Annotated in this window: 34 protein-coding genes and 2 tRNA genes; 16 read left to right on the forward strand and 20 right to left on the reverse strand. The window is 41.8% G+C overall.

All coding sequences use genetic code 11. From position 1 onward, the window contains the following. Window positions 1–302: 302 nt before the first annotated feature. The 3 genes from HWV58_RS23495 to HWV58_RS23505 form a co-directional block, all read right to left on the reverse strand. Window positions 303–386 (reverse strand) — tRNA-Leu (locus tag HWV58_RS23495). Window positions 387–459: 73 nt separating this feature from the next. Then, a tRNA-Gly gene (locus tag HWV58_RS23500) sits at window positions 460–535 on the reverse strand. Window positions 536–629: 94 nt separating this feature from the next. Then, window positions 630–1,118 (reverse strand): regulatory protein RecX, encoded by a 489-nt coding sequence (locus HWV58_RS23505; protein WP_175636453.1) that lies wholly within the window; start codon window positions 1,116–1,118, stop codon window positions 630–632. Between the two features lie 61 nt (window positions 1,119–1,179). On the opposite strand from HWV58_RS23505, the gene HWV58_RS23510 reads away from it, so the two are divergent. The 3 genes from HWV58_RS23510 to arsC all read left to right on the forward strand — a co-directional run bounded on the left by HWV58_RS23510 (window position 1,180) and on the right by arsC (window position 4,920). After that, the gene (locus HWV58_RS23510) at window positions 1,180–3,639 is read left to right on the forward strand and encodes a bifunctional UDP-N-acetylmuramoyl-tripeptide:D-alanyl-D-alanine ligase/alanine racemase (RefSeq protein ID WP_175636454.1); all 2,460 of its coding nucleotides are present in this window, start codon (window positions 1,180–1,182) and stop codon (window positions 3,637–3,639) included. Between the two features lie 334 nt (window positions 3,640–3,973). Continuing rightward, window positions 3,974–4,564, forward strand: coding sequence for a DUF502 domain-containing protein (locus HWV58_RS23515; protein WP_124559698.1), 591 nt, complete (start codon window positions 3,974–3,976; stop codon window positions 4,562–4,564). Window positions 4,565–4,575: 11 nt separating this feature from the next. After that, window positions 4,576–4,920, forward strand: a complete 345-nt coding sequence (arsC, locus tag HWV58_RS23520; RefSeq protein ID WP_175636455.1) for an arsenate reductase (glutaredoxin) — start codon at window positions 4,576–4,578, stop codon at window positions 4,918–4,920. Window positions 4,921–4,984: 64 nt separating this feature from the next. Here the strand turns inward: arsC and HWV58_RS23525 are convergent, their stop codons facing one another. The 4 genes from HWV58_RS23525 to HWV58_RS23540 all read right to left on the reverse strand — a co-directional run bounded on the left by HWV58_RS23525 (window position 4,985) and on the right by HWV58_RS23540 (window position 8,555). Further along, entirely contained in the window at window positions 4,985–5,479 is a 495-nt protein-coding gene (locus HWV58_RS23525; RefSeq protein ID WP_175636456.1) for a hypothetical protein, read from the reverse strand. 21 nt (window positions 5,480–5,500) lie between these two features. Beyond that, window positions 5,501–6,007, reverse strand: a complete 507-nt coding sequence (locus HWV58_RS23530; protein WP_175636457.1) for a hypothetical protein — start codon at window positions 6,005–6,007, stop codon at window positions 5,501–5,503. A 314-nt stretch (window positions 6,008–6,321) separates the two neighbouring features. Then, window positions 6,322–7,029, reverse strand: a complete 708-nt coding sequence (locus tag HWV58_RS23535) for an LOG family protein (protein WP_175636458.1) — start codon at window positions 7,027–7,029, stop codon at window positions 6,322–6,324. 17 nt (window positions 7,030–7,046) lie between these two features. Then, entirely contained in the window at window positions 7,047–8,555 is a 1,509-nt protein-coding gene (locus tag HWV58_RS23540; RefSeq protein WP_124559703.1) for a sodium:solute symporter, read from the reverse strand. 296 nt (window positions 8,556–8,851) lie between these two features. Between HWV58_RS23540 and recR the strand changes: the two genes are divergently transcribed. The 3 genes from recR (at window position 8,852) to HWV58_RS23555 (ending at window position 11,450) form a co-directional block, all read left to right on the forward strand. Next, the gene (gene recR, locus HWV58_RS23545) at window positions 8,852–9,469 is read left to right on the forward strand and encodes a recombination mediator RecR (RefSeq protein ID WP_175636459.1); all 618 of its coding nucleotides are present in this window, start codon (window positions 8,852–8,854) and stop codon (window positions 9,467–9,469) included. A 135-nt stretch (window positions 9,470–9,604) separates the two neighbouring features. After that, complete coding sequence (locus HWV58_RS23550) at window positions 9,605–10,423, forward strand: SDR family oxidoreductase (RefSeq protein ID WP_175636460.1); 819 nt, start codon at window positions 9,605–9,607, stop codon at window positions 10,421–10,423. A 175-nt stretch (window positions 10,424–10,598) separates the two neighbouring features. Beyond that, on the forward strand, window positions 10,599–11,450 hold the full coding sequence (locus tag HWV58_RS23555; protein WP_175636461.1) for an alpha/beta hydrolase: 852 nt from the start codon (window positions 10,599–10,601) through the stop codon (window positions 11,448–11,450). A 69-nt stretch (window positions 11,451–11,519) separates the two neighbouring features. Here the strand turns inward: HWV58_RS23555 and HWV58_RS23560 are convergent, their stop codons facing one another. Further along, window positions 11,520–12,461, reverse strand: a complete 942-nt coding sequence (locus HWV58_RS23560; RefSeq protein WP_175636462.1) for an ion channel — start codon at window positions 12,459–12,461, stop codon at window positions 11,520–11,522. Window positions 12,462–12,924: 463 nt separating this feature from the next. Between HWV58_RS23560 and trpD the strand changes: the two genes are divergently transcribed. The 4 genes from trpD (at window position 12,925) to trpA (ending at window position 16,641) form a co-directional block, all read left to right on the forward strand. Beyond that, a complete protein-coding gene (gene trpD, locus HWV58_RS23565) occupies window positions 12,925–13,914 on the forward strand; it encodes an anthranilate phosphoribosyltransferase (protein ID WP_175636463.1) in 990 nt (329 codons plus the stop codon). Next, the gene (locus tag HWV58_RS23570; protein ID WP_235972809.1) at window positions 13,908–14,537 is read left to right on the forward strand and encodes a phosphoribosylanthranilate isomerase; all 630 of its coding nucleotides are present in this window, start codon (window positions 13,908–13,910) and stop codon (window positions 14,535–14,537) included. Before trpD ends, HWV58_RS23570 begins: the two co-directional genes overlap by 7 nt. A gap of 48 nt (window positions 14,538–14,585) precedes the next feature. Further along, complete coding sequence (gene trpB, locus HWV58_RS23575) at window positions 14,586–15,767, forward strand: tryptophan synthase subunit beta (protein WP_175636464.1); 1,182 nt, start codon at window positions 14,586–14,588, stop codon at window positions 15,765–15,767. Between the two features lie 106 nt (window positions 15,768–15,873). After that, window positions 15,874–16,641: a tryptophan synthase subunit alpha gene (gene trpA, locus HWV58_RS23580; RefSeq protein WP_175636465.1), complete on the forward strand. Its 768-nt coding sequence runs from the start codon at window positions 15,874–15,876 to the stop codon at window positions 16,639–16,641. A gap of 441 nt (window positions 16,642–17,082) precedes the next feature. Here the strand turns inward: trpA and HWV58_RS23585 are convergent, their stop codons facing one another. Next, window positions 17,083–17,526, reverse strand: a complete 444-nt coding sequence (locus HWV58_RS23585; protein WP_175636466.1) for a GNAT family N-acetyltransferase — start codon at window positions 17,524–17,526, stop codon at window positions 17,083–17,085. A gap of 493 nt (window positions 17,527–18,019) precedes the next feature. Between HWV58_RS23585 and HWV58_RS23590 the strand changes: the two genes are divergently transcribed. The 5 genes from HWV58_RS23590 (at window position 18,020) to HWV58_RS23610 (ending at window position 25,665) form a co-directional block, all read left to right on the forward strand. After that, a complete protein-coding gene (locus HWV58_RS23590; protein WP_124559713.1) occupies window positions 18,020–18,625 on the forward strand; it encodes a TetR/AcrR family transcriptional regulator in 606 nt (201 codons plus the stop codon). Window positions 18,626–18,697: 72 nt separating this feature from the next. After that, window positions 18,698–19,900: an efflux RND transporter periplasmic adaptor subunit gene (locus HWV58_RS23595; protein ID WP_175636467.1), complete on the forward strand. Its 1,203-nt coding sequence runs from the start codon at window positions 18,698–18,700 to the stop codon at window positions 19,898–19,900. Window positions 19,901–19,924: 24 nt separating this feature from the next. Further along, window positions 19,925–23,119 carry an efflux RND transporter permease subunit gene (locus tag HWV58_RS23600; RefSeq protein WP_175636468.1) on the forward strand — a complete coding sequence of 1,065 codons (3,195 nt, stop codon included), beginning with the start codon at window positions 19,925–19,927 and terminating at the stop codon, window positions 23,117–23,119. Continuing rightward, window positions 23,106–24,512: a TolC family protein gene (locus tag HWV58_RS23605; protein WP_175636469.1), complete on the forward strand. Its 1,407-nt coding sequence runs from the start codon at window positions 23,106–23,108 to the stop codon at window positions 24,510–24,512. The genes HWV58_RS23600 and HWV58_RS23605 overlap by 14 nt, the downstream gene beginning before the upstream one ends. A gap of 922 nt (window positions 24,513–25,434) precedes the next feature. Continuing rightward, window positions 25,435–25,665, forward strand: a complete 231-nt coding sequence (locus HWV58_RS23610; protein WP_175636470.1) for a hypothetical protein — start codon at window positions 25,435–25,437, stop codon at window positions 25,663–25,665. Window positions 25,666–25,776: 111 nt separating this feature from the next. Here the strand turns inward: HWV58_RS23610 and nhaA are convergent, their stop codons facing one another. From nhaA to HWV58_RS23635, 5 genes are all read right to left on the reverse strand, one after another. Next, window positions 25,777–26,931, reverse strand: a complete 1,155-nt coding sequence (nhaA, locus tag HWV58_RS23615) for a Na+/H+ antiporter NhaA (protein WP_175636471.1) — start codon at window positions 26,929–26,931, stop codon at window positions 25,777–25,779. An 830-nt stretch (window positions 26,932–27,761) separates the two neighbouring features. Continuing rightward, window positions 27,762–28,682, reverse strand: coding sequence for a PorP/SprF family type IX secretion system membrane protein (locus HWV58_RS23620; RefSeq protein ID WP_175636472.1), 921 nt, complete (start codon window positions 28,680–28,682; stop codon window positions 27,762–27,764). Window positions 28,683–28,690: 8 nt separating this feature from the next. Continuing rightward, window positions 28,691–34,414 carry a lamin tail domain-containing protein gene (locus tag HWV58_RS23625; protein WP_175636473.1) on the reverse strand — a complete coding sequence of 1,908 codons (5,724 nt, stop codon included), beginning with the start codon at window positions 34,412–34,414 and terminating at the stop codon, window positions 28,691–28,693. Window positions 34,415–35,521: 1,107 nt separating this feature from the next. Beyond that, window positions 35,522–35,713 carry a hypothetical protein gene (locus tag HWV58_RS23630; RefSeq protein WP_175636474.1) on the reverse strand — a complete coding sequence of 64 codons (192 nt, stop codon included), beginning with the start codon at window positions 35,711–35,713 and terminating at the stop codon, window positions 35,522–35,524. A 133-nt stretch (window positions 35,714–35,846) separates the two neighbouring features. Continuing rightward, on the reverse strand, window positions 35,847–36,467 hold the full coding sequence (locus HWV58_RS23635) for an L-threonylcarbamoyladenylate synthase (RefSeq protein WP_175636475.1): 621 nt from the start codon (window positions 36,465–36,467) through the stop codon (window positions 35,847–35,849). Window positions 36,468–36,550: 83 nt separating this feature from the next. Here HWV58_RS23635 and HWV58_RS23640 point away from each other — a divergent pair, with 83 nt between their 5' ends. Next, window positions 36,551–38,203, forward strand: a complete 1,653-nt coding sequence (locus tag HWV58_RS23640; RefSeq protein WP_175636476.1) for an FMN-binding glutamate synthase family protein — start codon at window positions 36,551–36,553, stop codon at window positions 38,201–38,203. A 257-nt stretch (window positions 38,204–38,460) separates the two neighbouring features. On the opposite strand, the gene asnS is transcribed toward HWV58_RS23640, so the two are convergent. The 6 genes from asnS to HWV58_RS24360 all read right to left on the reverse strand — a co-directional run. After that, window positions 38,461–39,909, reverse strand: a complete 1,449-nt coding sequence (asnS, locus tag HWV58_RS23645; RefSeq protein WP_175636477.1) for an asparagine--tRNA ligase — start codon at window positions 39,907–39,909, stop codon at window positions 38,461–38,463. A gap of 1,717 nt (window positions 39,910–41,626) precedes the next feature. Beyond that, window positions 41,627–42,154 (reverse strand): ferritin, encoded by a 528-nt coding sequence (locus tag HWV58_RS23650; protein WP_175636478.1) that lies wholly within the window; start codon window positions 42,152–42,154, stop codon window positions 41,627–41,629. Between the two features lie 680 nt (window positions 42,155–42,834). Then, window positions 42,835–43,194, reverse strand: coding sequence for a hypothetical protein (locus HWV58_RS23655; RefSeq protein ID WP_175636479.1), 360 nt, complete (start codon window positions 43,192–43,194; stop codon window positions 42,835–42,837). A 224-nt stretch (window positions 43,195–43,418) separates the two neighbouring features. Continuing rightward, window positions 43,419–43,985 carry a GNAT family N-acetyltransferase gene (locus HWV58_RS23660; RefSeq protein ID WP_175636480.1) on the reverse strand — a complete coding sequence of 189 codons (567 nt, stop codon included), beginning with the start codon at window positions 43,983–43,985 and terminating at the stop codon, window positions 43,419–43,421. Next, entirely contained in the window at window positions 43,986–44,825 is an 840-nt protein-coding gene (locus HWV58_RS23665; RefSeq protein WP_175636481.1) for an MBL fold metallo-hydrolase, read from the reverse strand. It abuts the gene before it with no gap. 98 nt (window positions 44,826–44,923) lie between these two features. Then, window positions 44,924–45,150: hypothetical protein (locus HWV58_RS24360; RefSeq protein ID WP_217707064.1), on the reverse strand; the 227-nt coding region annotated here is incomplete at its 5' end.

A 45,150-nucleotide genomic window follows, 5' to 3' on the forward strand; every position in this document is an offset into this window, starting at 1 on the left:
ATCTTTCAATGCTAAGATCAAAGCCTTTAGAGCAACATCGAGAGGTGTAAGGGATGTTAAATTCTTCTTATTCAGATTATCGAAAATATATGCATAAAAGATATCCCCCCAACTTTTCCGCTTGATCCGTGTTCTTCAGGTTCGTCGAAATTCTGTTTGATGCACCTACTGACTGGTGTCTGCACCTGCCAGCTTCAGGTAGTCTATTTCGGTCAATGAGACACCAACCGATAGACTGAAATAGCCATAAAACAAAAAAAGCCTCGATTTTCATCAAGGCTTTTTTTGTTCGATTTTTGTTGTACTCGGGGCGGGAATCGAACCCGCACGCCTTTGAAAGCACAGGATTTTAAGTCCTGCGTGTCTACCAGTTCCACCACCCGAGCATTAGCCGCTGCCGATATCCACCGGCTTGGTTAACTTTAAAATTAAATGCCTTCTGGTAGGAAGGCATTTTTTTGGAGCGAAAGACGAGATTCGAACTCGCGACCCCGACCTTGGCAAGGTCGTGCTCTACCAACTGAGCTACTTTCGCATTTACAAAACTGATGTTGTTGTTTCGTTTTGGTGATGCAAATATAGGCAGATTTATATATCTGTCAAGAGATTTTTTATTAAAAATTTAATATTTAGTTTAAATTGCTGGCTTTCAGTACTAGTAAAATTAAATCAGTTTCAAATCCTTTTGCCTGAAGGTAGCTCATCAGCTTCATTTTTCTTTTAAAGGGATCATTTTCACTCAAACTTTCTGCTTTTTTTACCGCCAGTTTTTCTAAAGTAAGCAGGTAATCGTCTTCATCCAGACTATAAATTGCTTTTTGCAGCATTTTATCCGGAACGCCTTTCAGTTTTAATCCCTGTTTAATTTTTATCCTGCCCCAGTGTTTAATGTTAAATTTACCCGAAGCATAATTCATGGCAAACCTTTCCTCATTTAAAAAATTGTTCAGAATAAGGTCTGTAATAATTTCTTCCAGATCGTCGCCGCGCATGCCCAGGTCTAACAATTTGCCACGCACTTCCTTTTGCGAGCGTTCCTGATAGGCGCAAAAACTTTCGGCCTTGGCCAATGCCTGCTTTTTATCTAATATTATGCTCTCTTGTTTACCGCTTTTCATAATTAATTACTGAAATTCGTAAAAATATAAACGATTACCCTATTTTCTGAATAAAAATAGCATGCAGAACCCGATATATACCATTGCCAGAATAGCCGAAATTTTAAATGCAGATGCCAAATTGATTGATAGCGAAGTTGTTATTCAGTATTTGGTAATCGATAGCCGGTCTGTGCTCGTTCCGGAAAATTCTATCTTTTTTGCGCTTGCGGCACATCGCGATGGCCATGAGTTTATAAAAGATGCTTATGCTAAAGAGATCCGTAATTTCGTAATTACGGATGAAAAATACATTGCCCAATATCCGGACTGCAATTTTTTAAAGGTTAATGATGCCCTGGAAGCCTTGCAACAGTTGGCAATTGAACACCGCAAGCAGTTTAACCTAAAAACGATTGGTATTACCGGCAGTAACGGCAAAACCATTGTAAAAGAATGGTTGTACCAGCTTCTGGCAGCCGACTTTAATATCGTAAAAAGCCCTAAAAGTTATAATTCTCAAATCGGGGTACCGCTTTCGGTGTGGCAAATTGAGGCCAGTCATACCTTAGGCATTTTTGAGGCGGGTATATCGGCCGTGAATGAAATGGAAAGTCTGGCGAAGATTATCCAGCCTCAGATCGGCATTTTAACCAATATTGGCGAAGCACATGCCGAGGGTTTCAGTTCGAAAAAGGAAAAGCTGACAGAAAAACTGAGGCTTTTTAAAGATAGTGAACTTTTTATCTATTCGCCTGAGTATGTAAGTGAAGTAAGCTTTAAAGAACTTCCCGGTAAAAAACAATTTAGCTGGAGCAGTAAACAAGCTGCCGATTTACAGATAATTGCAGTAGAGCCGATTGAAGGCAATTGTTATTTAAGGGCCATTTACCAGGATAGGGAAATAGAATGTATGCTGCCTTTTAAAGATAAGGCCTCGATCGAGAACGGCATGATTTGCTGGGCCACTTTGCTGGCTTTGGGCTACACGCCTGAGCAAGCCGATCTGCGTTTAGAAAAGCTGAGCCATGTGAGCATGCGCCTCGAACTGAAAAACGGCATTAACCAGTGCTCCATCATCGACGATTCGTACAGTGCAGATATTTCTTCGCTTGCCATCGCCCTCGATTTCCTGAACCAGCAGAACCAACATGCACGTAAAACCGTTATTCTTTCCGAATTGTTCGAAACCGGAAGAGACGACCTCGATTTATATACCGAAATAGCCGAATTGCTGTTGCAGAAAAAGGCAAATCGCTTAATCGGAATCGGAACGCACATTGCGCGTTTTGCAGATCTTTTTAAGTTCGAAACCCAGTTTTTTGACGATACTAATGCTTTTGTTGAGGCTTTTCCTGGTTTGCAGTTTAGTCACGAAACCATTTTGGTAAAAGGAGCCAGGCGCTTCGAGTTTGGCCGGATCAGTAAACTACTCACGCAGAAAATACACGATACGGTTTTAGAAATCGATTTGAATGCCATGGTGGGTAACCTGCAGTTTTACCGTTCTAAAATTAAGCCCGGTGTTAAAATGATGGCCATGGTAAAGGCCTTTTCATATGGGAGTGGCAGTTTTGAAATTGCCAACTTACTGCAGTTTCATAAAGTAGATTACCTCGCTGTAGCTTACGCCGACGAAGGTATAGCCCTACGCAAAGCGGGAATTACTTTGCCGATTATGGTAATGAGTCCAGAAGAATCTGCTTTCGAAGCCATTATCAAACATCAGTTAGAACCTGAAATTTACAGCATCGATATTCTGAACAGTTTTATCAATGCCCTTTCTGATTACGATTTTAACTATCCCATCCACATCAAAATTGACAGCGGGATGCATCGTTTAGGTTTCGATCAGGCCGAAATTACCACTTTAACCAGTTTGTTAAAAGATAATGCCAAAGTTAAGGTGCAAAGCATTTTCTCGCACCTGGTAGCCAGTGGCGAGGCCGAGCACGATGGGTTTACCCAGCGGCAAATAGAACGGTTTAAGGATATGGCCAAACTGATAACCGAAATTTTAACGTATAAACCTCTATTGCATATCGCCAATACCTCGGGCATTTCGCGCTGGCCCGAAGGACAAATGGATATGGTACGCCTGGGCATTGGCCTGTATGGCTTCGATTCGGCATTGCCTAATAACCGTGGCCTGCAAACCGTTATGGTGCTCAAAACTACGGTTAGTCAGGTAAAAACACTCGAACCCGGCGAAACAGTAGGTTATAGCCGCAAAGGAATTATGCCGCATGGAGGTAAGATTGCAACCGTAAAAATTGGCTATGCCGATGGCTATAACAGGGCTTTTGGTAATGGGGTAGGTAAAATGCTCATCAACGGTAATTTGGTGCCCACAATAGGCTCTATTTGCATGGATATGACCATGCTCGATATTACAGGGATTGATGTTAAAGCCGGCGATGAAGCCATCGTATTTAATAAAGAGCACACCATTATGCAGTTAGCCAGCGAGGTAAATACCATTCCCTACGAGATTTTAACCAACATTTCGCAAAGGGTTAAGCGGGTTTATTTTTATGAATAAATTGGTTCACTTGTTCATTGGTGCCGGGCAAGATGCCACATAGCGCGTCTTTTAACAAATCGTTGGATTAATTGCTTTTGATCCTCTGTCTTGGTCGGTGAGACACCAACCAATAGGGAACTCAGATGTGTTATCGTCTACGTTTGTAACGTGGATGGGAGAGATAAGCGATTGTATCGCTTTATAGGGCGCTTATTGTTCATCTGTTTCGGTCAATGAGACACCAACCGATAGAGTGGGACCATGGGTTTCACTAATGAACCAATGTCTAATGAACCAATGAACAAACAGGGATTGAGCGTGGGGTTTCACTATTTTTACCTAAATTTGCCGCATGAATAAAGTAGGGAAAGCCATTTTAAACTATCTGATTAAAGGTTTATTAATTGTGGTACCCATTGCCGTAAGTATTTTTATTGTAGTTTGGGCGGTTACAACGGTTGATAGCTGGTTAAACGTAAAAAATATACTTGGCGTAAATCCGCTTACAGGCGAAAGCCGCAACATACCCGGTTTGGGTTTGCTAACTGTTGTTACCATTATTTTGCTGGCAGGTATTTTTGTAACCAATTTGGTTACCGAGCCCATGTACAACTGGTTTCAGCGGATGATGCATCGCCTGCCTTTGCTCAATTTCATCTACTCTTCTATAAAAGATTTAACAGAAGCCTTTGTGGGCGACGAAAAGAAATTTAACCATCCGGTATTGGTAGAGGTAGAAGGAGGTTTAAAGAAGATTGGTTTTTTAACCCAGAACGATTTGCATAAACTGGATTTGCCCGATGAAGTAGCTGTTTATTTCCCTCTTTCTTATTCATTTGCAGGCCAGTTGTGTATTGTACAACGCAACAAGGTTACCGATTTAAAAATGACTGCAGCCGATGCCATGAAACTGGTGGTAAGCGGTGGCGTAAGCGGATTATAAAAACATTCACCATGATTACCATTTATCACAATAACAGGTGTACCAAAAGCCGTTGCGCTTTACAGGAACTCGAAAAAAGCGGAAAAGAATTTGAAGTTGTGTACTATCTCGATACCCCACCAAACGAGACCGAACTTACCGAAATTGTAGCCAAACTGGGTATTAAACCATTGGAGCTGATTCGGAAAGGTGAGGCCGTTTTCATAGAAAATTACAAGGGTAAAACCTTAACCGACAGGGAGTGGATTGAAGCCATGGTTAAGCATCCTGTTTTAATTGAGCGACCAATCGTTATTTCCGGCGATCAGGCTGTTATTGCCCGTCCAACGGAGAAAATACAGCAGATTTTAGGGTAGCACAGAAGGTTTAAAGGAGTTGAACGGAAGAAAGGCCTCATAACTCTTAGCTGGCCGTTTGAGCTTAAAAAATATTTCTACAGCTGATCAGGATGACTATCAAAATGATCAAACCGAACAGTAGCCTCGAATAATACTCGCGGATAAAAAGTCCGGTAAGTACCAGCATATCATCATTTACATTGCTGTGGATGTTTCCGTTTCCGGCCGATGCACTGAACAAAATCTGTTTATCTTTAAGGTTATTGAGCGACCAGCGGCTTAACCAGCTATTCTGGTAGCGCCAGTCTAATGTTTCGCCTGAAGCAAAAACAACCCTGGCCTTAAAACCAAGCCAATCATAAGTAATTGTTGCTAAAGTCTCGTTTTGGTTATTTAATATTCTGGTTTCAGGTTTTGAAAATCCTTCGCTCTTTAACAGGTAAATCCCGCTTTGGGTAGTGGCTATGGCAGAGTTTTGCCAGGAACTAAAATTCATCGAAAATTTAAGTTGCTGCTGATCAAATACCTGATAGTTGCTATCAAATAAACCTTTTCTCCAATATAGTACCTGTTCCATCGCCAAAAAGATTAATTATGCCTAACCGTGGTGACGGGTAAGTGTTGCCGTAATAATCGGAACAAAACAAGCCACCATTACCGCTGTTTTTTTATTGTAAATCTGTTTAATAAACAAACCTGCAACAATTAATAAGTTATTGTCTGCCTGGGTAGAAATAGCACCAGTATTGCTCGAAGCCTGATAATAAATATGGGTGTCTTTGTTGTTCGAAACCGTCCATTCTGAGCGCCACGAACTGGTTGCTTTCCACTCGTATTGCTCGCCCGATTTTAAACTGATAATGGCTTTAGATTTCCAGCTGTCGTAAGTGATGATGGCCACAATTTCATTGGTTTTACGATCGGTTACCGTTGTGGTACTTTGCCAGAAACCTTTGTTCTCAAAAGCATAGTCTTTATCCTCGAATAAGGTATAGGCATTGCTTTTCCACATTTCGAATGTTAAAGCACCCTTCTGAATCCCGTCAACAAACAGTTGTAAGTTGCCGTTCAACCAGTTCCTTTTCCAATTAATAAACTTTGCCATATGTATGCTGTTTTATTTTAGATGGCAAGAGGCTTAAGTTGTTACAATTTATTTGGGCATAAAAAAAGGTGCTCATATCGTGAACACCTCTTTGTAATTTATAATTCTGAAGTTTCTTGGTTCATAGCTGATGGCTAATAGCCAATATACTTAAGCTAACTGAAAACTCTTAATTAAAGAAAATTCTGCTCTAGACTATTGGCTATGAACTAATAAACCATCGATTATTGACCAATTACTCCCGGACAACGAAAGCCCTGCTATAGACTATTAGCCATGAACTAATGAACCAATGACCAATGAACTTCTACGGACTAGAAATTCGGTTTTAACACATACTTATCATAGAAACGGAAGATATGCTCAGCGGCTTCTTCGGCAGTGTCAACCAAACGGAAAAGATTTAAATCTTCTTCATGGATATTGTGTTCCTTTTGCAGCATGGTACCTTTAATCCAATCAATTAATCCTCCCCAGTAATCAACACCTACCAATACAATGGGAAAACGGGCAATTTTACCGGTCTGGATTAAGGTTAAGGCTTCGAAAAGCTCGTCCATAGTGCCAAAACCGCCGGGTAACACCACAAAACCCTGACTGTATTTCATAAACATTACCTTGCGCACAAAAAAGTAATCGAACTCCAGTAATTTGTTATGATCGATATATTTATTGTGGAATTGCTCGAAAGGCAGTTCGATGTTCAAACCAACCGATTTACCACCATTTGTATGCGCACCTTTATTACCAGCTTCCATAATACCAGGACCACCACCTGTAATTACACCGTAACCACGGTCGGTTAGTAATTTACCGCACAGCTCTGCCAGCTGATAATAGCGGTGGGTTTGGGCGGTACGTGCCGACCCATAAATAGTAACACATGGACCAATTTTAGCCAGTTTCTCAAAACCATCTACAAACTCGGCCATAATTTTAAAAATTTGCCAGGAGTCTGTTACTTTAATTTCCTGCCAGTCTTTATTCTCAAAAGCGCTTCTTATTTTTTCTTCACTCGTCATATACGTAATGCTAAATATTAAAACCTGGTTTGCGCATCAGTTTTTTTGCTAATGAATAACAAACCTATAAATGTGATTAAACCGTTAATTAAAATCAGTTCAACACTAAAAACATATCCGCCCAATATTGCGGCCGAATTGCTTGCAAGCAAGTAACATAAAAAAGGCGATAATATGCAAACTATCGGTACTAATTTATCGTGAAGTCCGCGTTTTTTTACAAACAATCCAAAACTGTATAAACCCAACAGCGGCCCATAGGTGTATGATGCGATGGTGAAAATTAAGCTCACAACCGACGAACTGTTCAATGCATTAATGACAATAATGACCAAAAACATTAAAACCGAAAATGCCACGTGCACGGTATGACGCTTTTTAACAGCACTTTTTTCGTCGATGTTTTTGGCTTTATCCATGCCTAAAAAGTCTACACAAAACGAAGTGGTTAGGGCGGTTAAAGCCGAATCGGTAGTAGCAAAGGTTGCGGCTGTTAGGCCCAGCATAAAAATAATGGCAGGTACCGAACCCAGGTTGTTCAATGCAATTTCAGGAAACAGTAAATCTGTACGTGGTTTACCGGTAATGTGATCTAAAGGAATATCAATACCGTTTTTACTTGCGAAAATGTATAATAATGCACCTACACTTAAAAAGAAAACATTTAAGATTACAAATACACCGGTAAAGGTAAACATGTTTTTCTGCGCTTCTTTGATGGTACTCATACTCAGGTTTTTCTGCATTAAATCCTGATCCAGCCCTGTCATGGCGATGGTTACGAAAATACCGCCTATAAACTGCTTGCTGAAATAGAACTTGTTGGTAAGGAAATCATCCAGAAAGAATATTTTAGAATAACTGCTGTTTTTTATGGTTTCAAACGCTTGTGGAATGCTGAAATCGAGACTATTACAAATAAAATAAATAGTTAAAAAAACAGACAATACCAGGAAAAACGTTTGCAGGGTATCGGTAATGATAATGGTTTTTAAGCCACCTTTAAAGGTATATGACCAGATTAAGGCAAGTGAAATTAAAACCGTTAACCAAAACGGGATGCCATAATTATCGAATATAAAGCGTTGCAATACAATTACTACCAGATAAAGTCGTGTGGCCGATCCAAGTGTTCTGCTTAACAGAAATATCGATGCTGCTGTTTTGTAACTGTAATGCCCCAGCCGTTTTTCGATATAGCTGTAAATGGAAGTTAGATTCATTCGGTAGTAGAGCGGCAATAGAACCGTGGCAATAATGATAAAGCCAACCGCATTGCCCAGCACGAACTGAAAATACTGAAACTGGTTTCCGCTGGGGGCACCAACCTCACCGGGCACCGAAATAAAAGTTACGCCCGAAAGAGCCGTTCCTATCATTCCAAAGGCCACTAAATACCACTTAGAGTTTCTGTTGGCAACAAAGAAAGTATTATTGTCTGACGATTTTTGAGAAGTTACAAACGAAATGATAATCAGTAGCAGGAAGTAACCAATTAGAAAACACAGTAGGATGGTTGGTGACATAGTTTTGTTTTAAGCTGATAAATGTAATAAATTCAAAGTTAAAGTCAATGGCTTTAGTTTTTACTGCTTTCGGTTAATGGTTTATAGCTGATTTTTAATAGCCATTACACCTAAGCCGGCGAGCCATTAATATTCAATCGTTTTTCTAAAACATCGCATTGGACTATGAGCAATCAACCATTAACTTAGAAATGCTTCGGAACATTGGCTATCAACCATGAGCCATTAACTATAAACCCATGAACTATTGAACCAATGACTAATGAACTAATGAACCTTTTCCTTATTTTTGTATTATGAATTTTTCATCCAAACTACTCGAGGATGCAGTAAACGAATTTTCGAAACTGCCTGGTGTAGGACAAAAAACGGCTTTGCGTCTGGTGCTGCATCTTTTAAGCAAAGAGCAGGAGGAAGTAAACCAGTTTGGTAATACATTTATTAAGCTCAAACAACAGATTAAACACTGTACTACCTGCCATAACATTTCTGATTATACGGTTTGCGAAATCTGTACCTCGCACAAACGCGATAAAGAAACCATTTGTGTGGTAGAAGATACGCGTGATGTAATGGCGATTGAAAACACGGGACAGTATTTTGGTGTTTACCATGTTTTGGGTGGCTTAATCTCGCCTATGGACGGGGTAGGGCCATCCGATTTGTTTATTGATGGTTTGGTAGCCCGTGTTGCCGCAGGTGGCATTAAAGAAATTATTTTAGCCTTAAGCCCCAATATGGAAGGCGATACGACATTGTTCTATTTGTACAAAAGATTAAAAGAATTCAACGTGCCCGTTACTACCATTGCGCGGGGTATTGCCTTTGGTGGCGAACTCGAATATGCCGATGAAATTACCCTAGGCCGTTCGATTGTTACCCGTGTACCTTACGAAACCGCGATGATGAAATAGCAATTAGTATCGAGATGGAAAATATCAGGTAGCAAGATAGGTCGGAAGACCAGTTACGCGATTTTAGCTTCTCTATTCTTGATATTTAATACTCACTACCTGATACTCGCTACTTAATACTCGATACTCAAAAAAATGAATCTAAAAAATAAAGTAATCATCATTACCGGCGCATCAAGCGGAATAGGAAAAGCCTGTGCCGAAGAATTTGCCATGCGCGGTGCCAATTTAGTTTTAGCGGCCCGTCAATACGTTACCCTTTGCGAAATTACTGCCGATCTGGAAAAAAAATATGGCATCAGGGCTGTAGCGGTTCAGGCTGATGTAAGTAAAGAAGCCGATTGCGAACTGATTATTAAACAAGCATTGGTTTCCTTTCAAAAAATAGATATCCTGGTTAATAATGCAGGTTTATCGATGCGTGCCCTTTTTAACGACCTGGATTTATCGGTACTTAAAAACCTGATGGATGTGAATTTCTGGGGTACCGTTTATTGTACAAAATATGCCTTGCCCGAAATTCTAAAAACCAAAGGAACAGTGGTTGGCGTATCATCTATTGCCGGTTACCGTGGCTTGCCGGGCCGTACAGGTTATTCGGCTTCTAAGTTTGCCATGAATGGTTTTATGGAATCGTTACGTACCGAACTCCTTAAAACCGGTGTAAATGTAATGGTGGCCTGTCCGGGGTTTACAGCTTCGAATATACGTGTAACTGCCTTATCAAAAGATGGTGCAGCCCACGGAGAAACCAGTATGGATGAAGGTAAAATGATGACCTCAGAAGAAGTGGCCAGCATTATTGCCGATGGCATTGAGCAGCGCAAACGCACTTTAGTAATGACCAGACAAGGGAAATTAGCCGTATGGATGAATAAGCTTTTCCCGGCTTTTGTAGATAAAAAGGTATTTGATTTATTCGCGAAAGAGAAAAACCCGTTGATAAAGGTTTAGGGTGGAAGGTTTAAGGCCTAAGGTATAAAGCCAAACGGTTTAATAAACTTAGTCTGTCTTGCTTGATACTAAATACCTGCTTAATACTCCATACTTGCTACGCTGTCCCCTAACAATCAAAATCTACCTTTACAACAATTTCGTTTATTTATGTAGAGAAGAAAAATCTTGTTTTATGTCTAAACCCCTGCTTTTATTTATGCTCCTGTTCCAAACCATACTGGCTTCTGCTCAGGTAAAAAAGGCGAAAAACATTAATTACGCCGGCAATACCGATGAGGCCAATACTTTGAACATTTTTTATAAGAACGACAGTATAAAGGATAAACCCGTTTTGGTTTTCATTCATGGCGGTTCATGGAGCAGTGGGAAAAAGGAAACCTATTGGTGGTTAGGCCGTAATTTTGCACGGAAAGGTGTAGTTACAGTAATCATCAATTATCCCCTGGCTCCAAATGTGCAGTACGAAAAAATGGGCGATGATTGTGCTTTGGCCGTAAAATGGGTGAGCGAAAATATTGCCACTTATAAGGCAAGCCCTGATAAGATTTTTATAATGGGGCACTCGGCAGGGGCACATTTGGCCGAGCTGATCAATGCCGATCCTAAATATTTAAAAAAGGCAGGGATTAAAAACCCGATTAAAGGTATAATCCTCAACGATCCCTTTGGCCTGGATATGCACGAATATTTAACCACAGCCGAAAAAGACCATTTTTATTTCGATTTCATCAGAACGTTTACCGAACAGCCTGAAGTTTGGAAAACAGCTTCTCCGATGGATTATGTGAACAATATCAAGAATCCGCATTTACTTTTTTATGGGAGTAAAACTTACGGCGCTATTAAATTGCAAACGCCTAAGCTATACGAGAAACTAAAAGCCAATGGTGTTCGGGCCGAGATAAAAGAAATTAAAGGTAAAAGCCATGTACCTATGATTAGCCAGATGATTTTTGGTGGGAACCAGTTGTACGAGGATATTTTGGGTTTTATTGAACAAATTGTTGCTAAAACTCCAATTTAACGTCATGCTGAATTTATTTCAGCACCTCTATTATGGATGAGATTCTGAAACAAATTCAGGGTGACGATTTTAAACCGTCCGCGTAACCTCATCCAGTTTACTGTAATCCATTACCATTTTACCGGCCTCATTGTGGAAATACATTTTCTCGAAACGGGCATCCATTTCAATTTCTTCATCCTGGTAACTGGTACGTGTATGGATGGTTTGGGCAAAAGTATCATCAAAGGCCTTTAACATTACAAAAACCTCAACCTCTGCCAGCTGCAATTCGATAAGTGATTTTTCGAATAGTGGACTTTCTTCGGTAATGGGGTGAACCAAAGTCCAGTTTAAAGAAAGGATGCTGATTTTATCGCGTTCCAGGTGAAGCGGGTAAAAACGCCTCACTTGTTTATCATCAACCATTTCATTGTACGACATTACCATCTGCACTTCTACTTCAATTAGCTGGTTGCGACGCAAATTAACCAAACGACACATTAATCCGTGGCCACCTTCGTAAGGAGCAATGACCATTTTCTTACTGAAACTAACCTTCGAAGTTGGCCGGCTAAAACGTCCGTACAATAAACCGGTAGCGAGGGCAAAAGCGAGCAGACCGAGCATACTTTCGAAAGCTGCCAGCACACTGGTAATAAAACCTTGCGGCGAAATGTGGCCATAACCCACCGTAGAGATGGTTTGCGCCGAAAAGAAGAAAGCATCGAAAAACTGATCGCGCAGGGTAATGCCCTTTGCACCAACTAAATTTTCGATCCCAATGAGGTTATATAGAATAGCAAAAATAGTATTGACAAGCAGATAGGTTATCAGAATAACCAAAAAGAAACGGGGCCAGCTCATGGTAACCAGGCGTGTGTAGGTATCATCGAACTTAAACCAGGGCAGGCCGGTACGCTCTATATTGGCCGAACCATCGGGGTTTAGCATACGCTGATTTTTGGTTACCGGGTTCGATCCGAAACCGAAATCATCATTAAACTGTACTTTTCTTTTGAAGAAAGACATATATTTTTAGAAAGATTTTGGAATTTTAAAAAACTATATCAATATTTGCTTTATACAAACATGATAATTAAAAACTTAAATAACAATTGGTGGTGGCATAACGAAATTCGTTAGGCATTTCTATTGTTATATATTTTAAAATATTTTATACACAACGAAGAGGATTGCCCAAAAAGCAATCCTCTTTTTTTTATGTGGTATTTTTTAACAACGCCCCGTTTCGTGTCTTCACGAAACGAAGTTTAATAAATGGTTCGTGAGGACACGAACCATGGCGCAAAGAATGGTTTGTGCAGACACAAACCACGGCACAAAGAATAAAAAAATATAAATGCTTTGTGGCAACACAAACCATAATATAAAGACATAAATGAAAAATGAACCACAGATGGATACAGATACACACAGATTTTATCCGTGCTCATCCTTTTTTATCTGTGGTTAAATAACATTCGCAATAAACATGAAAAAGATATTAAACCATTTATTCGAGAACAAGAGTTTTAGCAGGGAAGAAGCCAAAAACATTTTAATTTCCATTGCAGAGGGGGCTTTCAATTCTTCGCAGATTGCTGCCTTTATTACCGCGTACGCCATGCGCAACATTACCGTGCAGGAATTACAGGGCTTTAGAGATGCCATGCTGGATATGTGCGTAAAAGTTAACCTTTCGGCTTACGAACTGATTGACCTTTGCGGTACAGGTGGCGATGGCAAAGACACTTTTAACATTTCTACCTTATCCTCGTTTATAGTGGCAGGTGCGGGGCATCATGTAGCCAAACATGGTAATTATGGTGTTTCCTCAGGCTGCGGTTCATCAAACGTAATGGAGTACCTGGGCTATAATTTCACCAATAATGAAGATACTTTAAAACGCAATTTAGACGCAGCAGGTATTTGCTTTCTGCATGCACCGCTTTTTAACCCGGCTATGAAAATAGTGGCACCAATTAGAAAAGAGCTGGGCGTGAAAACGTTTTTCAACATGCTTGGGCCAATGGTTAACCCGGGGCAACCCAGACACCAGATGGTGGGCGTATTTAGTTTAGAGCTGGCCCGTTTATATGCCTATTTATACCAGGATACCGATAAAAACTATACCATTGTACATGCGCTGGAAGGTTATGATGAAATTTCGCTCACCTGCGATGTAAAAACCTTTAGCAACAAAGGCGAACAGATTTTAACCCTCGAGGATATGGGCTTTGAAAAAGTAGATGTTAATGCCATTAAAGGTGGCGATACGGTAGAATCATCGGCTAAAATATTTATGGATGTACTTAATGGAGAAGCAACCGATGTACAGAACAATGTAGTACTTTGTAACTCGGCACTGGCCATTAGGACCATAAAACCTGAACAATCTTTTGCCGATTGCTATTACGAAGCAGAAGAATCGCTGATGAGCAAAAAAGCACTTTACAGTTTTAAACAATTACTGGCATGCTAAAGCTAAAAGTTTGCGGCATGCGTTTGGCAGCCAATATTGCTGCGGTAGCAGATTTGCAACCAGATTATCTGGGCTTTATCTTTTATGATAAATCGCCGAGATTAATCAGCGATGTTTCTGCAGAACTGATCAAATACATCCCCTCCGAAATTAAAACCGTTGGCGTTTTCGTGAATGAGGCTATCGAAAAGGTAAAGGAGAAAGTAAGTACTTTGAAGTTGAAGGCCGTTCAATTGCATGGAAGCGAATCGCCGGAGTATTGTGCAGGGTTAAAGACCAGTTTTCCAGCTGTAGAAGTGATTAAAGCTTTTGGCATAGATGAAGACTTCGATTTTACTGTTTTGGTAGCTTACTTAGATGTAGCAGATTATTTTCTGTTCGATACCAAAACAAAAGCACATGGCGGATCGGGGAAAACATTTAATTGGTCTGTTTTAGACCGGTATACTTACAACAAACCCTACTTTTTGAGCGGTGGAATAGACCTGGAACATGCCACTGCTATTAAAAATATAAGCGAAGATCGTTTATATGCATTAGACATCAATAGCCGCTTCGAAACCGAACCAGGCCTGAAGGATGCAGAAAAGATTAAAGAATTTATAAAAGAAATGACTAAGTAAATTGTTATTCATCACCCTTGGTTTAAACCAAGGGGAAAAACAAAAGATATGAAATACAAAGTAAACGAAAAAGGATATTACGGAGATTTTGGAGGCGCTTACATCCCCGAAATGCTTTATCCGAACGTAGAAGAATTGCGTCAAAACTATTTAAAGATTATTGATGATGCCGGTTTTCAAAAGGAATTTCATCAATTGTTAAAAGATTATGTTGGCCGCCCTTCGCCACTGTATCTGGCAAAAAGATACTCTGAAAAGTATGGCGCTAATATTTTCCTGAAAAGGGAAGATTTAAACCATACCGGTGCGCACAAGATCAACAACACCATCGGACAGATTTTGCTTGCGGAAAAACTGGGCAAAAAACGGATTATCGCCGAAACAGGCGCTGGTCAGCATGGGGTAGCTACTGCAACGGTTTGTGCTTTGCGCAACCTCGAATGTGTAATTTACATGGGAGAGGTAGATATCGAACGCCAGGCACCAAACGTTGCCCGTATGAAAATGCTGGGTGCAAAAGTAGTTCCGGCAAGTTCGGGTAGTAAAACTTTAAAAGATGCCACTAATGAGGCCATGCGCGATTGGATTAACAATCCGGTTGATACCCATTACATTATCGGTTCGGTAGTTGGACCACATCCTTACCCTGATATGGTGGCTATTTTTCAGTCGATCATCTCAGAGGAAACCAAAAAACAACTACTGGAACAAACCGGAAGTGATCAGCCTGATTACGTTTTAGCTTGCGTAGGTGGTGGCAGTAACGCTATGGGCATGTTCTATCATTTTATTGATGATGAAAATGTTAAACTAATTGCTGTAGAGGCTGCTGGTAGAGGTGTATCGAGTGGATTTTCGGCCGCAACAACTTATTTAGGCAAAGAAGGCGTTTTACATGGTAGCCGGAGTATTTTAATGCAAACAGAAGACGGACAGGTGGTAGAACCGCACTCGGTTTCTGCCGGACTGGATTACCCGGGTATTGGTCCTCAACATGCTCATTTGTTTAAAACCGGTCGCGGGCAATATGTTTCCATTACCGACGAAGAGAGTTTAGAAGCAGGTTTATTGTGCACCAAACTGGAAGGGATTATTCCGGCGATTGAAAGCGCACACGCATTGGCTTACCTCGACAAAATGGAATTTAAAGGAGGCGAAAATGTAGTGGTTTGCCTATCTGGCCGTGGCGACAAGGATCTGGATACTTATATTAAGTACTTTAATTTATAGAAAGCCGTCATTGCGAGGCACGAAGCAATCTTAATGCTTTGGGTTAGCGTGTAGCGATTGTAGTAGGATTGCTTCGTGCCTCGCAATGACGAAAATGATAGAAAACATGAACAGAATTAAACAACTCTTCCAGGAGAAGAAAAATATATTATCAATTTACTATACCGCTGGTTACCCTAACCTAGGCGATACCATTCAGATTGCTGAAGCCCTGCAAAAATCGGGTGCTGATATCCTGGAAATCGGATTTCCTTATTCAGATCCTGTTGCCGATGGTCCGGTGATTCAGGCGAGCAGCAAGCAATCTTTAGATCAGGGTATGACCTTAAAGGTGCTTTTCGAACAGCTTAAAGATTTACGTAAAAATGTTACCATCCCTGTTTTATTGATGGGTTATGTAAACCCGGTGCTGCAGTTTGGTGTAGAAAATTTTTGTAAGGCCTGCGCCGAAGTAGGGGTGGATGGCTGTATTGTGCCCGATTTACCGATGGCAGAGTACGAAGAGTTTTATCAGGAATGCTTTGAACAACACAACCTGAGCAATGTATTTCTGATTACACCACAAACAGCAGAAGAACGTATTCATAAAATTGATGGCTTAACGAATGGGTTTATCTATTTGTTATCATCGTCGGCTACAACAGGTAAAAATTTAGAGGTGGGCAATACTACCGAAGCATATTTTAGCCGTATAAAAGAGATGAACCTGAAAAACCCGACTATGATTGGCTTCGGGATCAGCGATAAACAAACTTTCGATAAAGCCTGCTCGTACGCCAATGGTGCAATTATAGGTACTGCTTTCGTTAAAGCTATTGCAGATGGTAACTTAGAAGAAAGTGTAAGTAGTTTTATGAAGAAGTTTAGGGATTAATTTTTTACCACGAAGGCACTAAGACACAGTTATTTCTTAGTGTGCTTGGTGCCTTGGTGGTTAATTAATATGCCTAATGCATTTTACCATATAAGACATGTAAGTACATATTAGGCATTGTGCCTATATGCCTTATATGGTTTATTTATTTTTACCATTAAGGCCAATATTTTCTTGGTGTACCTTGTGGCTTTGTGGTTAATTAATAGCTTAATGCATTTTGCCATATAGGGCATTTAAGTACATATTAGGTATTGCGCTTATATGCCTTATATGGTTTATTTATTTTTACTATTAAGGCCAATATTTTTTTGATGTACCTTGTGGCTTTGTGGTTAATTAATAGCTTAATTCATTTTGCCATGTAGGGCATTTAAGTACATATTAGGCATTGTGCTTATATGACTTATATGGTTTATTTATTAAAATCAGCCGTTTCAATTACGTGGTTAATCCTAACCAATCGGCATAAGTCATTTCGAATTTTACTTCGCCTTCATTTACCATACCTGCTTTCTGCCAGCCTTGCCGGGTATAAAACTCTTCGGCACGGGTATTTGGCGATGTTCCCAGCCACACGGTTTCGCGGGTTTGCTCGAAATACCAATCCATCATTAACCTGTGCAGTGCTTTACCAATGCCCTTGCCTTCAAATTCGGGGCGCAGAAATAAAGCCCAGATATTATGCTCCTGTAAATCTACAATTGAAAAACCTGCCAGTTCGCCGGCCACTTCGCATACCCAGCCTTTACCGCGACGGGTAATAAAGTCTTCGCAATCGGCATCGGTTACCAGAGCAGGGTTGGACAGGGTGTTTTCTTTAACGGTATGTCTTACCACCTGAATTTGCGGAATGTCGGTTATAAGCGCTTCGCGGTATATCATGATACTAAGATAATGGATTTGGGAAATGATTGAATGTCAAATTATGAATGATTGAATTATGAATTTTGAATGATTGAATGTTTCGGGCATGGTGACATAAAACAATGTTAGTTAAATTCTAAGGTGTACTAAGGTGCCTGAGGTGGTGACAAAGTAAATTTACCACCTTAGACATCTAAGAACACCTGAGGGCTTAAAGGTTTAACTTCGCTCGAAATGACAATCGGAGAAGGTGGTGTGAAGCTATTGGCATAGCTATACTGACAAAAGATCACTGCCATGACTTACCCGGAATGCCGGCTTGTCAGGTGCGGAAAATAAGCGTAAAAATATTCGTTAGGATATTAACAAAATAGAAAAACCTTATTTAAACGCAATGGAGCTACTTTTTAATGCCTCGAAATTCTATATGACAATTGCATGATTGTGAATTCTGGAATTGGTTCTACATTTGCTTAACGGTGTTAGATTATTTACACCTTATATTCCAGTCATGGGAAGCAAAGAAAGAATACTACGTTTAAAAGATGAAACCAGAACCAAAATTCTGGATGCTGCCTTGAACATTGTTCAAACAGAAGGCTGGCAGGCATTGAGTATGCGTAAAATTGCCGATCAGATCGAATATACTGCACCGATTATTTACGAATATTTTTCGAACAAAGAAGGAATCCTGCTCGAGTTAACCAGAAGAGGTTACCTGATGCTGGCCAAAGACATCCGCGAAGCGCGCGACCAACATGAAGCACCTGCTGATCAGATGGAAGCGATGTGGATTGCCTACTGGAATTTCGCCTTTGCCCACAAAGAATTTTATCAGTTGATGTACGGTGTGGATATGGTTTGTTGCACTGTTAAGAATTCGCTGCCCGAAGCAGAAAATGTAGGGCATATGCTTGGCGATGTAATTGAATCCTTATTCGATAAAAAACCGGTATCAGACGATGATATCTGTAGAAAGTACTACACCTATTGGTCGATTATTCACGGTTTGATATCCATCAACCTGGTACGCCCCGACGGCAGAACAACCAACGAGCTGAACCAGCAAATTTTAAAAGACGCTATTAAGGGAATTACCTTATCTATTAATAGTTAATTTTTTTTTACCCTGCTATTTAACACTGTTAAATAGTTTATACATCTTAAATCCATTATAATTTAAAATCATATGAAATCTCTACATCGTTTGTTTTTATTATTTAACACTGTTAAACGATTTACATTTGTTAAATATACCTTCGCTCTCACTTTTGCCGCAATTGTACTGGCCAGCTGTAAATCGGCTCCGCAGCAAGCTGCTGCAGTACCACCGCCACCCGTTTTACCGGTAAGCGCAATTAATCAAGGCTCGGAAACTACCTTTATCGAATATCCGGCTGCCATACAAGGCGCTGTTGATATTGATGTACGCCCGCAGGTAAGCGGTTATTTACAAAGTGTACTGGTTAACGAAGGTGCTTATGTTACAGCCGGCCAAACACTTTTTAAAATTAACGAAAACCCTTACCGCGAAGCTTTAAACAATGCCAAAGCCAGTTTACATGCTGCCGAGGCTGCTATTTTAAATGCCCAGCTCGAGGTAGATAAGTTAACGCCACTGGTGCAAAACAAGGTAATATCTGATATCCAGTTAAAAACCGCTAAAACGGCCTACAAAATTGCGCAAGCCAATGCCGAGCAGGCTAAAGCCAATGTAGCTTCGGCACAAATTAACTTAGGCTATACCAACGTTAAGGCTACCGTGAGCGGTTATATTGGCCGGATCCCTAAAAAACAGGGAAGTTTGGTATCGCCAACCGATCAGGCTGCTTTAACGCAATTGTCGGATATACACGAAGTGCATGTATATTTCTCGCTTGCCGAAAACGACTTCAACAGTTTCAACACCAATTACCCGGGCAAAACCCCTGCCGACAGGATTAAACATTTACCTGCGGTTGAACTGGTACTGGCCGATAATTCTACCTATCCGGTTAAAGGAAAAATCGACATGATTGATGGTCAGTTTGATAAAAACACGGGTGCCATTACGCTAAGGGCCAGTTTCCCTAATGCCAACGGCGTGCTGCGCTCGGGTAATACCGGTAAAATCCGTTTAGGCTTATTGCATAACGATGCCATTCTGGTGCCTCAATCGGCAACGGTAGAAATGCAGGATAAGGTGTTTGTGTTTACCCTGGGCGACAGCAGCAAGGTGAAAAAACAAGCCATCAGCATTGTGGGTAAGGCCGGCGAAAATTATCTGGTTAAAGAGGGCGTAAAAGCCGGCGACCAGATTGTATTAAGCGGTATCGACAAATTACAGGAGGGCATGGTTATCCAACCTCAAAAAGCAGCAGATAAAGTAGCTGTTGCAAATCCAAAAAAATAAGACAACAATAAACCTTCATAAGTCATGTTTCAGAAATTTATAAACAGGCCTGTACTTTCGACCGTTATTTCCATATTGCTGGTAATAGTGGGTATACTTGGCCTAACAAAGTTGCCCTTAGAGCGCTTTCCAAATATCGCCCCTCCGTCGGTATTGGTAACTGCTGTGTACCCAGGGGCTAATGCCGAAACCATTTTGCGTTCGGTAACTCCATCATTAGAGGAAGCAATTAACGGTGTGGAAAACATGACCTACATGACTTCCACTGCCAGTAATGATGGTACGCTGGGTATTACGGTTTACTTTCAACAAGGTACCAACCCCGATCAGGCCGCTGTTAACGTGCAAAACCGTGTTTCGCAGGCTACGAGCCAGTTACCGGCAGAGGTTGTACAATATGGTATAACTACTACCAAACAGCAAAACAGCTTTATCGGTGCGATAGGCGTTTACTCAGAAGATCCCAAAAAATACGATGCGGTTTTTGTAAACAACTATGCTCAGATTAATATCATTCCGGAAATTAAACGTATTCCGGGGGTAGGTTCGGCCAGTGTATTTGGTGGTATTAAAGATTATTCAATGCGGATTTGGTTAAATCCAAGTCAGTTGGCTACTTACAAAATTACCCCTAACGAAGTGATCAGTGCTATTCAGGATAAAAACCTGGAAGCCGCACCGGGCAGGGTTGGTGAACGCAGTAACGAGGCATTCGAATATGTAATTAAATACAAAGGAAAGCTTACCAAACCAGAGGAGTATCAGAATATTGCAATCCGCTCTAATTCGGATGGTTCTATATTGCGCTTAAAAGATGTAGCCCGTGTTGAACTGGGTGCTTACAGCTACAGCAGTGTAAACCGTTTAAACGGACATGACGGTATTACCATTGGGGTAATCCAGTTATCGGGCTCTAATGCCAACGAAATTCAGATTTCTATCGATAAACTGATGGCCAAACTATCGAAAGATTTCCCAGCAGGGATTAAATTCAATCAGTTTTACCGTACCAAAACCGATCTGGATGAATCTATCAACCAGGTTGAACATACTTTAATCGAAGCCTTTTTACTGGTATTTATTGTAGTATTTATCTTCCTTCAGGATTTCAGGTCTACCTTAATCCCAGCTATAGCAGTTCCGGTGGCTATTATCGGTACTTTCTTTTTCATGCAGCTGTTCGGTTTCTCGGTTAACCTTTTAACACTGTTTGCATTGGTACTGGCCATTGGTATTGTGGTAGATGATGCGATTGTGGTGGTAGAGGCGGTGCATGCCAAGATGGAAGAAAACCCGGGGCTTAGTCCGAAGGCGGCAACCACCCAGGCCATGAACGAAATTACCGGGGCTATTATATCGATTACACTGGGAATGGCGGCAGTATTTTTACCGGTTGGTTTTATGACGGGCTCTACAGGTATATTTTACAAACAGTTTGCCTTAACCATGGCTATTGCCATTATTATATCGGCGGTTAACGCTTTAACTTTGAGTCCGGCGCTGGCTGCCTTATTTTTGAAGAATAAACATGCTGAGGGTGGTCACGCAGCACCTAAAAAAGGTTTTGTCGATAAGTTTTATGCCGGCTTTAACGGTGGTTTTAATTACATGACCAACCGTTATATTGGTGGCTTAAAAGTGCTTATCCGCAATAAATGGATCAGCATGGCTGGTCTGGCTTTAATCGTTGCGGTTACCGTTTTACTGGTAAGCAGAACAAAAACCGGTTTTATCCCTACAGAGGATCAGGGTTTTGTGGCCATTGCGGTTGCTTCTCCATCAGGAACTTCGTTAGCGAATACCAATAAAATATTAAAACAGGCTGAAGCTGAGTTGAGGGCGATGCCTTCGGCAAGGTTTGTAATGTCGCTGGCTGGTTATAACTTCTTAACGGCATCGAACAGCCCATCGGCCGGACAGATTTTCTTATTGTTAAAACCGAACGACGAAAGGGGTGAGGTAAAGAATATAGATGAAATACAGAATATCGTAAGGGCTAAAATGGCAGCCATATCTGCCGGTACTTTCTTTGTATTCAGTTTCCCAACCGTTCCGGGTTTTAGTAACGTGGAGGCCATGAACGTAATGCTACAGGATAAAACCAATGGCAGGCTGGATAAATTTAGTGGTGTAGCCAATAACTTTATCGGCAAATTAATGGCGAAACCGGCAATTGCTTTTGCTTTTACTTCTTACAAAGCAGATTATCCGCAATTACAGCTGGATGTGAACAACGAAAAAGCCGATCAACTGGGTGTAAGTGTTAAAGATATCTTACAAACCATGCAAACCTTTTTCGGTACTGCACAGGCATCAGATTTTAACCGCTTTGGTAAATACTACCGTGTGGTGGTTCAGGCTGATATTGCCGACAGAACAGATCCGGCCAGTATAGATCGTGTGTTTGTTAAAAACAAGGCTGGTGAAAGTGTGCCCATTAATACCCTGGTTAAACTAACCCGCGTGTATGGTTCTGAAACGGCTTCGCGTTATAACCTGTTTAACTCTATCGAGGTAAATGCCATCCCTAAACCGGGCTTCAGCTCTGGCGATGCCATTAAAGCGATTGAAGAAACCGCAAGGGAACAATTGCCAACCGGTTATGCTTACGAATTCTCGGGACAAACCCGTGAGGAGATTTCTTCAGGGGGACAATCGACAGTAATATTCCTGCTTTGCCTGGTATTCGTTTACTTCTTATTATCGGCACAGTATGAAAGTTATATCCTGCCATTAGCCGTAATCTTATCTATCCCTACTGGTGTATTTGGTGTGTTTGTTGTATTGGGCTTAACTGGTATCGAAAACAACATTTATGTACAGGTAGCACTGATTATGCTTATCGGCTTGCTGGCTAAAAACGCCATCCTGATTGTAGAGTTTGCGGTGCAGCGACGAAGGGCAGGGCTGAGCTTGTTCGATTCGGCTATTGAAGCCGCTCGATTAAGGATCAGGCCAATTATCATGACCTCACTTGCCTTTGTGTTTGGTTTGTTCCCGATGAGTATTGCAACGGGGCCATCGGCACAGGGTAACCACTCTATCAGTATTGGTGCTGCCGGAGGTATGGTATCTGGTGTAGTGTTAGGTTTGTTTATCATCCCGGTACTTTTCGTCATCTTCCAGGCTTTACAGGAAAAAATATCCAAAAAATCAAAAGAGGTTGTTCACCACCATGAAGAGCCTGTAAATAATCATGCAGTTTATGAAACGGTTTAATTTATATAGCATCCTGCTCCTCGCTTTGGTTTGGAGCGGATGTTCGGTTTCGAAAGATACAGCCTTGCCCAATGTTGCGCCAGGCTTATTCAGAAACACAGCACCTCAAGACTCTTCGAGCATTGGCACTATGCCCTTGAAAAGTTTTATTAACGACCTTACTGTACAAACTTTAATTGATACAGCTTTGGTTAAAAATTATGATATGCAGATTGCATTGAAAAATATCGATGCGGCCGAAGTATTGTTTAAACAATCGAAACTGGGCAATTTGCCAGAGTTGAAATTGCAGGTAGCGGCGAGTTCGAGCCGCCCTTCTGATAACAGTTTAAACGGATTGAGCTTAAACCAGTTTACCGGTTCGAGCCACATTGAAGATTACAGCGCTAACCTGGGTGTGTTCTGGGAGGCTGATATCTGGGGAAAGATCCGCAACCAAAAGGCAGGCGCTTTAGCCAGCTTTTTGCAAACTGCCGAAGCGCGCAAAGCGGTACAAACCCGCTTAGTGGCCAATGTGGCCCAGGGGTACTATAACTTGCTGATGCTGGATGCGCAACTGGAAATTGCCCGTAAAAACCTTAAACTGAACGACAGTACTTTAAGGATTATTAACCTGCAATTTGATGCCGGTCAGGTAACTTCGCTGGCCATACAGCAGGCACAGGCACAGCAGCTGGTTGCTGCACAGCTGATTCCGCGTTTGGAGCAAAATGTAGCTTTGCAGGAAAATGCTCTAAGTGTACTGATTGGTACTTTGCCTAAAGCCATTAACCGAGCCAGCCGTTTGGATAAAATGAGTATCCCTGCCAATTTAAATGCGGGTTTCCCATCGGCGATGTTAAGTCGCAGGCCCGATATCAAGTCGGCAGAGCTGGCGCTTAATGTAGCCAATGCCAAAGTTGGTGTAGCGAAAGCAAGTTTATATCCTTCGCTGGTAATTACTGCCAGTGGTGGCGTTAACTCTTTTAAAGCGAGTAACTGGTTTAATGTACCGGCTTCGTTGTTCGGATTGGTTTCGGGTGGTATTACGCAACCTATTTTTCAACGCGGACAGCTAAAGACCAATTTAGAACTGGCTAAAATAGACCGGGAGAAAACAGTGATCCAGTTCCGTCAGTCGGTACTAAACGCTGTAGGCGAGGTTTCTGATGAACTGACTAAAGTAGAAAAACTGAAAGACCAGTACAGCATTGCTGAAAGAAGGGCACAAACTTTACAACAGGCTTCTAAAAATGCAAGCTTATTATTTAAAAGTGGTATGGCCAACTATTTGGAGGTGATTACTGCACAGGGCAACCTATTGCAAAGCGAACTGGAACTGGCTACCATTAAAGCCGAACAGTTAAATGCGGTGGTGGGCTTGTATCGTTCTTTAGGGGGCGGATGGAACTAGAACGTATTGTTTTACCACCAAGGCACAAAAACACGAAGAAACCTATAAGATCGTAATGGTCTTATAGGTTTTGTTTTTTAAAGACTATTCCTTTACTTGATCCGTCATTCCCGCGCAGGCGGGAACCTTAATGCTTTCGCTACTATACGCACAAGCCTTCTTCCGCTACCGATATAAAATTGGTACAGGTCCACCGCCGCGGGGGGCTCTTACCTTTTTCTTGATAAAAAGGTAACCAAACCTGAGCGCAGCGAAAGCATGCCTGCCATTAAAAACAATAAGAAACCAGGCATAACTGAAAGGCTTGGATCAGTTTTTTATGTGATAATGTTGTTTTTATCGGTATAAAAGATTGCTACGCAATTCTTGTAAAAACCTACGAAAACCTTAATTGCGACAGTTCCCAGGTGCTCCCTCTGCTCGTTCCCTTCCGCACGCGCTTGATCCTGCCTTGTATAGTGTGGCATGAAAGGCAGTGCAAAGTTTTTCGTGCTTTTTCCTGCGAAAATCTCCTATGCCGGATAGCAAGGTGCAGAAAAACCCAATCCGTCGTGCTGAATTTATTTCAGCATCTCTTCATTGCACACACTATTTAAAAAAGAGCCCCTGAAACACCCGTCATTCCCGCGCATGCGGGAGCTACGTAGTACTCAGCGAAGCTAATTTTAATGCTTTCGCTGCTTTTAGTATTATTATTTTTTCCGCTCGCCGCCGCGGGGGCTCTTTCTTTTCTCTTGATAGAAAAAAACAAAAGATCAAGGCTTGGATACTTTCTTGTAAAAACCTACGAAAACCTTAATTGCGGCAGTTTTTAGGCGCTTCCTCTGCTCGTTTCCTTCCGCACGCGCTTGATCCTGCCTTGGACAGTGTGATATGAAAGGCAGTGCAAAGTTTTTCGTACTTTTTCCTGCGAAAATCTCCTATGCCGGATGGCAATAGTTCAATTTTAGCTGAAGACACAGATGAAGTTATTAAACAGGTAAGGAATAATCTCATCCACTTATCCGGTGATGCACTAACGAATAATATTACAGCAGTTGGAATGACTCTTGAGGCGTTTTCTCAAGATCAATCTAGAGTGTTTGATACAGTTTGGTCAATATGTGGCGCTACTGAAATCCTATATACAAAGATTGCAAATGGCACACTGTAAATAAATAAAGCCCAATTGTTTCTGAGCGGGCTTTTATTCCCTATATGTGCCTTCCATCAGTTAATAATTTTCTATGCTTTTCGGTAATTTATTTCATCATTTTTCTTCGTTTTAAATCTCCTTAACTGCAGCCAAAAATACAAATCCAACTACTCCCGATAAAACCGATGCGGTTAAGATTGCAAATTTCGCTTCTGCAATGTGCATAGGCTCGCTAAAAGAAAGCAGTGCAATAAAAATAGACATGGTAAAGCCGATACCGGCCAGCATGCCGAGGCCTAATATGTGTTTCCAGCCTGCACCACTGGGCAAGTCAGCCCATTTAAGTTTAACGGCCAGCCAGCTAAATAGTGTAACGCCAATGGTTTTACCGGCAAATAAACCGATTACAATACCCAGGCCTAAAGGGGAAAGCAAGCCACTTAACATTTCTTTTTGAAAGGTAATGTTGGTATTGGCCAGTGCAAACAGGGGCATGATGAAGTAATTAACGGGTGTGGTTAAAAGATGCTCGAGTTTTTCTAAAGGAGATTCGTTACTGGTACTATTGGTGGGTATGGTAAAAGCGAGTAAGACACCTGCAATGGTGGCGTGGATACCCGAATGGTGGATGCAATACCAAAGCAATATGCCGGGGATGAGGTAAAATACGAGTCGTTTTACCCCGAAATAATTCATTAAGCTAAGCAGCAATAAAATGCCTGCAGCCATGGCCAGGTATTCGAAATGGATTTGATTGGTGTAAAAAATGGCTATGACTAAAATGGCACCTAAATCATCTACAATGGCCAGCGCGGCCAGGAAGATTTTTAAACTTGCAGGTACGTTTTTACCGAGCATGGCAATAATGGCCAGTGCGAAGGCAATATCGGTAGCCATAGGGATGCCCCAGCCGGCTGCGGTTGGCTGGTTCCGGTTAATTACAAAATATAGGCCTGCGGGTATCAGCATGCCACCCAAAGCGGCAATTACAGGTAAACTGGCGCTTTTGATGGAAGAGAGTTCGCCTTCTAATAATTCGCGCTTAATTTCGAGGCCTACGAGTAAAAAGAAGACGGCCATCAGGGCGTCGTTAATCCACGCTAAAATGCTGTAGTTTACTGTGCCGAAGCCAAGTTTGGTTTCGAGGAAGTGGATAAAGCTATCTTTTGCAGCTGTGTTGGCGATGATGAGGGAAATGGCTACACAGATTAACAGGAGTATTCCACCGGTTTGTTCTGAACGGAAAAATCTTTTGAAGGTTTCGAGGTTGATGGTTTTGGCCATGGGGTAAAAGTAGTGAAAATGGAGGGGATAAGGATGTGTTTTTTCAGGAAGAGTTAGTGTTTTTCGTCCCTGGCAGGAGGCCTGCCTCGGCTCACCGCCGCCGAAGGGCTCTTACTTTTCTCTCGATAGAAAAGTAACAAACCTGAGCGCAGCGAAAGCATGCCTGCCATTAAAAACAATACGAAACAAGGCATAACTGAAAGACTTGGATCTGTTTTTTATGTGATAATGTTGTTTTTATCGGTATAAAAGATTGCTACGCAATTCTTGTAAAAACCTACGAAAACCTTAATTGCGGCAGTCTTTAGGCGCTTACCTGTGCTCATCCCAACTCACGCGCTTGATCCTGCCTTGGGCAGTGGGGTATGAAAGTCAGTGCAAAGTTTTTCGTGCTTTTTCCTTCGAAAATCTCCTATGCCGGAGGGCAGGGTGCAGAAGTTGGGTGGATAGGTGATCCGTCATTCCCGCGTAGGCGGGAACCACTTCGTGCTTAGCGAAGCTAATCCTAATGCTTTCGTTATTGTACCGTATGCATAGGCTTTCTTCCGCTGCCGATATAAAATCGGTACAGGTCCTTTGACTCGGCTCAGGATGACAACCTTGAGGGGGCAATCCCCCTTCAGGGGAAGGTGCTATAGGTCCTTCGACTCGGCTCAGGATGACAACCTTGAGGGGGCAATCCCCCTTCAGGGGAAGGTGCTATAGGTCCTTCGACTCGGCTCAGGATGACAACCTTGAGGGGGATAAGCTCAGCATGATGGATAAAATGCAAAAAGCCGCAGATGGATGTCTGTGGCTTTGTATTAAGTGTTGTTATGCTGTATAATGTACTATGGTTTCTTGCCGATGTTTACCCGTACATTCACTTCGAAATCGCCACCGGTATAACCGCTAATGGCCGAAGTGGCCGTGTTGTAATAAGCCATAAAGTACAGGGTCGATTTGTAATTCATGCCTAAACCAACCGTAGCATTTTGCGTATTGTGGTACATGGCCATTAAATAAAGTTTATCGTTGGCAAAGTTGGCATTTAAGCCGGCATCCCATAAGTTCTGGTAGTTTTTAATGCCCCTGAATACTCCCTTTGGTTCCAGGCTAATTGCATCCATGCCCGAGCCGAGATTAAATTTATAACTCACTGCCGAGTAAAAGGTGGGTTTATCGGCAAAGTTTAAATCATCGTTACGGAATACAGAACGCATATTGGGTATGGCACCTTCGATGGTTAAGTTTTTCGAAGTGTACGATACGCCGAAATCGCCATCCAGGTAATAGCCCCTGTCGTTAAAGCGGGCAATGGATGGATCGTTGATATCGCTGTTTCTGATACTGCTTAAATCGAGCCTGTCTTGACTGGCACCAAACGAAATACCAAAGTTTAGTTGCTGATCTTCGTTGTTTAGCGGCAAATGATAAGCAAAGGTTCCTACGGCTTTGGTACGCTGTATACCGCCCGATTTTTCGTTGTAGAAATTAACACCCCAACCCACTTTATTTACCTGCTGATCGAGGGTAATACTTTGGGTAAGCGGTGCCCCCGGAATGTTCGACCATTGCTTGCGGAAACTACCATTAATGTTAAAGCCCTCGTTAATACCGGCCATGGAAGGGTTAACCAGATAGCGGTTTTGGAAATACTGGGCATTTAAGGGCAGGAGCTGTGCTTTTGCCTGATTGAAAATGAAGAGGCCTGCTGCAAATAGAAACGTTACGCGACTTATTTGCTTTATGTTTTTGGTGATTGCTTTCATGTCTGTAATTAGTCTCTAATGATGTTGATAAAACCTTTAAAAGTGCCAATGCCTGTTCCCAGATCAATGATGTAGTAATAGGTACCTTCTGAGAGCGGATTGCCGTTTAGGGTTCCGTCCCAATCGTTGGCATAGGTGTGTTTGGTGTATAAGATGCGTCCGGTTTTATCGAAAATCTTCAGGGTATTATTGGGGTAATAATCGATGTTTTTGATGATGAACTTATCGTTATAACCATCGCCGTTAGGCGTAACTACAGTACTGGCTTCGAGTTTATAATCTTCTATTACAGTAATTACAATGGTTTGTTCGCTAACACAGCCGCTGGTATTGGTTACGGTTACTTTATAACTGCCGCTTTGTTTTGGCCTGATGGTTAAGGCTGCGGTAGCTTGTCCGCTAACGATTTCGGCACCGCTCCAGCTGTATTGGGTACCACCAGTTGCCATTAAAATCAGGGCATCACCTTTAGAAACAGATAGGCCCTTATTGCTGCTGATGGATACCACAGGCAAAGTATTTACGGTTACAGTAGCTGTACCGGTTTGCTGCTGACCGCAGTTGGCATCTTTAACATTAAGCAGGTTATAGGCAAAAGTGCCTGCTACACTTGCCGGAGCCGATAGGCTTACCGATGTATTGCCGGCAGCCGTAGTGATGCTCTGACTGGTACCACCGTTAATGTTGTAGGTAAAGGTATAAGGTGCAGTACCATTGGCACCTGTAAAAGTGATGGTTTGTGCACCCCCGTTTAAACAAACTACTGCTGTACCGCTAATGGTGGCAGTGGCAGTCGATGTAACGGTAAGTTTAAAGGTTTTGGTGAGCGTGTTCACTCCTCCAAAATCTGTTCCACCATTATCGGTAACCGTTACCGAGATATTGGCCACGTCACTAACATTGTTTTTTAAATGATAGGTGATGGTTCCTTTATCGCTACCATTGGCGGCTATGCTCAATACATCAAACAGGCTGGCATTATCGCTGCTTACGGTAAGTGTAGTGGTTTGTGCAGCTTCAGGGCCCGCAGAAATTCCGTTTAGGGCAATGGTTTGGTTAGCTGTTGAATAACAGGCTGCCTGATTGGCTACCGCATTGAGCGTAGGCACACCATTACCAAACAGATAGCGGGTTTTAATCGGGTAGTGATCGGTAGTGGTCGAACTGTAATTGGTAACCAGGTTTTTTACGCCATCCAATACTTCGGCCGATGCCGGAATGTAATTGAGGTTAAGGCTTTTGGTAATAATCACATTATCGATTACCGTGTTAAAACCGGCGGTTGATTGGTTTCCGGCGAGACTTAAAGGCAAGGTTACCGGGAAATACTTAGCTGCATCCTGCGTAAAATCGGAATATGATGTTCCGGTACCGGCAGGCATAGGGGCAATGGTTTTATCGGCATCGAGTACATCGTTAAAATCACCCAGGATAATTACTTTTTTGCCGGCCAGGTTAACATCCAACCAATCTTTTAACTGCTTGTTACCACCCTTACGGCGGTTGTAGGCATCAACCTGTTCGGCTGGAGTACCCGTGTTGGCTTTGGCGTGGATTTCGACAAAGTAAACGGTATCGAGTTTATTGTTGATTTTAACCTGCGCCTGCATCATATAGGGGAAACGGCCCGACGACCAGTTTTTGTAAGGTGTACCATCTGCACTGGTAGCCGCAACAGCAGGGTTGTAGGTATCGCGTAAAATGCCCAATGTAGAAATGGGTTTAATTAAATCGGTACGGTACATGAAAGCCAGTTTCTGGGCTAGGGGATAATCGGCATCGGCTTTATCATCGGCATAAGAACCAAATTCGCTGAACAGTACATTATATCCGGCCGGAAGTACGGTATTGCGGAATAAGGTAGTATCTACCACTTCGGCAAAGCCATAAATATCGGCGTTGAGGTTGTTTACGATGGTTTTAACGTTGGCAGCCTGTAAGATATCGTTTGATGGATCTTGTGCCGGGCTACCAAACCACTCGATGTTCCAGTTTACCACTTCCAGGGTGTTAACAATATCGAAAGTATTTCCGGTTAGGGCAACAGTTTTATTGGCCGAGCCACTGGTGCTTAGGGTTACATTACCCGCATAGCTGGTGTTTACCGCTACAGGCGAGAACTTAGCATAAACGGTTTGCGAAGTGTTGTTGATATCGGCTTTCGCATAAGTTAAGCTGCTGCCAAAAGTGCCTGTACTTGTTTTAGACAGGGTGAAATTGGCCGGAGCGGTTAAAGTTACATCGCCAGTTAAGTTACCTGCCGAGAAAGCAAAACTGCTGGCTGCAGAGGTAGTATTAGCTGCCTGGAAGCCAAAACCAATGCCTGATGGCGAAGTCGTAATATCAACTGCTGGAGGGGTACTGGAATTGGTTACCATAAAATCATCAACTGTCCAGCGGCTGGCCGATGAGGTAGTAGAGTTGTAAACGAAAGCGATGTAAACCGGTGTGGCTTTGTAGGCCGATAAATCGATGTTATCTGATTTGGTCCATTTATCGGAACCGGTTTCAGGGAATTTACCGTCGAGGCTGGTCCATGTGGCTAAAGCCGGATTACCCGAGCCAGTATAGTTGGTCGATATTTTTAACTGCAGCTTATCGCCTGCAAAGGCCGATCTGGTCCAGAAAGATAAAATGGCATAATTGAATGATGCGATGTTTAATGCCGGCGAAATTAACCAGTCTTCGTTGAGGATATTACCACCTGAGTAGCCGTTAATTTGTAGGGCATTGCCAGTGCTGCCTGCACCGGTAGCATCGTTGGCATCGTGACCAAAAGTAGTGGTACAACCCCAGGTTTGTGCTCCGGTAACGCTGTACTGGTAAAAACCATCAGAAAGGGCAGCACTACCCGCCGTAGTACAGTTTTCGAAATTAAAAGCCGTTTGGTTGGGGTTAATGCCCGCACCGCTAAGGGCCAGGTTAACCGTGGTTGCACCTGCACTGCTATGTGCCAGTTGTACGGTGGCATTACCTGCAACAGTTGGGCTAAATTTTACGTAAACTGTTGGGTTTGCAGCGATTTCGTTTTTGGTGAAGCTTACCGCATTAGTAAAAGTAAGGTTGTCTTTCGAGATGCTAAAGGGTGCATTTACCGCAATATTTACATGGTTGGTAAGGTTAGCGCCCGATACTGTGTAAGTTTTTGCTGCAGAAGTGGTGTTAATGGCCTGGTTACCAAATGCCAGACTGGTTGGGTTAACACTGATACTGGCTGCAGAAGTAGAAACCGGTTCGGTAATGCTACTATTTTGCGGATTGGGTACCTGGGCCACGAAATCAGCGCTGTTGTCGTCGCTGTCGTAACCATTTCCGTTAAATTCTTCTGCACCTCCTGTAGCCAGGCTAGCTGCAGTTGAGGCGGCCGAGGCCTTGCGTTCAACCGAAACGCTTGCAGATGGTGTAGGGGCTGCACCGGTACCTTCGAAAGTACTGGCCGTACCAAAACCTACCAAATCAATAATCTGTGTGCCTGTTGGTTTGCCACCTGTTTGGGCAGTAGTAACATTGGCTAATAATACTTTACCTCCACCAGCGGCCATGGGTATGGTTCCGGTTGCATCGGGAGTGGGTAGGTTAATGGTACCGCCCGAACCCTGAGCCTGTTGTATTAAATAAAATCCTTTTGCTTTAATGGTTCCGGTTAAAGCCGTAGTTTGCCAGGTTGTGCCGGCAGCGCTGGCATATTGTACCGACCAGCCTGCAAGGCTTACATCAGCATTGGTAGGGTTATATAGTTCGATGAAATCGTTTTTAAGGGTAGCGCCGGTATTGCCACCACCGCCATATACTTCGCTGATGACCACGTGGTTGGCTCCGGCAGGTTCTACCACACTGGTGTTTTGCGGGTTAGGGCTTTGTACTACAAAATCGATATTGTTGTTGTCGGAGTCGTAAGCATTACCGGCAAACTCTTCGGTACCACCGGTAGTTAAAGTAGCAGCAGTAGAACCGGCAGTTGCTTTCCTTTCGATGGAGGTAGGGTTTGCCGGGGCAGGTGCTGCACCCGATCCTTCGAAAGCATTTGCGGTACCAAAACCTACAAAATCGATAACCTGCGTACCAGCAGGCTTGGTACCACTTTGTGCAACAGTAGTATTTACCAGTAAAACCTTTCCAGCTGTACCCGAAAGGGCTAATGTTCCGGTAGCATCGGGTGTAGGTAAATTAAGTGTGCCACCAGCACCTTGTGCTTCCTGTATCAGGTAAAAACCTTTTGCCGGAATACTGCCAGTTAAAGGGGTAGGGTTATTCCAGGCAGTTCCGGCCGCACTGGTGTACTGTACGGACCAGCCTGTTAAATCAACAGCGGTATTGCCGGGGTTGTATAATTCAAAAAAATCATTTTTATAGGTAGCACCGGTTTTGCCGCCACCGCCATAAACTTCGCTGATAACTACGTGTGCCTGTACAACGGGTGGAGTAGTGCCGGTTCCGGTTAAGGCCACGCTGGCCGAAGTGGCGTTCGTGCTGGTATTAAGCACTGCGTCGGTTGAAGTTATGGCACTGGTAGGACTAAAGCGTATATAAACAACCGGGTTGGCCGCTACTTCTGCTGCGGTGTAAGTAATTGAAGTGCTGAAAGTAGTGTTGTCTTTCGAAACAGCGAATGGAGCCGCAGTACTTAGGGTTACATCGCTGGTTAAGCCGGTTCCGCTGAGCACGTAGCTTTGTGCTGCTGAATTGGTACCTACATTTTGTGTGCTAAAATCGAGCATAGTTTTGCTGGTATTTACCACACCGCTAATGCCGGTTCCGCTCAGGTTTACGCTTAGATTGGTTGCCCCTGTACTTGTGTTAAGCAGGGTGCCTGTGGCTGGTCCGCCGGTTGTAGGGCTAAAGCGTACATATACGCCCGGCGAAGCACTTGCCTCAACTGCAGTATAACTGATAGAAGGAGTAAAAGTTATGCCATCTTTGGAAACGGCAAAGGGCGCACTTGTGCTCACGTTTACATTTGCTGTTAAGTTAGTACCGCTAAGGGTAAAGGTTTGTGCGGTAGAATTACTGCCTGTATTCTGGTTGCCAAAAGCAAGAGTAGTAGGGTTGGCGCTTAAAACCGGCGTTGTTGTAGCTGCCGTTGCGGTAAGGGTTAAATCATCTATAGCAATTTTAGGTCTGGAGCCGGTTGTACCGCCCGAGCCATTGTTGTAATAAAAGCGGATTACCGCCGAGTTTACATTGTTTAGGTTAGCAGGCAATGCGGTACTGATGTTGCCGGAGGCTGCTACGTTATTTGTGAAATTTAATACCTGTGCAGCGGTTAACTCGGTAAAGCTAACACCATCGGTAGAGGTGTACACACGTAGCGAGCTGTTCCGGTTACCGGTTGAGTTGTTTACAACCGCCCAGTTGAAACTGAGGTTGCCGGCGTTAACACCGGTAAAGTTGACCAGGAAATCGATGGCTAGGGCTGAGCTGTTATCGGTTGCTCCGGTACCCAGCAGCTGAATGTTCTGGGTGCCTTTCTGCACGCCACCACTGGTGCCTGTAGAAAAAGTAGCGGTTGAATTAGTAATTTTTACACCGTCCGGTATCGTTCCCGAATTATTAACGGCAACGGATTTAAATGCACTTGCTCCAATGCCACTGGCAAAATTATTGGTCCAGTTGGCAATGTCGGCAAAGTTTTCGGTGTAAGTGTTGCCTGGCTGGCTGGCCATGGGCACCGGGGTTTGTGCTTTGGCTAATTGGCAGGCTAACAAAAAGGTAACAAGTAGAAGTCTTTTCATATAGTATTGTTAGTTTATAGCAAATGTATATGCAAAAGCCTTATAGTCAGATTAATTTAATGTTAATTCCGCTGATTGTGGAAAAATAAATGTAATGTCGGGTAATTTTTTGGAGCCGTAGACGTTGGCAGTATTTTATTTTCTTTGGTAGTCATGCTGATCCGATAGCTATCGGATTTATTTCAGCATCTCTTAATTATTTTTTCGGCTCATTGCCGCCGGGGCTAGTTCTTTTTCCTTGATGAAAAAGGACCAAAAAATCAAGGCTTAGATCTAATCCCGAAGGGAGTCGAAGAACCTTCGTTATTTCCTTCTGCGATCCGTCATTCCCGCGCATGCGGGAATCTTAATGCTTTAGCTGTTTTTAGTGTTATTATTTTTTCGGCTCATTGCCGCCGGGGCTAGTTCTTTTTCCTTGATGAAAAAGAACCAAAAAATCAAGGCCTGGATCCTTTCTTGTAAAAACCTACGAAAACCTTAATTGCGGCAGTTCCTAGGCGCTTCCTCTGCTCGTTTCCTTCCGCACGCGCTTGATCCTGCCTTGTATAGTGGGGGCATGAAAGTCAGTGCAAGGTTTTTCGTGCTTTTTCCGGCGAAAATCTCCTATGCCGGAGCGCAGGGTGCAGAAAAACAGAATCCGTCATTCCTGCGCAGGCTATCCTTCTTGCCGTCATGCTGAATTTATTTCAGCATCTCTTAATTGTTTTTTCGGCTCATTGCCGCCGGGGCTAGTTCTTTTTCCTTGATGAAAAAGAACCAAAAAATCAAGGCCTGGATCTTTTCTTGTAAAAACCTACGAAAACCTTAATTGCGGCAGTTCCTAGGCGCTTCCTCTGCTCGTTTCCTTCCGCACGCGCTTGATCCTGCCTTGTATAGTGGGGGCATGAAAGTCAGTGCAAAGGTTGTCGTGCTTTTTCCGGCGAAAATCTCCTATGCCGGAGGGCAGGGTGCAGAAAAACCGAATCCGTCATTCCTGTGCAGGCTATCCTTCTCACCGTCATGTTGAATTTATTTCAGCATCTCTCCATTGCACACACTATTTAAAAAAATGGCCCTGAAACATCCTTCATTCCCGCGCATGCAGGAACCACGCAGTGCTCAGCGAAGTTAAATCTGTCTCGATAGATTTCTCCATTCCGCCACCGGTGAAAAACCGGCCGGCTCTAGTCGAAATGACGATTCTTCTACAAGGGCTGTTAATGATAGCGGAATCGAAGAACCTTCTTTATTCCCCTTCTGCGATCCGTCATTCCTGCGCAGGCTATCCTTCTTGCCGTCATGCTGAACTTGTTTCAGCATCTCTTTAATTTTTACGATAGTTAAAAAGGGACCCTGAAACAAATCACAATAATGATCGGATCAGAGTAGATGACGTTTGAGGTTGTGATAGCCTTTCGACAGGTTCAGGATTGACAAACTTAAAGAATCGCTTCTACAAATATTCCGTAATATCTCCTTTGCCTTCCCTGATCACTTCGAACTCGCCCAAAGTGCAATCAATCACGGTTGAGGCTTCGTTATCACCGTAACCGCCGTCGATTACCAGATCAACCAGGTCTTCGTATTTTTCGTGGATCAGTTCCGGATCGGTTGAATATTCGATTACATCATCATCGTCTCTTATTGAAGTAGAGAGGATGGGGTTGCCCAGTTCTTTAACAATGCACCTGGCGATGTTGTTATCGGGCACACGTATACCCACTGTTTTTTTATTCGAACTTAACAGTTTGGGTACATTATTGTTGGCATTAAAAATAAAGGTAAAGGGACCGGGCAGGGCTTTTTTCAGCACCCTGAATGTGGTATTATCAATCGGTTTAATGTAATCGGATATGTGCTTTAAATCGTGGCAAATGAAAGAGAAATTGGCCTTTTCGGGTTTAATACCCCGAATGCGGCAGATCTTTTCAATTGCTTTCTGGTTGGTAATATCGCAGCCCAAACCGTAAATCGTATCGGTTGGATAGATGATGAGACCGCCTTTTTTCAGAACTTCTACAACCTGTTCAATGGCTTTTTCGTTTGGGTTTTCCGGATATATCTTAATAAGCATAGCGTAAAAATAACAATTTAATGGTGTCAGTTGTTTAATAATCCTAATCTTTGTAAGAACAAAACATCCGCTAATCTAATTTTATGAGAAAAGCTTTCGTCGCAATTGCCGCATTTTTAATTGCCCTAACCATTATGCTGGGCCTTTATCATCCGTTTTTATGGTGGACATTTATTTTTACCGGTCCCTTTGTTATTCTCGGTATTTACGATTTATACCAGCCTAAGCACAGTATTGTGCGTAACTACCCTGTATTTGGCCGTTTAAGGTATTTTATGGAGGAGTTGAGGCCTAAGGTTTACCAGTATTTTGTAGAGAGTGATACGAACGGCACGCCATATAACCGTTTAAACCGCTCACTCATTTATCAGCGAGCTAAAACCGATAACGATACCATTCCGTTTGGAACGCAGCTAAACGTATACGAGAACGGGTACGAGTGGTTAAGCCACAGTATTGCGGCTATTTCGCATCATGAATTGAATTTAGATCCAAGGGTTTTGGTTGGCGGACCGGATTGTAAAAAGCCATACTCGGCCAGTATTTATAATATTTCGGCCATGAGCTTTGGTTCGTTAAGTCAGAATGCGATTCTGGCTTTAAATGGCGGGGCCAAAATGGGTAATTTTGCGCACAACACTGGCGAGGGGGGAATCAGCGATTACCACCGTCAGCCGGGAGGCGATTTAATCTGGCAAATTGGTACCGGTTATTTCGGTTGCCGCAATGCCGATGGTACCTTTAATTACGATGCTTATGCCGAACGTGCGCAGACTGATCAGGTTAGAATGATCGAGATTAAGCTTTCGCAGGGGGCTAAACCGGGTCACGGTGGTATGTTGCCGGCTAAAAAGGTTACCCCTGAGGTAGCACGCATCCGTTTAGTGCCCGAAGGTAAAGATGTATTGTCGCCACCTGCACACTCGGTTTTTAATACACCGATCGGCTTGCTGGAGTTTGTAAAAAAACTACGCGATTTATCGGGGGGTAAACCGGTTGGCTTTAAGTTATGTATTGGCCGCAAAAGCGAGTTTTATGCCATTTGCAAAGCGATGGTGGAAACGAAGATTTATCCTGATTTTATTACTGTGGATGGGGGCGAAGGTGGTACCGGAGCTGCGCCACAGGAGTTTTCGAACTCGGTAGGGATGCCTTTGCGTGAAGGAGTAGCCTTTGTTTATGATGTGTTGAATGGTTTCGACCTGAAAAAACACATTAAAATTATTGCGTCGGGTAAAGTAGCTACGGGATTTGATCTGGTTAAAAACATAGCACTTGGTGCCGATATGTGTAATGCCGCCCGCGGGATGATGTTTGCCCTGGGCTGTATTCAGGCGCTTGAATGTAACAGCAATACCTGCCCTACAGGGGTAGCTACACAGGACCCGAGTTTAATGAAAGGTTTGGTAGTGGAAGATAAAACCGTACGTGTTAAAAATTTCCATAACCTTACCGTGGCCAGTGCTGTTGAATTGCTGGGTGCTGCAGGTTTAAGGGAAACACATCAGTTAAGTCGCGCGTATATTAACAGGAGGGTGAGTCCGAGTGTAATGCAGAGTTATCTTGAAACTTTCCCGTATATCCCGACAGGTAGTTTGTTGCAAACTCCTTATCCAACCCGTTATGAGCTGGGCATGGCTTTAAGTACTTCGCAAAGTTTTGCACCAACCGATTATAAAGTTTCGGCGGTTGATTATGCTCATGCAAATCCTTATGGTGATCATGCACATGAATAATTCATGTACACGATAATAAATACAATTAACGCCAATTTTACAATTGGCTACCCGGGAGTCGTTCCGATGGGGACGGTCCGTTCATGTGGATAATCTCTAAATCTAAAATCGCCTCACCGGGACGATTCATAGTAGAAAAAATGGAATGTTTTTTCGTTGTGTAGAAGGTTTTGTGTTTTAGGGTAAGGGATAAAAAAAAGAAGTCAAGTTTCTAAAAACTTGACTTCTTTGGTAATAGGCTATTTGTTTACCCTAAACTAAAATTCCGCATTTTTCGGGAACCTTGGGAAAGCAATTACATCGCGGATGTTGGTCATACCAGTTACGAACAATACCAAACGTTCGAAACCTAAACCGAAACCAGCGTGTGGTGCTGTACCGAAACGGCGGGTATCTAAATACCACCACAATTCATCCTGTGGAATGTTTAAAGCTTCCATGCGTTGGGTTAAACGATCTAAGCGCTCCTCACGCTGCGATCCACCAATCATTTCGCCAATACCCGGGAACAGGATGTCCATTGCGGCAACGGTTTGTCTGCCTTCGGCATCCGGCTCATTCTGGCGCATGTAGAACGATTTAATATCTGCAGGATAATCGGTTAAGATTACTGGTTTTTTAAAGTGTTTTTCTACCAGGTAGCGTTCGTGCTCGCTCTGTAAATCAGCTCCCCATTCATCAATCAGGTATTTAAACTGTTTCTTCTGGTTCGGTTTAGAAGATTTTAAAATCCTGATGGCTTCAGTGTAAGTTAAACGTTCGAAATCGTTTGATAAACAGAAATCCAGTTTTTCTAACAAACCAAATTCGCTGCGCTCGTTTTGTGGCTTTTGTTTATCTTCTTCCGCTAAACGGCTGTTTAAAAATTCTAATTCCTCTTTGCAGTTGTCTAAAGCATATTTAATCACATACTTCATCATATCTTCTGCAAGCTGCATGTTATCTTCTAAATCGGCGAAGGCAAACTCAGGTTCAATCATCCAGAATTCGGCTAAGTGACGTGTTGTATTGGAGTTTTCGGCTCTGAAAGTAGGTCCGAAAGTATAAATTTTACCGAAAGCCATTGCTGCCAATTCACCTTCCAACTGACCCGATACGGTTAGGTTAGTGGCGCGTGCAAAGAAATCCTGAGAGAAATCTACTTTACCATCCTCAGTACGTGGTGTATTGTCGAAATCTAAAGTGGTTACCTTAAACATTTCGCCGGCACCTTCTGCGTCACTAGCCGTAATTACGGGCGTGTGCATGTATACAAAACCGCGCTCGTTATAAAACTGGTGAATAGCGAAAGCTAAAGCATGACGAACCTTAAAAACCGCGTTAAAAGTATTGGTGCGGAAACGCAGGTGTGCTATTTCGCGCAAAAACTCCAGGCTGTGTTTTTTAGGTTGCAGCGGGAATTTCTCCGGGTCACTATCACCCAAAATTTCAACACTTGTAGCTTTAACCTCAACTGTTTGGCCTTTGCCAAGCGATTCGATTAATTTACCTGTTGCAGAAATGGCTGCACCTGTAGTGATTCTTTTCAACAGCTCATCGGGTAAATTATTAAAATCGATCACAACCTGGATATTGCTCATGCAAGACCCGTCATTTAATGCGATAAACTGATTATTACGGAAAGTTCTAACCCATCCCATAACCGTTACTTCTGTGTCAAATGCTGTCGACTTTAATAAATCTTTAATTTGCTGTCTCTTAATCATATTGTTGTTTATAAAAGCCGCAAATTTAGGAAAAAAAAGCATATCAGTTAATAGTTTCGGGCTTCCGGTTAGCAGTTTTTTTATGCGTGAGGTGTTTAAACTGCTGGAGACAAGAGTTAGTCTTTTTAGATCAGAAATTTACGGTTTTAAGCGTTTTTAACTGTGGAGTTTCTTTAATTTTCTTGTTTTGTTAAATTTTGTTCTGTTTTTGCTTGTTTATTAGCTTGTTTTTTTTGGTGTATTATGCTTTTTGTTGTTTGTTTTATTTTATTTTTCTTGATTTTTTGTGTTTTATGATATTTGTCAGTTGTTTTTAGGTTTATTTTTGTTTTTTTTAATGTGTTTATAGATTTTTGTTTTGTTTTTTATGGTATTTTTGATTTAAATTTTGGTTTTTTATGTATATTTTTTAAAATTTTTATTGTTTTTAGTTAAAAATAGTTGTTTTTTTAAATAAAAATCGTACTTTTGTAATGCTCGTTAATTATTATTATATATTTGGTTTAAAAAGAGCGCTGGTAACGGCGCTTTTTTTATAAAAATTAAGACTTATTCATAAAATCAACATAAACCAAACAACCTAAACTAAGAAAGCTCCAATTTATTGGAGCTTTTCTTTTTATTGGGAGGTTTTTAGGAGCTAACTCATTATTTTTCCTGCAGATTTAATTGATAACGCAAATAACTGGTTGTGTGAATTTAATTTGTTAGGTTCTGCACTTTCTGTGTGAAACAAAGCAGGATAGTTTTTATTTTTCCCGCAGATTTAATTGATAGAGCAAATAACTGGTTGTGTGAATTTATTTTGTTGGGCGCTGCGTTCTGTGTGATCTGCGGGAAACAAAGCAGTATAGTTTTTATTTTTCCCGCAGATTTAATTTATAGGGGGAATAGCTGGTTCTATAAATTTAATTCGTTAGGTTCTGCGCTTTCTGTGCGATCAGCGGGAAACAAATCAGTATAGTTTTTATTTTTCCCGCATATTTAATTGATAATGCAAATAACTGGTTCTATGGATTTAATTCGTTAGGTTCTGCGCTTTTAGAGTGATTAGCGAGAGCTAAAGCAGAATAGTTTTTATTTTTCCCGCAGATTTAATTGATAGAGCAAATAGCTGGTTCTATGAATTTAATTTGTTAGGTTCTTTGCTTTCTGTGTGATCTGAGGGAAACAAAGCAGTATAGTTTTTATTTTTCCCGCAGATTTAATTGATAATGCAAATAACTGGTTCTATGGATTTAATTCGTTAGGTTCTGCGCTTTCAGAGTGATTAGCGAGAGCTAAAGCAGAATAGCTTTTATTTTTCCCGCAGATTTAATTGATAACGCAAATAGCTGGTTGTGTGAATTTAATTTGTTGGGTTCTGCGCTTTCTGTGTAATCAGCGGGAAACAAAGCAGTATAGTTTTTATTTTTCCCGCAGATTTAATTGATAACGCAAATAACTGGTTCTATGAATTTAATTTGTTAGGTTCCGCGCTTTCTGTGTGATCAGGGGAAACAAAGCAGTATAGTTTTTATTTTTCCCGCATATTTAATTGATAGAGCAAATAGCTGGTTCTATGAATTTAATTTGTTAGGTTCTTTGCTTTCTGTGTGGTCAGCGGGAAACAAAATATTATGGTTTTGATTGACCATCATCGCAAATAGATTCTGTCTGCAAACAAAAAAAAAGCTACCCGGTTATGAGTAGCTTTTCAATATATGTTTTGTTGTTGTTATGCTTCTGAATAGTTGATTTTATTCACGTGCTTGTCGATCTCCCATCTTCCGGTACCTTCTTCGCCAATTACTTCGAACAATTCTAAAGCTCTGCGGGCTTTGTATTCTTCTTCACGTTGCTCTTTTAAGAACCAGTTTAAGAATTCCATGGTTACAAAATCCTGCTCTTTGTGGCATTTAGCTGCAATGTTTTTGAAGCTCTGGGTGATTGCAATTTCTGCTTCCAGGGCATCTTCGAAAACTTCTCTAAAGCCTGCGAAATCTGTTTTGATTCCGCTTACTTCCGGAGAAATTGCATTTCCACCCATATCCAATACATATTTGAATAATTTAAGCTGGTGTACTCTTTCTTCTTCAGATTGCTTTAAAAAATAATCTGCCGAAAAGTCGTAGCCATTTTGATCGCACCAAGATGACATTGATAAATATAGTGATGAAGAGTGAGCTTCTTTTTTGATCTGCTGATTTAATAACGTTTCAATATCCTGTGATATTAAACATTGGATGCGCATTAAGTCTTTCATAATTCTGTGCTTTAATAACAATACAAATGTAAAGTGAATTTGTTCGTGTTTATAATTTATTTGCAATATGAAATTAGTCTAAATTGCTGATAATTAGTTATTTGTAATCAGTTTAAATAATGATGGATGAGGTGAAATGGATGAGGTAAGATGGAGGATGGAAAATGGGAATAACGCCAAACGGATACTGGTTGAGGATCAGAAGTATAGTGGTAGGTTTTCAGCTAATAGTAGGTAATAAATTAGCTAATTTGTCATTCTGAATGCAACGAAGAATCTTCTGTAAGGATAAATATGTGGTGTAGATTTCTCCGTTTCGCTGCGCTCCAGTCGAAATGACGATCAGGACTAGGAGGATAGCACGCAAGGAAGGATAGCCAAAGGTTTAGTTAAACAGTTTTCAGTTTTCAGTTTGCAATTTTCAATTGGCGGTTTGCAGTACTAATGAACCAATAAGCAGTTTCCAAGTTTTCAAATGGCAGTTTGCGGTGATCAGTTAACCACTTTAAACAATTAACCAGTTTACGGTTTTCAATTTGCAGTTTGATGTGCTCAGTTAACCAGTTTAAACAATTAATCAGTTTGCAGTTTTCAATTGGCAGTTTGCTTTGTCAGTTAACCCGTTTAAACAATTAACCAATTTACACTACTAATGAACTAATGGCTAATGAACCAGTGAACTAATAAACTAACCTGTACAGGCAGTCATTAATCATGTGGTTTAATTTGAACATGGTGAATGTGCCTTGTAACAGATCTTTTAATGCAATAATTTCTAAAGCATTTAAAAGATAGATGTGTTCGCAGCCATTAAAGGTAACCAATTCGAAATCGGCTTTGTGTGTGTTTAAGAGAAGTGCCTCGATATCTATATCTTCTACTACCTTTTTTAATTTCTGAAGCGAAAGGCAGCTGAAGCGTGCAAACTTGCCACCAAAATCTACGTAAAAGCAGTTTAACTTATCAGATTGATAAATTGAACCATGGGTATTTGAGAATACGTTAGCCAGTTGGTTGATATCGATACACGCTTTTTCCATTGGCTACAAAAATTGTGATTATTTAGATTAAATACAAATAAAAATGTAAATAATTTTTTGGGAGCGTTAAGCGGGGTGCGTTTGGAGTGGAGAAGGAAGGAAGGAAGGAAGGAAGGAAGGAAGGAAGGAAGGAAGGAAGGAAGGATCGCCATTCCGAGCGTAGTGAAAAGGAGTTGAGGAATCTATTAAGCGTTTCTTTGTTGATGTGTTTTAGAAAAACTCAATTAATGACCCGCTTTAAGTTGAAACACCATGTGATGATACAGTCCGCCCATAAATTGTTTCTCGTTTTGGATTACGAAGCCCATTTTTTCATAAAGCTTTAATGCCTGTACATTATTTTGTTCAACCAGGAGTGCAATGTTTTGGTGACCTAGTTGCCGGCCCCAGTTAATACCTGCTTTGATCAGTTCTTTTCCGATTCCTTTTCCCTGAGCTTTAGGATTAACGCTAATGCTATCCAGATAAAATTCGCCGCTTTGGGTTTCTGCATCTGGCTTGCTGTCGGTTGGCTTATCGTTTTGGATATACGTTAGCAAGGGCTTACGGAGTTCGATAAGCTTTCCTCCATCGTAGGCATTTAAAGAACCCAGTACTTCGCCTGCTTCTTCAAAAACTAAGGTGTTTTCATAGCTGTACTGATTGCCCTTTTGCTGAAAGAGGTATTCGAAAATGCGGTTAATCTCGTTTTGGTTTTGCGTATGGGTTAATTTTTCTGCCAGTTTACCCATTGCCTGGATTATTAAAGGCACAACTTTGGCAAAATCGGTAGGTTTGGCTGGTCTGATCATTTAAATATCGCTTAAGTTAAAAGTTTCGGCTACACGGATGCCTTTTTCAGTCCGCTGCAGCGTACAGCACTCGTTAACCGGATCGTGCTCCAGGTATAAGATATAGTTGTTGCTTACTGCTTCTTCTAAAAAGGCTTGTTTTTCGGTTAATGTTTTTAACGGAAACATATCATAAGCCATTACATAGGGCAGGGGCAGGTGACCAACCGAGGGTAAAAGATCGGCCATGTACACAACTGTTTTTCCTTTGTAATTAATTTTTGGCAGCATCATGGCATCGGTATGGCAATAGGCAAAGCTGATGTTGATGTCTTTCTGCCAGGCTATATTTTCCTGCTCGGTAACAAACTTTAGCTGGCCGCTTTCCTGTATAGGTAAAATGTTTTCTTTTAAAAAGGAAGCTTTTTCTCTTGCATTGGGTTCTACTGCCCATTGCCAGTGCTTTTCGTTGCTCCAATAGGTAGCATTGCTGAATGCAGGTTTTAATTTATCGCCATCCCTTAGCACAGCACCGCCCACGTGGTCGAAATGGAGGTGTGTTAAAAAAACATCGGTAATATCGCCGGTACTGAAACCTAAACCAGCCAGCGATTTTTCCATCGTATCATCGCCATGCAGGTAATAATGGCTAAAGAATTTTTCATCCTGTTTATTCCCGATTCCGGTATCAACTAAAATGAGCTGGTTGCCCTCTTCTATTAATAAACAACGCATGGCCCAGGTACAAAGGTTGTTGGCATCGGCCGGGTTGGTTTTTTGCCAGATGGCTTTGGGTACCACGCCAAACATTGCGCCGCCGTCGAGTTTAAAAAAGCCTGTGTTTATGGTGTGAAGTTTCATTTGATGTAAGATGTAAAAGGTAAAATGGATGATGTAAGATGGCTAAAAATACAAAACCCTTTAGGATTAACTAAAGTGTTTCTGTAATAATATTGGTTTTAATTATGATTTGGCCTTAGGCCTTTAAACTTTTGACGTAAAAGGTAAAAATGGAGATGTACAGGGCTAAAAATAAAAACCCCTTTAGAATTAACGAGCGCACTGAAAAAGTCCCTTAATTCAAAAGGATAAAGGAGTAGAAAACTAGTTTTTCTGCTCCTTTTTTTGTATTTTAAAGGTGTATTATTACTGCTTTTAGATGCTGCTTCAACAACAAAAAATCCAG

Source organism: Pedobacter ghigonis, assembly GCF_903166585.1.
In the GTDB taxonomy this organism is placed as follows: Bacteria; Bacteroidota; Bacteroidia; order Sphingobacteriales; family Sphingobacteriaceae; genus Pedobacter; species Pedobacter ghigonis.

What these genes read in the sequence shown, in the direction of transcription:
- HWV58_RS23630 (WP_175636474.1), bottom strand. Translation starts at nt 35,713, where the DNA reads ATGCTGAAACAAGTTCAGCATGACGGCAAGAAGGATAGCCTGCGCAGG.
- HWV58_RS23635 (WP_175636475.1), bottom strand. Translation starts at nt 36,467, where the DNA reads ATGCTTATTAAGATATATCCGGAAAACCCAAACGAAAAAGCCATTGAA.
- HWV58_RS23620 (WP_175636472.1), bottom strand. Translation starts at nt 28,682, where the DNA reads ATGAAAGCAATCACCAAAAACATAAAGCAAATAAGTCGCGTAACGTTT.
- HWV58_RS23650 (WP_175636478.1), bottom strand. Translation starts at nt 42,154, where the DNA reads ATGAAAGACTTAATGCGCATCCAATGTTTAATATCACAGGATATTGAA.
- HWV58_RS23530 (WP_175636457.1), bottom strand. Translation starts at nt 6,007, where the DNA reads ATGGCAAAGTTTATTAATTGGAAAAGGAACTGGTTGAACGGCAACTTA.
- HWV58_RS23570 (WP_235972809.1), top strand. Translation starts at nt 13,908, where the DNA reads ATGCTAAAGCTAAAAGTTTGCGGCATGCGTTTGGCAGCCAATATTGCT.
- HWV58_RS23525 (WP_175636456.1), bottom strand. Translation starts at nt 5,479, where the DNA reads ATGGAACAGGTACTATATTGGAGAAAAGGTTTATTTGATAGCAACTAT.
- HWV58_RS23625 (WP_175636473.1), bottom strand. Translation starts at nt 34,414, where the DNA reads ATGAAAAGACTTCTACTTGTTACCTTTTTGTTAGCCTGCCAATTAGCC.
- HWV58_RS23585 (WP_175636466.1), bottom strand. Translation starts at nt 17,526, where the DNA reads ATGATATACCGCGAAGCGCTTATAACCGACATTCCGCAAATTCAGGTG.
- HWV58_RS23550 (WP_175636460.1), top strand. Translation starts at nt 9,605, where the DNA reads ATGAATCTAAAAAATAAAGTAATCATCATTACCGGCGCATCAAGCGGA.
- HWV58_RS23590 (WP_124559713.1), top strand. Translation starts at nt 18,020, where the DNA reads ATGGGAAGCAAAGAAAGAATACTACGTTTAAAAGATGAAACCAGAACC.
- HWV58_RS23640 (WP_175636476.1), top strand. Translation starts at nt 36,551, where the DNA reads ATGAGAAAAGCTTTCGTCGCAATTGCCGCATTTTTAATTGCCCTAACC.
- HWV58_RS23600 (WP_175636468.1), top strand. Translation starts at nt 19,925, where the DNA reads ATGTTTCAGAAATTTATAAACAGGCCTGTACTTTCGACCGTTATTTCC.
- HWV58_RS23515 (WP_124559698.1), top strand. Translation starts at nt 3,974, where the DNA reads ATGAATAAAGTAGGGAAAGCCATTTTAAACTATCTGATTAAAGGTTTA.
- arsC (WP_175636455.1), top strand. Translation starts at nt 4,576, where the DNA reads ATGATTACCATTTATCACAATAACAGGTGTACCAAAAGCCGTTGCGCT.
- trpA (WP_175636465.1), top strand. Translation starts at nt 15,874, where the DNA reads ATGAACAGAATTAAACAACTCTTCCAGGAGAAGAAAAATATATTATCA.
- HWV58_RS23595 (WP_175636467.1), top strand. Translation starts at nt 18,698, where the DNA reads ATGAAATCTCTACATCGTTTGTTTTTATTATTTAACACTGTTAAACGA.
- HWV58_RS23540 (WP_124559703.1), bottom strand. Translation starts at nt 8,555, where the DNA reads ATGTCACCAACCATCCTACTGTGTTTTCTAATTGGTTACTTCCTGCTA.
- HWV58_RS23655 (WP_175636479.1), bottom strand. Translation starts at nt 43,194, where the DNA reads ATGGAAAAAGCGTGTATCGATATCAACCAACTGGCTAACGTATTCTCA.
- HWV58_RS23610 (WP_175636470.1), top strand. Translation starts at nt 25,435, where the DNA reads ATGCCGGATGGCAATAGTTCAATTTTAGCTGAAGACACAGATGAAGTT.
- recR (WP_175636459.1), top strand. Translation starts at nt 8,852, where the DNA reads ATGAATTTTTCATCCAAACTACTCGAGGATGCAGTAAACGAATTTTCG.
- HWV58_RS23660 (WP_175636480.1), bottom strand. Translation starts at nt 43,985, where the DNA reads ATGATCAGACCAGCCAAACCTACCGATTTTGCCAAAGTTGTGCCTTTA.
- trpB (WP_175636464.1), top strand. Translation starts at nt 14,586, where the DNA reads ATGAAATACAAAGTAAACGAAAAAGGATATTACGGAGATTTTGGAGGC.
- HWV58_RS23665 (WP_175636481.1), bottom strand. Translation starts at nt 44,825, where the DNA reads ATGAAACTTCACACCATAAACACAGGCTTTTTTAAACTCGACGGCGGC.
- HWV58_RS23555 (WP_175636461.1), top strand. Translation starts at nt 10,599, where the DNA reads ATGTCTAAACCCCTGCTTTTATTTATGCTCCTGTTCCAAACCATACTG.
- nhaA (WP_175636471.1), bottom strand. Translation starts at nt 26,931, where the DNA reads ATGGCCAAAACCATCAACCTCGAAACCTTCAAAAGATTTTTCCGTTCA.
- HWV58_RS23510 (WP_175636454.1), top strand. Translation starts at nt 1,180, where the DNA reads ATGCAGAACCCGATATATACCATTGCCAGAATAGCCGAAATTTTAAAT.
- HWV58_RS23505 (WP_175636453.1), bottom strand. Translation starts at nt 1,118, where the DNA reads ATGAAAAGCGGTAAACAAGAGAGCATAATATTAGATAAAAAGCAGGCA.
- HWV58_RS23560 (WP_175636462.1), bottom strand. Translation starts at nt 12,461, where the DNA reads ATGTCTTTCTTCAAAAGAAAAGTACAGTTTAATGATGATTTCGGTTTC.
- HWV58_RS23605 (WP_175636469.1), top strand. Translation starts at nt 23,106, where the DNA reads ATGAAACGGTTTAATTTATATAGCATCCTGCTCCTCGCTTTGGTTTGG.
- HWV58_RS23535 (WP_175636458.1), bottom strand. Translation starts at nt 7,029, where the DNA reads ATGACGAGTGAAGAAAAAATAAGAAGCGCTTTTGAGAATAAAGACTGG.
- trpD (WP_175636463.1), top strand. Translation starts at nt 12,925, where the DNA reads ATGAAAAAGATATTAAACCATTTATTCGAGAACAAGAGTTTTAGCAGG.
- asnS (WP_175636477.1), bottom strand. Translation starts at nt 39,909, where the DNA reads ATGATTAAGAGACAGCAAATTAAAGATTTATTAAAGTCGACAGCATTT.